Origin of the sequence: Pseudonocardia adelaidensis (genome assembly GCF_039543345.1) — a bacterium.
Lineage (GTDB): Bacteria > Actinomycetota > Actinomycetes > Mycobacteriales > Pseudonocardiaceae > Pseudonocardia > Pseudonocardia adelaidensis.
On the sequence record NZ_BAABJO010000011.1, the window covers coordinates 1 to 54,295 of the forward strand.

At 73.7% G+C, this 54,295-nt stretch carries 58 protein-coding genes (1 of these 58 cut by a window edge); 25 read left to right on the forward strand and 33 right to left on the reverse strand.

Annotation, left to right across the window (positions count from 1 at the left end; all coding sequences use genetic code 11):
• The 12 genes from ABEA81_RS16300 to ABEA81_RS16355 form a co-directional block, all read right to left on the reverse strand.
• Window positions 1–325 (reverse strand): NADH-quinone oxidoreductase subunit H (locus tag ABEA81_RS16300; RefSeq protein WP_345606145.1); only part of this gene is annotated, 325 nt, incomplete at its 3' end.
• 23 nt (window positions 326–348) lie between these two features.
• Window positions 349–2,802, reverse strand: a complete 2,454-nt coding sequence (locus ABEA81_RS16305) for an NADH-quinone oxidoreductase subunit G (protein ID WP_345605945.1) — start codon at window positions 2,800–2,802, stop codon at window positions 349–351.
• On the reverse strand, window positions 2,799–4,115 hold the full coding sequence (gene nuoF / locus ABEA81_RS16310; protein ID WP_345605946.1) for an NADH-quinone oxidoreductase subunit NuoF: 1,317 nt from the start codon (window positions 4,113–4,115) through the stop codon (window positions 2,799–2,801). The genes ABEA81_RS16305 and nuoF overlap by 4 nt, the downstream gene beginning before the upstream one ends.
• Window positions 4,115–4,918: an NADH-quinone oxidoreductase subunit NuoE gene (nuoE, locus tag ABEA81_RS16315; RefSeq protein WP_345605947.1), complete on the reverse strand. Its 804-nt coding sequence runs from the start codon at window positions 4,916–4,918 to the stop codon at window positions 4,115–4,117. The genes nuoF and nuoE overlap by 1 nt, the downstream gene beginning before the upstream one ends.
• A 101-nt stretch (window positions 4,919–5,019) precedes the next feature.
• Window positions 5,020–6,339 carry an NADH-quinone oxidoreductase subunit D gene (locus ABEA81_RS16320; RefSeq protein WP_345605948.1) on the reverse strand — a complete coding sequence of 440 codons (1,320 nt, stop codon included), beginning with the start codon at window positions 6,337–6,339 and terminating at the stop codon, window positions 5,020–5,022.
• Complete coding sequence (locus ABEA81_RS16325; protein WP_345605950.1) at window positions 6,336–7,178, reverse strand: NADH-quinone oxidoreductase subunit C; 843 nt, start codon at window positions 7,176–7,178, stop codon at window positions 6,336–6,338. The genes ABEA81_RS16320 and ABEA81_RS16325 overlap by 4 nt, the downstream gene beginning before the upstream one ends.
• Window positions 7,179–7,184: 6 nt before the next feature.
• Entirely contained in the window at window positions 7,185–7,736 is a 552-nt protein-coding gene (locus tag ABEA81_RS16330; RefSeq protein ID WP_345605951.1) for a NuoB/complex I 20 kDa subunit family protein, read from the reverse strand.
• A gap of 1 nt (window position 7,737) precedes the next feature.
• Window positions 7,738–8,103, reverse strand: a complete 366-nt coding sequence (locus ABEA81_RS16335; RefSeq protein WP_345605953.1) for an NADH-quinone oxidoreductase subunit A — start codon at window positions 8,101–8,103, stop codon at window positions 7,738–7,740.
• A 101-nt stretch (window positions 8,104–8,204) separates the two neighbouring features.
• Window positions 8,205–9,500, reverse strand: coding sequence for a geranylgeranyl reductase family protein (locus ABEA81_RS16340; RefSeq protein ID WP_345605954.1), 1,296 nt, complete (start codon window positions 9,498–9,500; stop codon window positions 8,205–8,207).
• Between the two features lie 93 nt (window positions 9,501–9,593).
• Entirely contained in the window at window positions 9,594–10,280 is a 687-nt protein-coding gene (locus tag ABEA81_RS16345) for a demethylmenaquinone methyltransferase (protein WP_345605955.1), read from the reverse strand.
• A gap of 78 nt (window positions 10,281–10,358) precedes the next feature.
• Window positions 10,359–11,246 carry an SDR family oxidoreductase gene (locus ABEA81_RS16350; protein ID WP_345605956.1) on the reverse strand — a complete coding sequence of 296 codons (888 nt, stop codon included), beginning with the start codon at window positions 11,244–11,246 and terminating at the stop codon, window positions 10,359–10,361.
• A 14-nt stretch (window positions 11,247–11,260) separates the two neighbouring features.
• Window positions 11,261–11,998, reverse strand: coding sequence for an SDR family oxidoreductase (locus ABEA81_RS16355; RefSeq protein WP_345605957.1), 738 nt, complete (start codon window positions 11,996–11,998; stop codon window positions 11,261–11,263).
• Between the two features lie 146 nt (window positions 11,999–12,144).
• On the opposite strand from ABEA81_RS16355, the gene ABEA81_RS16360 reads away from it, so the two are divergent.
• Window positions 12,145–12,882 (forward strand): TetR/AcrR family transcriptional regulator, encoded by a 738-nt coding sequence (locus ABEA81_RS16360; RefSeq protein ID WP_345605958.1) that lies wholly within the window; start codon window positions 12,145–12,147, stop codon window positions 12,880–12,882.
• A gap of 25 nt (window positions 12,883–12,907) precedes the next feature.
• On the opposite strand, the gene ABEA81_RS16365 is transcribed toward ABEA81_RS16360, so the two are convergent.
• Together ABEA81_RS16365 and ABEA81_RS16370 are read right to left on the reverse strand one after the other, a co-directional pair.
• Complete coding sequence (locus ABEA81_RS16365) at window positions 12,908–14,011, reverse strand: glycosyltransferase (RefSeq protein ID WP_345605959.1); 1,104 nt, start codon at window positions 14,009–14,011, stop codon at window positions 12,908–12,910.
• Window positions 14,008–15,159 (reverse strand): glycosyltransferase family 4 protein, encoded by a 1,152-nt coding sequence (locus ABEA81_RS16370; protein WP_345605960.1) that lies wholly within the window; start codon window positions 15,157–15,159, stop codon window positions 14,008–14,010. The genes ABEA81_RS16365 and ABEA81_RS16370 overlap by 4 nt, the downstream gene beginning before the upstream one ends.
• Before the next feature lie 154 nt (window positions 15,160–15,313).
• Here ABEA81_RS16370 and ABEA81_RS16375 point away from each other — a divergent pair, with 154 nt between their 5' ends.
• The gene (locus ABEA81_RS16375; protein ID WP_345605961.1) at window positions 15,314–16,141 is read left to right on the forward strand and encodes an inositol monophosphatase family protein; all 828 of its coding nucleotides are present in this window, start codon (window positions 15,314–15,316) and stop codon (window positions 16,139–16,141) included.
• A 52-nt stretch (window positions 16,142–16,193) separates the two neighbouring features.
• Window positions 16,194–16,595, forward strand: a complete 402-nt coding sequence (locus tag ABEA81_RS16380; RefSeq protein WP_345605962.1) for an MmcQ/YjbR family DNA-binding protein — start codon at window positions 16,194–16,196, stop codon at window positions 16,593–16,595.
• 28 nt (window positions 16,596–16,623) lie between these two features.
• Here ABEA81_RS16380 and ABEA81_RS16385 read toward each other — a convergent pair whose 3' ends face one another.
• A complete protein-coding gene (locus tag ABEA81_RS16385; protein WP_345605963.1) occupies window positions 16,624–17,142 on the reverse strand; it encodes a DUF3592 domain-containing protein in 519 nt (172 codons plus the stop codon).
• A gap of 98 nt (window positions 17,143–17,240) precedes the next feature.
• On the opposite strand from ABEA81_RS16385, the gene ABEA81_RS16390 reads away from it, so the two are divergent.
• The 5 genes from ABEA81_RS16390 to ABEA81_RS16410 are packed head-to-tail and all read left to right on the forward strand — an operon-like array spanning window position 17,241 to window position 22,565.
• The gene (locus ABEA81_RS16390; protein ID WP_345605964.1) at window positions 17,241–18,479 is read left to right on the forward strand and encodes an isochorismate synthase; all 1,239 of its coding nucleotides are present in this window, start codon (window positions 17,241–17,243) and stop codon (window positions 18,477–18,479) included.
• A gap of 36 nt (window positions 18,480–18,515) precedes the next feature.
• Window positions 18,516–19,223: a GntR family transcriptional regulator gene (locus ABEA81_RS16395; protein ID WP_345605965.1), complete on the forward strand. Its 708-nt coding sequence runs from the start codon at window positions 18,516–18,518 to the stop codon at window positions 19,221–19,223.
• Entirely contained in the window at window positions 19,220–20,224 is a 1,005-nt protein-coding gene (locus tag ABEA81_RS16400; RefSeq protein ID WP_345605967.1) for an ADP-ribosylglycohydrolase family protein, read from the forward strand. The genes ABEA81_RS16395 and ABEA81_RS16400 overlap by 4 nt, the downstream gene beginning before the upstream one ends.
• A complete protein-coding gene (locus ABEA81_RS16405; protein WP_345605969.1) occupies window positions 20,221–21,648 on the forward strand; it encodes a purine-cytosine permease family protein in 1,428 nt (475 codons plus the stop codon). Before ABEA81_RS16400 ends, ABEA81_RS16405 begins: the two co-directional genes overlap by 4 nt.
• On the forward strand, window positions 21,645–22,565 hold the full coding sequence (locus tag ABEA81_RS16410; protein ID WP_345605970.1) for a PfkB family carbohydrate kinase: 921 nt from the start codon (window positions 21,645–21,647) through the stop codon (window positions 22,563–22,565). Before ABEA81_RS16405 ends, ABEA81_RS16410 begins: the two co-directional genes overlap by 4 nt.
• A gap of 26 nt (window positions 22,566–22,591) precedes the next feature.
• On the opposite strand, the gene ABEA81_RS16415 is transcribed toward ABEA81_RS16410, so the two are convergent.
• Both ABEA81_RS16415 and ABEA81_RS16420 read right to left on the reverse strand, forming a co-directional pair.
• A complete protein-coding gene (locus ABEA81_RS16415; protein ID WP_345605971.1) occupies window positions 22,592–23,251 on the reverse strand; it encodes a VC0807 family protein in 660 nt (219 codons plus the stop codon).
• Window positions 23,248–24,615: a carotenoid oxygenase family protein gene (locus ABEA81_RS16420; RefSeq protein ID WP_345605972.1), complete on the reverse strand. Its 1,368-nt coding sequence runs from the start codon at window positions 24,613–24,615 to the stop codon at window positions 23,248–23,250. The genes ABEA81_RS16415 and ABEA81_RS16420 overlap by 4 nt, the downstream gene beginning before the upstream one ends.
• 73 nt (window positions 24,616–24,688) lie before the next feature.
• Between ABEA81_RS16420 and ABEA81_RS16425 the strand changes: the two genes are divergently transcribed.
• Window positions 24,689–25,219: a PadR family transcriptional regulator gene (locus ABEA81_RS16425; RefSeq protein ID WP_345605973.1), complete on the forward strand. Its 531-nt coding sequence runs from the start codon at window positions 24,689–24,691 to the stop codon at window positions 25,217–25,219.
• Between the two features lie 7 nt (window positions 25,220–25,226).
• On the opposite strand, the gene menD is transcribed toward ABEA81_RS16425, so the two are convergent.
• Complete coding sequence (gene menD / locus ABEA81_RS16430) at window positions 25,227–26,855, reverse strand: 2-succinyl-5-enolpyruvyl-6-hydroxy-3-cyclohexene-1-carboxylic-acid synthase (RefSeq protein ID WP_345605974.1); 1,629 nt, start codon at window positions 26,853–26,855, stop codon at window positions 25,227–25,229.
• Between the two features lie 11 nt (window positions 26,856–26,866).
• Window positions 26,867–27,583 (reverse strand): PIG-L deacetylase family protein, encoded by a 717-nt coding sequence (locus tag ABEA81_RS16435; protein WP_345605975.1) that lies wholly within the window; start codon window positions 27,581–27,583, stop codon window positions 26,867–26,869.
• Between the two features lie 101 nt (window positions 27,584–27,684).
• Here ABEA81_RS16435 and ABEA81_RS16440 point away from each other — a divergent pair, with 101 nt between their 5' ends.
• Both ABEA81_RS16440 and ABEA81_RS16445 read left to right on the forward strand, forming a co-directional pair.
• Complete coding sequence (locus ABEA81_RS16440) at window positions 27,685–29,628, forward strand: glycogen debranching N-terminal domain-containing protein (RefSeq protein ID WP_345605976.1); 1,944 nt, start codon at window positions 27,685–27,687, stop codon at window positions 29,626–29,628.
• Window positions 29,621–30,928 (forward strand): MGH1-like glycoside hydrolase domain-containing protein, encoded by a 1,308-nt coding sequence (locus ABEA81_RS16445; RefSeq protein WP_345605977.1) that lies wholly within the window; start codon window positions 29,621–29,623, stop codon window positions 30,926–30,928. The genes ABEA81_RS16440 and ABEA81_RS16445 overlap by 8 nt, the downstream gene beginning before the upstream one ends.
• A gap of 39 nt (window positions 30,929–30,967) precedes the next feature.
• Here the strand turns inward: ABEA81_RS16445 and ABEA81_RS16450 are convergent, their stop codons facing one another.
• Together ABEA81_RS16450 and ABEA81_RS16455 are read right to left on the reverse strand one after the other, a co-directional pair.
• A complete protein-coding gene (locus tag ABEA81_RS16450) occupies window positions 30,968–31,789 on the reverse strand; it encodes an alpha/beta fold hydrolase (protein ID WP_345605978.1) in 822 nt (273 codons plus the stop codon).
• A gap of 60 nt (window positions 31,790–31,849) precedes the next feature.
• Window positions 31,850–32,395 (reverse strand): alpha/beta hydrolase family protein, encoded by a 546-nt coding sequence (locus tag ABEA81_RS16455; protein ID WP_345605979.1) that lies wholly within the window; start codon window positions 32,393–32,395, stop codon window positions 31,850–31,852.
• A gap of 126 nt (window positions 32,396–32,521) precedes the next feature.
• On the opposite strand from ABEA81_RS16455, the gene ABEA81_RS16460 reads away from it, so the two are divergent.
• The 3 genes from ABEA81_RS16460 to ABEA81_RS16470 are packed head-to-tail and all read left to right on the forward strand — an operon-like array spanning window position 32,522 to window position 35,943.
• The gene (locus ABEA81_RS16460; protein ID WP_345605980.1) at window positions 32,522–33,739 is read left to right on the forward strand and encodes an SLC13 family permease; all 1,218 of its coding nucleotides are present in this window, start codon (window positions 32,522–32,524) and stop codon (window positions 33,737–33,739) included.
• A 4-nt stretch (window positions 33,740–33,743) separates the two neighbouring features.
• The gene (locus ABEA81_RS16465; protein ID WP_345605981.1) at window positions 33,744–34,250 is read left to right on the forward strand and encodes a universal stress protein; all 507 of its coding nucleotides are present in this window, start codon (window positions 33,744–33,746) and stop codon (window positions 34,248–34,250) included.
• A 13-nt stretch (window positions 34,251–34,263) separates the two neighbouring features.
• Complete coding sequence (locus tag ABEA81_RS16470) at window positions 34,264–35,943, forward strand: ABC-F family ATP-binding cassette domain-containing protein (RefSeq protein ID WP_345605982.1); 1,680 nt, start codon at window positions 34,264–34,266, stop codon at window positions 35,941–35,943.
• An 82-nt stretch (window positions 35,944–36,025) separates the two neighbouring features.
• Here ABEA81_RS16470 and ABEA81_RS16475 read toward each other — a convergent pair whose 3' ends face one another.
• A complete protein-coding gene (locus ABEA81_RS16475; protein WP_345605983.1) occupies window positions 36,026–37,030 on the reverse strand; it encodes an aldo/keto reductase family protein in 1,005 nt (334 codons plus the stop codon).
• Window positions 37,031–37,146: 116 nt separating this feature from the next.
• Window positions 37,147–37,452: an adhesin gene (locus tag ABEA81_RS16480; RefSeq protein WP_345605984.1), complete on the reverse strand. Its 306-nt coding sequence runs from the start codon at window positions 37,450–37,452 to the stop codon at window positions 37,147–37,149.
• A 210-nt stretch (window positions 37,453–37,662) separates the two neighbouring features.
• Between ABEA81_RS16480 and ABEA81_RS16485 the strand changes: the two genes are divergently transcribed.
• The gene (locus ABEA81_RS16485; protein WP_345605985.1) at window positions 37,663–38,613 is read left to right on the forward strand and encodes an NAD-dependent epimerase/dehydratase family protein; all 951 of its coding nucleotides are present in this window, start codon (window positions 37,663–37,665) and stop codon (window positions 38,611–38,613) included.
• Here ABEA81_RS16485 and ABEA81_RS16490 read toward each other — a convergent pair.
• A complete protein-coding gene (locus ABEA81_RS16490; RefSeq protein WP_345605986.1) occupies window positions 38,610–39,437 on the reverse strand; it encodes an aldo/keto reductase in 828 nt (275 codons plus the stop codon). The genes ABEA81_RS16485 and ABEA81_RS16490 overlap by 4 nt on opposite strands.
• A 31-nt stretch (window positions 39,438–39,468) precedes the next feature.
• The gene (locus ABEA81_RS16495; protein WP_345605987.1) at window positions 39,469–40,329 is read right to left on the reverse strand and encodes a patatin-like phospholipase family protein; all 861 of its coding nucleotides are present in this window, start codon (window positions 40,327–40,329) and stop codon (window positions 39,469–39,471) included.
• A gap of 58 nt (window positions 40,330–40,387) precedes the next feature.
• On the opposite strand from ABEA81_RS16495, the gene ABEA81_RS16500 reads away from it, so the two are divergent.
• The 3 genes from ABEA81_RS16500 to ABEA81_RS16510 are packed head-to-tail and all read left to right on the forward strand — an operon-like array spanning window position 40,388 to window position 41,832.
• Complete coding sequence (locus tag ABEA81_RS16500; protein ID WP_345605988.1) at window positions 40,388–40,942, forward strand: TetR/AcrR family transcriptional regulator; 555 nt, start codon at window positions 40,388–40,390, stop codon at window positions 40,940–40,942.
• Window positions 40,943–40,951: 9 nt separating this feature from the next.
• A complete protein-coding gene (locus ABEA81_RS16505; RefSeq protein WP_345605989.1) occupies window positions 40,952–41,341 on the forward strand; it encodes a tautomerase family protein in 390 nt (129 codons plus the stop codon).
• Window positions 41,338–41,832, forward strand: a complete 495-nt coding sequence (locus tag ABEA81_RS16510; protein ID WP_345605991.1) for a YybH family protein — start codon at window positions 41,338–41,340, stop codon at window positions 41,830–41,832. Before ABEA81_RS16505 ends, ABEA81_RS16510 begins: the two co-directional genes overlap by 4 nt.
• A 39-nt stretch (window positions 41,833–41,871) precedes the next feature.
• On the opposite strand, the gene ABEA81_RS16515 is transcribed toward ABEA81_RS16510, so the two are convergent.
• From ABEA81_RS16515 to ABEA81_RS16530, 4 genes are all read right to left on the reverse strand, one after another.
• A complete protein-coding gene (locus tag ABEA81_RS16515; protein WP_345605992.1) occupies window positions 41,872–42,318 on the reverse strand; it encodes an FmdB family zinc ribbon protein in 447 nt (148 codons plus the stop codon).
• A 2-nt stretch (window positions 42,319–42,320) separates the two neighbouring features.
• Entirely contained in the window at window positions 42,321–43,610 is a 1,290-nt protein-coding gene (locus ABEA81_RS16520) for a hydroxyacid-oxoacid transhydrogenase (protein WP_345605993.1), read from the reverse strand.
• Complete coding sequence (locus ABEA81_RS16525) at window positions 43,607–44,377, reverse strand: N-acyl homoserine lactonase family protein (RefSeq protein WP_345605994.1); 771 nt, start codon at window positions 44,375–44,377, stop codon at window positions 43,607–43,609. The genes ABEA81_RS16520 and ABEA81_RS16525 overlap by 4 nt, the downstream gene beginning before the upstream one ends.
• Before the next feature lie 102 nt (window positions 44,378–44,479).
• On the reverse strand, window positions 44,480–45,064 hold the full coding sequence (locus tag ABEA81_RS16530) for a hypothetical protein (RefSeq protein ID WP_345605995.1): 585 nt from the start codon (window positions 45,062–45,064) through the stop codon (window positions 44,480–44,482).
• A 26-nt stretch (window positions 45,065–45,090) separates the two neighbouring features.
• On the opposite strand from ABEA81_RS16530, the gene ABEA81_RS16535 reads away from it, so the two are divergent.
• The 5 genes from ABEA81_RS16535 (at window position 45,091) to ABEA81_RS16555 (ending at window position 49,782) form a co-directional block, all read left to right on the forward strand.
• Complete coding sequence (locus ABEA81_RS16535; protein ID WP_345605996.1) at window positions 45,091–45,297, forward strand: DUF4177 domain-containing protein; 207 nt, start codon at window positions 45,091–45,093, stop codon at window positions 45,295–45,297.
• 39 nt (window positions 45,298–45,336) lie between these two features.
• Window positions 45,337–46,242, forward strand: coding sequence for a 1,4-dihydroxy-2-naphthoyl-CoA synthase (locus tag ABEA81_RS16540; RefSeq protein ID WP_345605998.1), 906 nt, complete (start codon window positions 45,337–45,339; stop codon window positions 46,240–46,242).
• A 97-nt stretch (window positions 46,243–46,339) separates the two neighbouring features.
• Entirely contained in the window at window positions 46,340–47,533 is a 1,194-nt protein-coding gene (gene menE / locus ABEA81_RS16545) for an o-succinylbenzoate--CoA ligase (protein ID WP_345605999.1), read from the forward strand.
• Between the two features lie 116 nt (window positions 47,534–47,649).
• On the forward strand, window positions 47,650–48,849 hold the full coding sequence (locus tag ABEA81_RS16550) for a hypothetical protein (RefSeq protein WP_345606000.1): 1,200 nt from the start codon (window positions 47,650–47,652) through the stop codon (window positions 48,847–48,849).
• 51 nt (window positions 48,850–48,900) lie between these two features.
• The gene (locus ABEA81_RS16555) at window positions 48,901–49,782 is read left to right on the forward strand and encodes a 1,4-dihydroxy-2-naphthoate polyprenyltransferase (protein WP_345606001.1); all 882 of its coding nucleotides are present in this window, start codon (window positions 48,901–48,903) and stop codon (window positions 49,780–49,782) included.
• Here ABEA81_RS16555 and ABEA81_RS16560 read toward each other — a convergent pair.
• A complete protein-coding gene (locus ABEA81_RS16560) occupies window positions 49,738–50,091 on the reverse strand; it encodes a DUF4229 domain-containing protein (protein WP_345606002.1) in 354 nt (117 codons plus the stop codon). The two genes, ABEA81_RS16555 and ABEA81_RS16560, sit on opposite strands and share 45 nt — an antisense overlap.
• Before the next feature lie 159 nt (window positions 50,092–50,250).
• Here ABEA81_RS16560 and ABEA81_RS16565 point away from each other — a divergent pair, with 159 nt between their 5' ends.
• Together ABEA81_RS16565 and ABEA81_RS16570 are read left to right on the forward strand one after the other, a co-directional pair.
• On the forward strand, window positions 50,251–50,472 hold the full coding sequence (locus tag ABEA81_RS16565) for a BldC family transcriptional regulator (RefSeq protein ID WP_345606004.1): 222 nt from the start codon (window positions 50,251–50,253) through the stop codon (window positions 50,470–50,472).
• A gap of 75 nt (window positions 50,473–50,547) precedes the next feature.
• Window positions 50,548–50,766: a hypothetical protein gene (locus ABEA81_RS16570; RefSeq protein ID WP_345606005.1), complete on the forward strand. Its 219-nt coding sequence runs from the start codon at window positions 50,548–50,550 to the stop codon at window positions 50,764–50,766.
• A gap of 65 nt (window positions 50,767–50,831) precedes the next feature.
• Here ABEA81_RS16570 and ABEA81_RS16575 read toward each other — a convergent pair whose 3' ends face one another.
• The 3 genes from ABEA81_RS16575 to resB form a co-directional block, all read right to left on the reverse strand.
• Window positions 50,832–51,911, reverse strand: a complete 1,080-nt coding sequence (locus ABEA81_RS16575; RefSeq protein ID WP_425570577.1) for a MinD/ParA family ATP-binding protein — start codon at window positions 51,909–51,911, stop codon at window positions 50,832–50,834.
• A gap of 296 nt (window positions 51,912–52,207) precedes the next feature.
• On the reverse strand, window positions 52,208–53,128 hold the full coding sequence (gene ccsB, locus ABEA81_RS16580) for a c-type cytochrome biogenesis protein CcsB (RefSeq protein ID WP_345606007.1): 921 nt from the start codon (window positions 53,126–53,128) through the stop codon (window positions 52,208–52,210).
• On the reverse strand, window positions 53,128–54,295 hold the 3' portion of the coding sequence (resB, locus tag ABEA81_RS16585; protein WP_425570578.1) for a cytochrome c biogenesis protein ResB. The gene runs 461 nt beyond the window's last position; 1,168 of the gene's 1,629 nt are visible here — the last part of the coding sequence; the start codon falls outside the window, past its right edge; the stop codon is at window positions 53,128–53,130. Before resB ends, ccsB begins: the two co-directional genes overlap by 1 nt.

The window sequence follows — 54,295 nt, forward strand, 5'->3', positions numbered from 1 at the left end:
CCTCGCCGCCGAACGGGATCACCGAGAACGCCACGAACGCCGGGATCGTCGAGATGACCGGGGCGATGAAGTACACCCGCTTGTCGGCCATCACCGGCATGATGTCTTCCTTGAACGCCAGCTTGAGCCCGTCCGCAAGCGACTGCAGCCAGCCGCCAGGGCCCACCCGGTTCGGGCCGGGACGCTGCTGCATCCGGCCCACCACCTTGCGCTCCCAGTTGATCATGAAGAGCGTCAGCACGACGCCGATCGCGAACAGGGCCACGACCTTCAGCAGGATCAGCCACAGCGGGTCGTCCGCCAGCAGCTGCTGCGTGCGGGTCAAGCCCTGGGCCAGCACGTCGGCACTCACGCCGTCACCCCCACCAGGTCGCCGTGCCCGACACCGAGGACGGTGCGGACGCGGGAGTCGCCCGAGTTGCCCGGCAGCCAGACGACGCCGTCGGGCAGGTCGGCCAGCGCCACCGGAAGCGTGATCTCGCCGCGGTCGGTGCGCACCGTGGCCGGGTTGCCCTCCGTCACCCCGAGCCGCTCGGCCGTGGCGGCGTTGAGCCGCACGTAGGCCGGGCGGGCGGTGCCGGCCAGTGCCGGCTCGTCGATCGTGAGGGTCGAGCCGTCGAGCAGGTGACGCCAGCTGGCGAGCACGGCCTGGCCGTACGCCGGGCGCAGCGGCTCACCGGCCGCGACCTTCGGTGCGGCCGGGGCGGGGCCGGACCAGCGGCCGAGCCGCGAGAGCTCGCCGGCGGCGGCCGCGGGCGTCTGGGTGAACAGGTCGGCGTCCATCTCGACGGCGAGGGTGTCGAGCACCCGGCAGTCCGGGAGCACGCCGCTCGCGTCGAGAGCCGGGCCGAACTCGCGGCGCCGCCCCTCCCAGTTGAGGTAGCTGCCGGCGCGCTGGGCGTCCGGGGCCACCGGCAGCACCACGTCGGCCAGCTCGGTGACGGCCGAGGAGTGCAGCTCGAGGCTCACGAGGAACCCGACGTCGCGCAGCGCGGCCAGCGCGGCCTCCGGGTCGGCGAGGTCGTACGGGTCGACGCCGCCGACGACCAGCGCCGCGATCTCGCCGGACCCGGCCGCGGCGAGGATCTCGTCCGTGTCGCGGCCCGGGGCGGACGGCAGCGTGCCGGCCTCCAGGCCCCACGCCTGCTCGACCTCGGCCCGCGCCGCGGCGTCGGCCCCCGGGCGGCCGCCGGGCAGCAGCGAGGGCACCGCCCCCGCGTCGAGGGCGCCGCGGTCGCCCGCGCGGCGCGGCACCCAGCCGATCGCCGCGCCCGTCCGCTCACCGAGCGCCGCGACCGCCGAGTACAGCCCGGGCACCTCGGCCGCGCGCTCGCCGACGAGGATCACGCCCCCGCCGGTGAGGGCCTCGACCACGTGCTGCGGGAGGTCGGCCAGCACCGCGGCCTCGGCGCCCGGCACGGCCGGGATCAGGTTGTCCTTCGCGGCCGGGGAGGCGGCGCCGGTCTCGAGCGAGGTGCGCTCGACCGCGGGCGTCGTCCACTGACCGAGGTGGAACACCCGCTGGCCGTGCTTGCGGGCCGCCTTGCGCAGCCGCAGGTAGACGACCGGCGCCTCCTCCTCGGGCTCCAGCGCGACGCACAGCACGGCGGGCGCGGCCTCGAGACGGGTGTAGCTGAGGGTCTCGGGGCCCTTGCCGACCACCTGCGAGGCGAGGAACTCCAGCTCCTCGGCCGAGTTCGTCCTGGCCCGGAAGTCGATGTCGTTGGTGCCGGCGGCCACGCGCGCGAACTTCGCGTACGCATAGGCGTCCTCGACGGTGAGCCGGCCGCCCGCCAGCACGCCGATCCCGCCGTCGCGGGCCGCGAGCAGCCCCTGCGCCGCGGCGTCGAGCGCCTCGGTCCACGACGCCTCGGCCAGCTGCCCGTCGGCGCCGCGGACCAGCGGACGGGTGATGCGGCCCTTCGACTTCAGGTACCGGAACCCGAACCGGGTCTTGTCGTCGATCCACTCCTCGTTGACCTCGGGGTCGTTGCCCGACAGGCGACGCAGGACGGTGCCGCGGCGGGTGTCGATGCGGAGGGCCGCGCCACTCGAGGTGTGCTCGTCGACGCCCGGGGTGGACACGAGGTCGAACGGCCGGGAGCGGAACCGGTACGCGGCGCTGGTGAGCGCCCCGACCGGGCAGATCTGGATCGTGTTGCCGGAGAAGTAGCTCTGGAACGGCTTGTCCTGCGCCACGCCGATCTGCTGCTCGGCCCCGCGTTCGAGGAGGTCGATGAACGGGTCGCCCGCGATCTCCTCGGAGAAGCGGGTGCAGCGCTGGCACAGCACGCAGCGCTCCCGGTCCAGCAGCACCTGGGTGGAGATCGGGAGCGGCTTCGGGAACGTGCGCTTCTCGTCGACGAACCGGGAGTCGGTGCGCCCGGTGCTCATGGCCTGGTTCTGCAGCGGGCACTCGCCGCCCTTGTCGCAGATCGGGCAGTCGAGCGGGTGGTTGATGAGCAGCAGCTCCATCACCCCCTCCTGGGCCTTCTTGGCCACCGGGGAGGAGTGCTGGGTCTTGACGACCATGCCGTCGGCCACCGTCATGGTGCAGCTGGCCTGCGGCTTCGGCATCGGCCGGCCGCCCATCTCCACCTCGACCAGGCACTGGCGGCACGCGCCCGCCGGGTCGAGCAGCGGGTGGTCGCAGAACCGCGGCACGATGATCCCGAGCCGCTCGCAGGTGCGGATCAGGATCTCGCCCTTGGGGGCATCGACCTCGATCCCGTCGATCGTGAGGCGGACGTGGCCCTCGGGGACGGGCCGCGCCTCCTTCTTCTCCTCGGGGGCGATCGTCATGCCTGGGCTCCAACCAGATCGTCCAGCTGCTCCGGACGCTGCACCGCGGGCTGCTCCGCGATGAGGTCCAGGAACTCCTGGCGGAAGTACTTGATGGCGCTCGTGATCGGGCTGGTGGCGCCGTCACCGAGGGCGCAGAACGAGCGGCCGAGGATGTTGTCGCAGATGTCGAGCATCGTCTCGACGTCGGCCTCGGTGCCCTCGCCGTGCACCATCCGCTCGAGGATCTGCACCAGCCAGAAGGTGCCCTCGCGGCACGGGGTGCACTTCCCGCACGACTCGTGCTTGTAGAACTCGGTCCACTTCATCACGGCCCACGGCACCGAGACGGTCTCGTTGAAGACCTGCACGGCCGTGGTGCCGAGCATCGAGCCCGCAGCGGCGGCGCCCTCGAAGTCGAGCGGGACGTCGAGGTGCTCGGCCGTGAAGATCGGGGTGGACGAGCCGCCCGGCGTCCAGAACTTGAGCGGGATGCCGTCCTTCATGCCACCCGCCAGCTCGAGGAGCTCGCGCAGCGTGATGCCCAGCGGCGCCTCGTACTGGCCGGGGCGCTCGACGTGACCGGACACCGAGTAGATCTTCGGCCCGGGGCTCTTCTCCGTGCCCATCGTGCGGAACCAGTCGCTGCCGCCCATCACGATCGCGGGAACCGATGCGATGGTCTCGACGTTGTTCACCACGGTCGGGGAGGCGTAGAGCCCCGACGTGGCCGGGAAGGGAGGCTTGAGGCGAGGTTGGCCGCGACGACCCTCCAGCGAGTCGAGCAGCGCCGTCTCCTCGCCGCAGATGTAGGCGCCCGCGCCGGCGTGCACCACGATCTCGAGGTCGAACCCGGAACCGAGGATGTCGGTGCCGAGGTAGCCCGCGGCACGGGCCTCGTCCACCGCCCGGCGCACCCGGCGGATGCAGTGCAGCGCCTCGCCCCGCACGTAGATCGCGCAGAAGTTCGCGCGGATCGCGAAGCACGTGATGATGCACCCCTCGATGAGCGAGTGCGGGTCGGCCATCATCGTCGGGATGTCCTTGCAGGTTCCCGGCTCGCCCTCGTCGGCGTTCACCACGAGGTACTTGGGCTTGGCACCCGGGCCGGTCGGGCCCTGCGGGATGAAGCCCCACTTCATGCCGGTCGGGAAGCCCGCGCCGCCGCGGCCCCGCAGCCCGGAGTCCTTCACCAGCTGGATGATCTGGTCGGGCTGGGCGGTGAGCGCGTGGCGCAGGGCCTGGTAGCCCTCCAGCTGCTCGTACGTGTCGATCGACCACGAGCGCGGCGACTGCCAGCGCCGGGTGAGCACCGGCGTGAGTTGGTCCACCATCAGTTCTTCTTCTCCGGCAGAGCAGGGAACGCGGGCGGGTTGTCGGGCATCGCGGGGGCCACCCAGCCGCGCTCGGAGGCGAGCTGCGCGCCGCGCACCGACTCCGGCGCGACCGACGGCCCCTCAACGCTCGAGGCGAGGTCTGGGAAGACCCCGGCGAGCTCCAGCTCCACGGTGCGGAAGTCGGTGAGCGGCGCACCCCGGGTGGGGTGGGGCTTCTCGCCCTTCTGCAGCGCCTCCACGAGAGCTTCCGCCGACTCCGGCGTCTGGTTGTCGTAGTACTCGTAGTTGACCTGCAGCACCGGGGCGAGGTCGCAGGCCGCGAGGCACTCGGCGTGTTCGAGGGTGATCGAGCCCGTGGTGCCGGGTTCGCCCGCGGTCTCCTCGTGGCCGACCCCGAGCTTCTCCTCGAGCCGCTTGTAGATGTCGTCGCCGCCCAGGGCCGCGCACAGGGTGTTGGTGCAGACGCTCACGAGGTGCTCACCGCACGGCGTGCGCTTGTACATCGTGTAGAAGGTGGCGACCGCCGACACCTCGGCGGTGGTCAGCTCCAGCGCGTCGGCGCAGTAGCGGATGCCGTCCTGGCTGACGTGGCCCTCCACGGACTGCACCAGGTGCAGCAGCGGCAGCAGCGCCGACCGCGACTGCGGGTACCGCGCGATGATCTCCTTGGTGCGCTGCCGGGTGAGCTCGTCGAACTTCTCGACGACCGGCCCGGCGTCCTCGACGACGGACTCGAACACCACTTCCTCCGGCCCGGTGATCGGGCCGTAGGACTCCGGCGTTCCCTCAGGCAGTGTCATCGGGCGACCTCGCTCCGCTCGGTTCGACGTGTCATCGGGCGACCTCGCTCCGCTCGGTTCGACGTGTCATCGGGCGACCTCGCTCCGCTCGGTTCGACGTGTCACCGGTCGACACCTCCCATGACGGGGTCGATCGAGGCGACGGCCGCGATGACGTCCGCGACCATGCCGCCCTCGCTCATCGCCGGCATCGTCTGCAGGTTCACGAAGCTTGGGTCCCGCACGTGGACCCGCACCGGCCTCGTGCCGCCGTCGGACACCAGGTGGAATCCCATCTCGCCGCGCGGCGACTCGACCGCCGTGTACACCTGGCCCGCCGGCACCGAGAAGCCCTCCGTGACCAGCTTGAAGTGGTGGATCAGCGACTCCATTGACTGGCCCATGATCTTGCGGACGTGCTCGAGGCTGTTGCCCATGCCGTCGGCGGCGATCGACAGCTGCGCCGGCCAGGCGATCTTGCGATCCTCGACCATCACCGGGCCCGGCTCCATCTTCGCCGCCGCCTGCTCGATGATCCGCAGCGACTGGCGGATCTCCTCGACGCGCAGCCGGTAGCGCGCGTAGCAGTCGGCCTCCGTGGCCACCGGGACGTCGAAGTCGTACTCCTCGTAACCGCAGTACGGCTCGACCTTGCGCAGGTCCCACGGCAGGCCGGCCGCGCGCAGGATCGGACCGGTGGCCCCGAGCGCGAGGCAGCCGTCCACCGGCAGGTAGCCGACGTTCTCCAGGCGCTGGCGCCAGATCGGCTGGCCGGTGAGGAGGTTGTCGTAGTCGGGCAGCCGCTTGCGCATGATCGCGACGAAGTCGGCGACCCGCTCCTCCCAGCCGTCCGGGAGGTCCTGGGCGAGCCCACCGGGGCGGACGAACGCGTGGTTCATGCGCAGGCCGGTGAGGAACTCCAGCAGGTGGAGCACCTCCTCGCGCTCGCGGAACCCGGCCGTCATGCCGGTGAGCGCGCCGAGCTCCATGCCGCCGGTCGCGAGCGCGACCAGGTGTGAACCGATGCGGTTGATCTCCATCAGCAGCACGCGGGCCACCTGGGCCCGCCGCGGGGCCTCGACGCCGAGCAGCTTCTCCACCGCGAGGCAGTAGCCGACCTCGCTGAAGATCGGCGACAGGTAGTCGGCGCGCGTCACGAACGTCACACCCTGGGTCCAGGTGCGGTACTCGCAGTTCTTCTCGATGCCGGTGTGCAGGTAGCCGATCACCGACCGGGCCTGCTGCACCGTCTCGCCCTCGAGCTCCAGCACCAGCCGCAGCACGCCGTGCGTGGACGGGTGCTGCGGACCCATGTTGATGACGATCCGGTCGTCGTGCTCCTCGTCGAGGAGCGTGTCCCAGTCGCCACCGGTGACCGTGTAGACGGTGCCCTCGGTGGTCTCCCGCGCCGGGGCGTAGGCGTCGAACGTGTCGTTGCTCATGTGTAGGCCCTCCGCTGGTCGGGCGGTGGGATCTCCGCGCCCTTGTACTCCACCGGGATCCCGCCGAGCGGGTAGTCCTTGCGCTGCGGGTGGCCCTCCCAGTCGTCCGGCATGAGGATCCGCGTGAGGGCCGGGTGACCGTCGAAGACGACGCCGAACATGTCCCAGGTCTCGCGCTCGTGCCAGTCGGCCGTGGGGTAGACCTCGACGACGCTCGGCACGTGCGCGTCGTCGACGTCGACCGACACCTCGAGGCGGATGCGGCGCCGGTAGGTCATCGACGTCAGGTGGTAGACGACGTGCAGCCGCTGCGGCACGTCCTCGCCGTAGTCGACGCCGGAGACCGAGGAGCACAGCTCGAAGCGCAGGGAGTCCTCGTCGCGCAGCGTGCGGCAGATCTCGAGGATCGACTCCCGCCGCACGTAGAAGGTGATCTCGCCGCGATCGATGGTGATCTGCTGCACTGCGGTCTGCGGGATGCCGCGTTCGGCCAGCGCCTCGGCGAACTCGTCGGCGAAGTCGTCGAACCAGCCGCCGAAGGGCCGCTCGGCCGGGGCGGGCACGTGCGCGGGCAGCCGGAGGCCTCCGAAGCCGGACGTGTCGCCCGAGTCGGAGACGCCGAACATGCCGCGCCGCTCGCGGGTGGGCCCGATCCGGGTGCCGCCCTCCGGCGTGGTCTGCTCGGATCCGACGGCCGTCGACGCGTCGGCCGGGGCGGAGGTCTGCTCGACCTCACCGCCCTTCGCGTCCTGCGCCCCGCCCGCCTCGAGCTCGGCCTCGTCGGCGCCCTTCCGCTCCGCGGAGGAGCCGGGCGTGCCGGTGTTGTTCTCGTCAGCCATGACGCGTCACTTCTTCTTCGCGAACTTGATCGAGGACGGCACCAGCTCCGTCTTGTGGCCGCTCGCGGCCAGCTCCGCGGCCCGCCGGTGGCCCAGCGGCTCGTCCATGATCTTGGCGTGGATCTTGAGGATCGCGTCCATCAGCATCTCCGGCCGCGGCGGGCAGCCGGGCAGGTACATGTCGACGGGGACGACGTGGTCGACGCCCTGCACGATCGCGTAGTTGTTGAACATCCCGCCGGACGACGCGCAGACGCCCATCGCGAGCACCCAGCGGGGCTCGGGCATCTGGTCGTAGATCTGGCGCAGGACCGGCGCCATCTTGTTGCTCACCCGGCCCGCGACGATCATCAGGTCGGCCTGGCGCGGCGAGGCCCGGAAGACCTCCATGCCGAAGCGCGCGAGGTCGTAGCGGGGGGCGCCGGTGGTCATCATCTCGATCGCGCAGCACGCCAGCCCGAAGGTGGCGGGCCACAGCGACGACTTGCGCGTCCAGTTGACCAGCTTCTCGACGCTGGTCAGCAGCACGCCGCTGGGCAGGTGCTCTTCGAGACCCATCTCAGTTCCAATCCAGCCCGCCACGCCGCCACACGTAGACGTAGGCGAAGCCGACCGTGACGATGAACAGCACGATCTCCACCAGCCCGAACAGGCCGAGCGCGTCGGCGCTCACGGCGAACGGGTAGAGGAAGACCATCTCGATGTCGAACAGGATGAACAGCATCGCCGTGATGTAGTAGGCGACCGGCATCCGGCCGCCGCCCACCACGGGCTGGGGCGACGGCTCGATGCCGCACTCGTAGGCGTCGAGCTTCGCGCGGTTGTAGCGGCGTGGGCCGACGTAGGGCGCCGCCGTCACCGAGAACAGGGCGAACGCACCTGCCAGGGCGAACAGCAGCACCAGCGGGAGGTAGGGATCGAGCATCCGTTCACCCTCGTCGTTCTCGTCGTCTCGTCGAATCGCTTTTATTGATTCCGTCCGGGACCCTAGGTCGGGCGTGACGCCCGACGGGACCCAGGCGAGCCTTACTCCAAGCTCGGTGTGAGCCTGGTCATTGCCGTGATCACGCGGTCGCCGACCGCGCCGTCCCTCGGGTCGTACAGGTTGGCGAGCAGCTTCAGGATGAAGCGCATGAGCGTGGCGCGCGGGAGGCCGTACTTCGTGGCCATCCCCATGATCGTCGGGTTGCCGATGAGCTTCGAGAACATGTTGCCGATGCGGTAGTAGCTGCCGAGCGCCTGGCCCATCGCCACCGGGTAGCCGGCGAGCGCCGCCTCCGCGGACGCACCGGAGCGCGCGTGGGCCTGCACCGCGCAGCGGGCCGCGATGGCCGCCGACTCCATCGCGTACGCGATGCCCTCCCCGTTGAACGGGTTGACCATGCCGCCCGCATCGCCGACCAGCAGCAGGCCGGGCCGGTAGTGCGGGGTGCGGTTGAACCCCATCGGCAGCGCTGCGCCGCCGACGCTGCCGACCGCGTTCTCGTCGCGGTAGCCCCACTCCTCCGGCGTGCCGTCCAGCCACGACTTGAGCAGGGCGCGGTAGTCGGTGTTGCCGTAGGCCTTGGAGGTGGACAGGATCCCCAGCCCGACGTTCGACGTGCCGTCACCCATGCCGAAGATCCAGCCGTAGCCGGGCAGCAGTTTCGGGTTCGCCGGGTCGGAGCGGTCCCACAGCTCGAGGTGGCTCTCGAGGTGGTCGTCGTGCGTGCGGGGGGAGTTGTAGTAGCGGCGCACGGCCACACCCATCGGGCGGTCCTCGCGCTTGGCCATGCCCAGCGAGAGCGCCAGCCGGGCGCTCACGCCGTCGCAGGCGAGGGTGAGTGGCGCGCGGAACGAGACCGGCCGCCTGTCCTTGCCCTTGCCGACGGTGCCGGTGACGCCGACGACCCGCCCCGAGCGCTCGTCGGTGATCGCCTCGGTGACCGTGGTGTCCTCGTGCAGCCGGGCGCCGAGCTTCTCGGCATGGCGCACGAGCAGCTCGTCGAAGTCCTGGCGGGGTCGCACGGCGCCGAAGTCGGGGAAGTTCGCCAGCGTGGGCCATGCCAGCTCCAACGTGACCCCGCCGCCCACCACCCGCAGGCCCTTGTTGTGCAGCCAGCCGTTCGCCTCGGAGCAGTCGATGCCGAGGTCGATGATCTGCTTCATGCCGCGGGGCGTGAAGCCGTCGCCGCACACCTTCGCTCGCGGGAACGTCGACTTCTCGAGCAACAGGACGTCCAGCCCGGCCCTGGCGAGGTACGCCGCGGCCGTGGATCCGGCGGGACCCGCGCCGACGACGATGACGTCGGCGTCCGTTGTGGTGGGTTCGGGCGCGGCCATGCGGCTCCTTGTGAACGGATTCACGAAGTCGTCCCCGAGTCTAAGCACCCTGGTCCAGGGCCGCGTCCTCAGGTCGGTCCGGAATGCCGGTTGTCATGGGCGGGTGGCGCGGTGGAGGGCCACGGCGCCGAGGGCGAGGTCCCGCCACGCGACGCCGCTCCAGCCCGCCGCGGCGATGCGGCGGGCCAGCTCCGGCTGGGCGGACCAGTCCCGGATCGACTCACCCAGGTACGCGTAGGCCTCCGGGTTGCTCGACACCCTGCGGGCGATCGCGGGCAGCACGTGCTCGAGGCCCACGTAGTAGGCGGCGCGGAACGGCGCGACCCTCGGCCTGCCGAACTCGCACACCACGAGCCGCCCGCCCGGGCGCGTGACGCGGGCGAGCTCGGCGAGGGCGGCGTCGGGGTCGGCGACGTTGCGCAGCCCGAAGGAGATCGTGACCGCGTCGAAGGCGCCGTCGCGGAACGGCAGGTGCAGGGCGTCGGCGGCCACCTTGGGCACGGGGCGGTGGGCGCCCGCCCGGAGCATGCCGAGCGAGAAGTCGGCGGCCACGCACCAGGCCCCCGACAGCCGCAGCTCCACCGTCGAGACGCAGGTGCCCGCGGCGAGGTCCAGCACGCGCTCCCCCGGGCGCAGCCCGAGCGCGTCCCGCGTGAGCCGCCGCCACCGCCGGTCCTGACCCGCGGTGAGCACGGTGTTGGTCAGGTCGTAGCGGCGCGCGACGCCGTCGAACATCGCGGCGACGTCGTGCGGGTCCTTGTCGAGGTCTGCCCTGCTCACGCCCGGGAACGCTACGCGCCGGGCACGCGGGTGCCCGCGTCCGGGAGGTGTCGGACGCGGGCGGGTTCGCACCGCGGCTCACGCGGGGCGCAGCAGGTCCTCCAGGCCGATCCGCCGGTAGAAGTCGGCCCGGATGCGGTCACCGTGGTCGAAGACCTCCTCGGCGCCGTCGTGCGCGGGGTCGACGTGCACCCGGAACGGGCGCTCTCCCTTGGGGAGGTCCACCACCCGCGCGATCCGGCGGGCCACCTCGGCCGGGTCCGCGTCGGCGGGCACGAGCCGCGCCAGCCGCTCGGCCACCTGGTCGGTCAGGCCGGCGTAGCGCTCGTCGTAGGCGGCCACGATGTCGGCGCTGCCCGCGCGCCCGGCGTGGGCGAAGTGGTTCGTGCCCCTCGTGAAGGCGCCGGGCACGACGATCGTCGTGTCGATCCCGAAGCGCGCGAGCTCGGCGGCGTAGCTCACGGCCAGCGCGTCCTCCGCGGCCTTGGCGGCGAAGTACGGGCCGAGGTAGGGCGGGGTGCCGCCCCGGCTGCTGCTGGACCCGACCCACACCACGAGCCCGTCCCCCTGGGCGCGCAGGTGCGGCAGGACGGCGCGGTTGACGCGCTGGGTGGACAGCACGTTGGCGTCGTAGACGGCCGCGAGCTGCTCGGGGGTGAACGCCTCGGCCGGCCCGAGCACCATGTGTCCCGCGTTGTGCACGACCACGTCGAGCCGGCCCACCTCGGCGACGATGTGCCCGATCGCGGCGTCCACCGAGGCCTGGTCGGCGACGTCCATCTCGACGGCGCGCAGGTCGACGCCGTGCTCCCGCGCGTACTCGCGCAGCGCGGTGACCGCGGGGGCGTTGCGGCCCGTGGTCTCCCGCATACCGGCGTGGACGGTGTGCCCCGCGTCGGCGAGGGCCCGGACGGTGAGCGCCCCGAACCCGCTGGACGCCCCGGTGACGACGATGTTCTTCGCCATGATCCTGCTCCTTCTCAGATGACTCCGCCGTTGGCGTAGAGGACCTGTCCGTTCACCCAGCGGGCAGGCCCTGCGAGGAACGCGACCGCCTCGGCGATGTCGGCGGGGACTCCGAGCCGCTCCAGCGGCGACATCGACGCCAAGTGGTCGACCACCGACTGCTCCTTGCCGTCCAGGAACAGCGGCGTGGCGGTCGGGCCGGGCGCGACGGCGTTGACGGTGATGTCGCGGCCCCGCAGCTCCCTGGCCAAGATCAAGGTCATCGCGTCCACGGCGCCCTTGCTCGCGGCGTAGGCGGTGTAGGTCGGCAGCGCGATCTTCGTCACGGAGGTGGAGAAGTTGATGATCGCGCCGCCGCTGCGCACCCGGCGGGCGGCCTGCTGGTCCACCACGAACGTCCCGCGGATGTTGGTGCGGTGCATCCGGTCGAGGTCGTCGAGGTCGAGCTCGGCGAGCGGGGAGAGCAGCATGATCCCCGCCGTGTGCACGACCACGTCGACGCCGCCGTAGCGCCGTTCCGCCTCGTCGAAGAGGGCGGCCACCTCGTTCTCGTCCCCGACGTCGGCCTGCGCCGCGCTCGCCGTGCCCCCGGCGGCGAGGATCGCGTCCACGGCCTCCTGCGCTCGCCCGGGGTTGCCGGCGTAGTGCACCAGCACACTCATCCCGTCCGCGGCGAGGCGCTCGGCGACCGCCCGCCCGATACCGCCGGAACCGCCGGTGACGATCGCGACGCGCGGAGTGCTCTCCGTCATGATCCCGCTCCTTCGTAGCGCTGTTCCGCTTGGTCGAGATCGACGCTAACACTGCCGTCGTATCGGCGCTACGGCTTTGCGGAATCCGCGTTATGACCTGCGTAACATGCGTACGCCTCATTCGTTAGTGACGCTACGATCGACTGGTGGACCTGCGCACGCGGATGCTCGACGCCGCCGAGGAGCTGCTGAACGCCTCACCGGACCGCGACATCGCCACGCGGGCGGTGTGCGAGGCGGTGGGCGTCGGCGCGCCCGTGCTCTACCGGCTCTTCGGGGACAAGAACGGCCTGCTCAGTGCGCTGGTGGACTACGGGTTCGACCGCTACCTGGCCACGAAGCGGGCCGCCGCGCCGTCGGAGGACCCGGTCGAGGACCTGCGCAACGGGTGGGACACCCACGTCGAGTTCGCGAGGTCCCACCCGGCCGTCTACCGGCTGATGTTCTCGCCGAGCTTCGCCACCGTGCCCTCCGCCGCCGAGGAGGCGATGCGCCTGCTGCGCCGGGTCCTGGATCGGTGCGCGGCCGCGGGCAGGCTGCGCGTCGAGCCCGGGCTGGCCGCCCAGATGATCATGTCCGCGAACATCGGCCTGGCGCTGAACCTCGTCACGCAGCCCGAGAACTACCCCGACCCGGAGCTCTCCCGGCGGGTGCGCGACGCCGTCCACGCCGCCGTGCTCGGGCCCGGCCGCCCGGCAGGCGAAGACGGCCAGGACTCGCTGGTGGTCGCCGCCCTGCAGCTGGCCGCCGTCCTGCGGAACCGCCCCACCGAGCTCGGCGAACCCGAGACCGCACTGCTGCGGCACTGGCTGGACACGCTGGCCGGCACCCCGTCCACGCCCGCACGCACCGCATCCCGCCCCACGCACACCGTCGGCGGGTAGCGCCGGCCGGAACGGGGCGCGCGGATCAGGCCGACAGCATGCCCAGCATCCCGGCCACCGAGGCAGGCCAGCCGAACTGCTCCGCCCGCGCCCGCGCCGCGGCGCGCCGGCCCGCCTCGTCGGCCGCCAGCAGCGTCGTGACGCCCGTTGCGAAGGCCTCGGGACGGTCCAGCGCGGCGGCCCCGGACGGGCCGACGATCTCCGGCAGCGCGGAGGACGCCGACACCACCACGGGCGTACCGCTCGCCAGTGCCTCCAGCGCGGACAGCCCGAACGTCTCGTGCGGGCCGGGGGCGAGCGAGACGTCCGCGGAGGCGAGCAGCCGGGCGAGCTGCCCGCGGTCGGGGACGAACCCGATGAACGTCACCGGCAGCCCGGCGGCCCGCCGCTCCAGTGCGGGCCGCCGCGGCCCGTCCCCCGCGACGACCAGCCGCACCCGGTGCCCCGCCGCGCGCAACGCGGCCACGGTGTCGATGCTGCGCTCCGGGTGCTTCTCCGGCGAGAGCCGCCCGCAGTGCACGAGGAGGGTGTCCGCGCCCGCGACGAGCCCGGAGCGCAGGCCGGGGTCGTGGTGGCGGGGCGAGAACGCCGTGAGGTCGACGCCCAGCGGCACCTGCGCCACGTTCCGCGCGCCGATGCGGTCGAACTCCGCCCGCGCGAACGACGTCGTGCAGACGACGGTGTCGTAGGCCGCCGCCATCCGGGCGTTCGCCGCGTCGGCGACGCGCCGGGCCGCGGCAGCCGGCAGCAGGAACTGCGCGAGGAGCCGGTCGAGCCGCTCGTGGGAGATCACCACGCTCGGCACGCCGTGCCGCGTCGCCCACGCCCCCAGCCCGCGCAGCGTCAGCCGGTCCGACACCTCGATCGCGTCCGGGCGCAGCCGCTCCAGCAGCCGCTGTACCCGCCACGGGTCGACCGCCCGGTAGCCGCCGGTGCCGGGCAGCCCGGGTGCGGCGATCGTGATCCGCCGGATGCCGGTGGGCAGGAGCTCGTCCGCCGACCGCGGGCCCGGCACCACGAGCACGACCTCGTGGCCCCGCGCGCCGTAGCCCGCGCCCAGGTGGTGCAGGGCGGTGCGCAGGCCGCCGGAACGCGGGCCGTAGAAGTTCGCGAGCTGGACGATCCTCACGCTGCGGCCGCCGTCCGACCGATCACCTCGGCGTAGTGGGCCACCAGCTCGTCGCACACCGCCGACCAGGTGCGGCGCAGCACCGACCGCCGGGCGGCGGCGCCGAACCGGCGACGCAGCTCCGGGTCGGCGAGGGCTGCGACGGCCGCGCGCAGCTCGACGTCGGCCGCCCGGGACACACCGTCGTCCGGGGTGGCGCCGTCGGGGTGCGGCGGCACCAGGAAACCCGTGCGGCCCGGCAGCACGAGGTCCCGCGGGCCGCCCGCGTCCGGGGCCACCACGGGCAGCCCGGACGCGAGTGCCTCCTGCACCGCCTGGCAGAACGTCTCGGACGGCCCGGTGTGCACGAACACGTCGAGCGATGCGTAGATCCGGGCGAGCTCGTCGCCCTCCCGGAAGCCGAGGAACGCCGCGGCCGGCAGGACCGCGCGCAGGCGGTCCTCGCTGGGCCCGCCGCCCACGACGACGAGCCGGGTACCCGGCAGCCCGTGCAGCGCCCCGAGCCGCTCCACCTGCTTCTCCGGCGCCAACCGCCCGACGTACCCGACGAGCAGCTCACCCCCGGGGGCCAGCTCGGCGCGCAGCCCGGCGTCGCGCTTGGACGGGGTGAACCGCCGCGTGTCGACGCCGCGGGCCCACTGGTGCACCCGCGGCACCCCGCGCTCCCGCAGCGCCGCGGTGGCCCAGCTCGACGGCGCGAGCGTGCGGTCGGCCTGCCCGTGCAGCCGGCACGTCCAGCGCCAGGCCGCACGGGCGGTGAGGCCGAGGCCGTAGGAGGAGGCGAAACCGGCCACGTCGGTCTGGTAGACCGCGACCGTCGGGATGCCCAGCCTGCGCGCCGCCGCGAGCCCCCGGTACCCCACGACGAACGGCGCCGCGAGGTGCACGACGTCCGGCCCGAACTCGCGCAGGGCCGTCAGCACCCGCCTGCTCGGCACGCCCACCGGCATCGACGACACCACCGGCAGGTTCAGCTCCCTGATCCGCACGACCGGGGCGCCCGCGTACTCCGTCGGCCCGTCCATCCCCGGCGCCACGACGAGCACGTCGTGCCCGGCGGCGGTGAGGTGCTCGACCACGCGGAGCACCGAGTTGGTGACGCCGTTGACCACGGGGAGGAAGCATTCGGAGACGATCGCGACGCGCACGGTGGCACGGTCTCCCGGCGGGGGATCGCGCTGGTGGCGCGCCACCCAACGGGGAACCAACACCCCGTGTCGGTCGCACAGTTGGCCGGGTGATCGTCGGCAGGTCACCTGCGGGACGCACCCGGGACACCGGAGGCCGTGACGCTCGGGCCACATGACCGTCCAGCACGATCCGAGCGCACCCCCGGCCCCGGTGGAGGCCGGACTGATGTCCCGTGCCCTCGAGGTGGCCGGGCGGCTCGCCAACGACGCGGCCGAGGTGATCACGGCGACCGCAGGCCGGGAGCACCACAGCGGCGCAGCGCACAAGGCCAACCCGTTCGACTGGGTCACCGACACCGACCGGACCCTCGAACGCCACACCCGCCGGGTCCTCGCCGCGGAGTTCCCCGGCGTTCCGGTGGTCGGTGAGGAGTACGGCGCCGACCCGGACGCCCACCACGCGCCGTACCGGTGGGTCGTCGACCCCGTGGACGGCACTGCAAACTACGTCGCGGGATTCCCGTGGTGCGCCTACAGTCTCGCGCTGGTGGACGCCTCCGGCCCCGTGGTGGGGGTGATCGCCGACCCGAGCCGGGCCCAGATCTACGCCGCCGCCCGCGGACGAGGGGTGCGGGCGAACGGCGTCCCGGTCCGGGTCGTACCCCGTGCGCTGGCGGGCGGGCTGATCTGCGCGGAGCTCGGTCCCGGCCGCACGGCCGGCTTCACGCGGTGCGCCGCCGCGGGCCACACCGCGATCCGCTCACTCGGCTCGTCGGCGCTCGCCATCACGCAGGTGGCCCTCGGTCACGCCGTCGCGGCGGTGCTCGAGGGCCACCGCGAATGGGACGTCGCGGGCGCCGCCTGCCTCGCCACCGAGGCCGGCGCGGTGATCGTCGACGGGAGCGGGCGGCCCGACCCGCTGCCCGGCGCGGCGATGATCGTCGCACTGCCCGGCGCGCTGGACGCCGTGCTGGCCTGGTGGCGCGCGTCCGGGGAATGACGCACGGCCACGACCCACGCGCACTCCCGGCGCGCGGGGTAGCGTCCGCGCGATGGTGAGCCTCGACGACGTGGCCGGCATCGCCACGCAGCTACCCGAGGTCGTCGAGATCGACCGGCGCGGCAACCGCGCGTGGGCCGTATCCGCGACCAAGCGCGGCGGGCCCACGGTCTTCGCCTGGGAACGGCAGTTCAGCAAGGCGGACATCCGGCGCTACGGCGCCGAGACCCCACCGACCGGCCCGATACTCGCGATCCGCGTCGCCGACCTCCACGAGAAGGAGGCCGTGCTCGCCGCCAACCCGGACGCCTTCTTCACGATCCCGCACTTCGACGGGTACGCAGCGGTGCTCGTCCAGCTCGACGAGGTCACCGGGCCGGCGCTGCGGGACGCGATCCTCGACGGCTGGCTGGCCTGCGCCCCACCGGAGCTCGCGGAGCGCTACCGCGCCTAGGAGTGTGCGCGGGGCGGAGCGGCCCGTCTCAGCGCACCGAAGTGCCGTTCGCTCCACCGGCGTGGCGGCGGCGGCGCAGCCACAGCGCCAGCGGGCCCAGCACCGCCCACACGGCCGCGAGGGCGAGCGCGAGCGGGCCCGCCTCGCCGAACGCGCTGCTCCCGGCCACCCGGACGAGCTCGGGGTTGCCGAGGTCGTACTCGACGGCCACCGACTGGCCCACCTGCAGCCCGGACGGGTAGAAGACGCCGTGCTCCGGCACCACGGTCTCCCCGCTCGCCACCGTGAAGCGGACGACCGTGCGGGCGAACGTGGACCCGTCGAGCACATCGGCCTGCGCGTAGCCCGGGTTCGCCGAGATGGCGCGGTCGTCGACGGCGGCGCCGGCCAGTGCGAGCAGCCCGAGCACCGTGGCGAGCACGGCGATCCCGACGACGATCTCGGCGGACCGGTTGACCGCGAACCGGCGGATCGGGCGCACCAGCGATGCCAGCTCGTCGATCGCGCGGGTGCGCTCGGCGTCTGTCGTCCGGGTGCCACTCGTCACGCCCCCCATCGTATGAGGCCTGGTCGGAACGCCGGTGTGGCCGGTACCTCCCGGGGTCGGGCGCACACGAACCGGCACCGCCTCTTACTCTCGGAAACGTGACGATCGCCCCGCTACCGACCGGGTTGGGCGTGCGAACCAGGCGCGTCGACCCCGGCGGCCTGCTCGAGCTCCTCCCGGACGACCGCAACCCGCTGGCGTGGGTCCGCGGAGCCGACGGGCTCGTCGGCTGGGGCGAGGTCGCCCGCCTCACGGTGTCGGGCGAGAACCGGTTCGCCGAGGCCGACGCGTGGTGGCGCTCCTTCCGGGACCGACTGCGGGTCAGCGACGAGGTCGGCGTGCCGGGCACCGGCCCGGTGGCGTTCGTGAGCTTCACCTTCAGCGACACCTCGCCGGGCTCGGTGCTGGTGGTCCCGCGGGTCCTCGTCGGGCGCCGCGACGGGGTCGCGTGGATCACCGAGTTCTCGCCGGGCGACGGCCCCTCGGTGCGGGCCGTCACGCCCGTCCGGCCGAGCGGGGCCCTCCGGTTCGCCGACGGGCTGCTGCCGGTGGCCGGTTACCGGAAGGCCGTGGCGGAGGCCGTGCGCCGGATGCGCGCGGGCGAGCTGGACAAGGCCGCGATCGCCCACGACCTGCTCGCCGTCGGCGACGCCCCGCTCGACCCGCGGTTCCTCCTCGCCGGCCTGGCCCGGCGCTACCCCACCTGCTGGTCGTACTCGGTCGACGGTCTCGTCGGCGCCACCCCCGAGCTGCTGGTGCGCCGCGAGGAGGGCACCGTCTCGTCGCGGGTGCTCGCGGGCACGATCTGGCCCGGCGAGTGCGACGACCTGCCCGGACAGCTGCTCGGCTCGGCCAAGGACCGCCACGAGCACGCCCTCGCCGTCGACTCGCTCGCCGACGCGCTGCGACCGATGTGCAGCGCGCTCCACGTGCCGGACACCCCGTCGGTGATCGCGTTGCGCAACGTCTCGCACCTGTCCAGCGACGTGCACGGGACGCTCGACCCGCAGTCGCCCGCGTCGCTGCTGCAGCTCGCCGCCGCCGTGCACCCGACGGCCGCTGTCGGCGGCACCCCGCGCGAGGCCGCGCTCGCACTCATCGCGGAGCTGGAGGGCATGGACCGCGGCCGCTACGCGGGCCCCGTCGGCTGGATGGACGGCGACGGCGACGGCGAGCTCGGGATCGCGCTGCGGTGCGCCCAGCTGGACGGGCCCACCGCGCGCCTGTTCGCGGGCTGCGGCATCGTGGCCGACTCCGATCCGGACACCGAGGTGCGGGAGGCGGCGGCGAAGATGCTCGCCGTCCGCGACGCGCTCGAGGACGCCGGGCTGGACTGAGCCGCTCGACAACCGTCCACGTCATGGCGTACATGTATGTACATGACTGGACAGGTCGGGTTCAGCAAACGGTCCAGGCTGGTCGAGGACCTGACCGAACGGATCCGGTCCGGCCGGCTCGCCCGCGGTGAACGGCTGCCCGGCGAGAACCAGCTGGCGGCGACCTACCAGGTGAGCCGCGGCACCGTCCGCAGCGCCCTCTCGGAGCTGCAACGCCGGAACCTGATCGCCACCGAGACCGGCGTCGGCTCCTTCGTCACGTTCGACGGGGTGGCGCTCGACCAGAGCGTCGGCTGGGCCCGTGCGCTCGCCGACGCCGGGTCGGACGCCACCGTGGAGCTGCTCGGCATCGAGTACGGCGGGGCGGCGGAGCTGGTCGAGCGGCACGGCCCGCTCGTCACCGTCCGCAGGCTGCGCCGCACGGCCGCCGGCCCGGTCTCCCTGGAGACGTCCGCCCTCCCCGCCACCGGTGCCATCGCCGACCTCCCCGAACGCGGACTCGTCGACGGCTCGATCACGGCGACGCTGCGCGCGGCGGGGCTCGTCGGGGCCCGCGGCGAGCAGTGGATCTCCGCTGTCCCGCTCGACGACCCCGCCGCCCGGCTGCTGGCGCGCTCGCCCGGCGAGCTCTTCCTGCAGTCCACCCGCACCACGCTGACCGCGGACGGCGCGCTCGTCGAGCACGTCGAGAGCCTGCTGGACCCGGCCCGGTTCCGGTTCCACCTCACGTTCGGCGAGCGATGACCGAGCGGGAGCGGGCGATCGGGGCGCTGGCCGGGCTCGCACTCGGCGACGCGCTCGGCATGCCCACGCAGTCGATGTCGCGGGACCGGATCGCCGCCCGGTACGGGCCCATCACCACCTTGCTCGACGCGGCCGCCGACCAGCCCATCGCCCCGGGCATGCCGGCCGGCTCGGTCACCGACGACACGGAGCAGGCGCTGCTGCTCGCCCGCCTGCTGATCGACGGGGCCGGTGACGTCGACGCCACCGCGTTCGCCGATGCGCTGGAGCGGTGGGAGGCGGAGATGGTCCGCCGGGGCTCCGCCGACCTGCTCGGCCCGTCCACCAAGCGCGCGATCCGGCGGCTGCGGGCGGGCGAGCCGCCGGACGAGGCCGGTCGGGACGGCACCACCAACGGCGCCGCGATGCGGGTGACGCCGGTCGGGATCGCCGTCCCCCACACCGACCAGGAGGCGCTGCTCGACGCCGTCGTGCAGGCCAGCCGCGTGACGCACAACTCGTCCATCGGGATCGCGGCGGCGGCCGCCGTGGCCGCGGCGGTCTCCGCAGGCGTCGCGGGCACCGACCTCGGCACCGCGCTCGACGCGGCCGAGAGCGCGGCGGCGGCCGGTGCGCGGCGGGGGCACTGGGCCGCCGGTGGCGACGTCGCGGCGCGGATCCGGTGGGCCCGCGGCTTCGCCCGGGGCCGGGGGCGCGCCGACCTCGCCGACGCCGTCGCCGGCGTCATCGGCACCTCGGTCGCGGCCCAGGAGTCGGTGGTCGCGGCGTTGGCGCTCGCCGAGGCGCTCGGCGACGAGCCCCTGGACGCGCTCACCCTCGCCGCGGAGATCGGCGGCGACACCGACACCGTCGCCGCGATCTGCGGGGCCGTGCTCGGCGCGCACCACGGCGTCGGCGGGCTGCCCACCGACCTGCTCGACACGGTCCGCCGCGTCAACCACTTCGATCCGGCGCCCGTCGCCGACGGGTTGCTCGAACTCCGGCACGGGAGCACGGCATGACCACCACCAGCGAGGAGCCCACCACCGGCCCGCTCGAGACGCGGGGCATCGAGCCGGTACCGGCCGACGAGCGCCACGGCCGCCCGGCCCAGCTCTTCTGGGTGTGGTTCGCCGCCAACATCTCGATCCTCGGGCTCCCGCTCGGCGCCACCCTCGTGGCGCAGGGGCTCACGGTGTGGCAGGCCGTGGTCGTCGCGGCGGTGGGCTCCGTGGGGTCGTTCGCGATCGTCGGGGCGGTGTCGATCGCGGGGCGCCGGGGCGGCGCGCCCGGCCTCACGCTGTCCCGCGCCGTCTTCGGGGTGCGGGGCAACATCGGCCCCACCGCCGTCTCGCTGATATCGCGGCTGGGCTGGGAGACCGTCAACACGACGACGGCGGCGTTCGCGCTGCTCTCGCTGTGCACGATCCTCGTCGGCTCCGGCCCGGCGGCCACCGGCCACCCGCTGCTGACGGTGGCGTGCATCGCGGTGTTCGTGCTGCTCACGGTGGTCGTCTCCGGGCTGGGGCACGCCGTGCTGGTGTCCGTGCAGCGCTGGGCGACGTGGGTCTTCGGCGCGCTCAACGTCGTGGTGGGCGCGTTCCTCATCGCGACCGTCGACTGGACCGCGGTCGGCGCCGCCACCCCGGCGCCCGTGGGCGCGATGATCGCGGGCGTCGGCGTCATCGCCGCCGGAACCGGAATCGGATGGGCCAACGCCTCGGCCGACATCTCGCGCTACCAGGCACCCGGCGTCCGGGCCGGATCGCTCGTGCTCTCGGCGGCCGCGGGCGCGGGCATCCCGCTGGTGCTGCTGATCTCGCTGGGCAGCACGCTCGCCGCGGGCGACCCGTCGCTCGCGGACGCGGGCGACCCGGTGGCCGCGATCCGCGCACTGCTGCCCAGCTGGATGGCGGTGCCCTACCTGGTCGCCGCGTTCGGCGGGCTGCTGCTGTCCAACCACCTGTCCGTCTACTCCGCGGGCCTCACCACGCTGACGCTGGGCCTGCGGATGCCGCGGGTGTACGCCGTGGTCGTCGACGTGGTCGTGACGTTCGCGGGCGCGATCTACTTCATCCTCGTCGCCGACGACTTCTACGGCCCGTTCATCGCGTTCATCAGCCTCCTGGCCGTGCCGATCACGGCATGGGTCGGCGTGTTCGCCACCGACATGCTCCGGCGCAGCCACTACGACCCGGTCGCCCTCATGGACGTGCGCCGGACCAGCGCCTACTGGTACCGGGGCGGCGTCGAGTGGCGGGCCGTCACGGCATGGGGTGCCGCGATCGTCGCGGGCTACCTCTTCGTCACCGCGGGCCCGTCGGACGCGCCGTGGTTCAGCGGGCCGCTGGCCGGAAGCTGGTTCGGGGAGAACGGCCTCGGCTGGGTGGTCACGTTCGTCGTGGCCGCCGGGATCTACGGTGCGCTCGGCGGGGCACGTCGATGACCGCGCGGCTCGTCCACACCGGGCAGGTCATCCTCGACCTGGTGATGCGGGTGCCGGGCCTGCCGCCGGTCGGCGGCGACGTGTTCGCCTCGCACACCGACCTGCTTCCCGGCGGCGGGTTCAACGTCATGGCCGCGGCCGCGCGGGCCGGGGCCGACGTCGTCTACGCGGGGGGCCACGGCGACGGCCGGTTCGGCGAGCTCGCGCGCGACGCGCTGGCGGCCGAGGGGATCACCACGGCGCTCCCGCCCACCACCGGCGCGGACACCGGGATCTGCGTCGTGCTCGTGGACCGCACCGGCGAGCGCACGTTCGTCACGGGGAGCGGGGCCGAGTCGGCCGTCGACCCCGCCGCGCTCGCCGCGGTGCCGGTCGCGGCCGCCGACGTGGTGTACGTGAGCGGCTACAGCATGCTCGTGCCGGACAAGGCGGCCGTGCTGCTCGACCGGCTCGCCGCGCTGGACGGGCCCACGGTGCTCGTCGACCCGGGCCCGCTGGTCGGGGAGATCGAGCCCGCGACGTGGTGCCGGTTGCTCGCCCGCACCTCGATCCTGTCCACCAACGCCCGCGAGGCGCGCATCCTCACCGGTGAGGCGGACCGCTGGGAGGCGGCGGCGGCGCTCGCCCGGCGGCTCACCCCGTCGGCGGCCGTGGTGGTGCGCGACGGGGCGGCGGGCTGCCTCGTCACCCGCGACGGCGCCACGACCCACGTTCCGGGCATCCCGGTCGAGGCGGTCGACACCACGGGCGCCGGTGACGCGCACTGCGGCGTGCTCGCCGCCGAGCTGCTGCGCGGGGCCGACCTCGCAACCGCCGCGGCGCGCGCGAACGCCGCGGCCGCCATCGCCGTGACCCGCCCGGGGCCCGCCACCGCACCCACCCGGGCCGAGGTGGACGCCCTCCTCGCCCATGGCTGATCGAGAAGTTGCGGCAGGCGGGCCCGTCACCCCCCGCGACGGGCCCGCCCGCCGTACCAGACGTTCCAGCCGATCAGGGCGGCGAACGTCACGACGGTGAGCACGGTGCTCAGGCCGACCATCACCGAGACCGGCAGCAGGTAGATCAGCGGCACGCGCAGCAGCGCCAGCGCGAGCAGCCCCGCGCCCCAGACCGCCGAGCTGAGCCGCACCCCGTGGCGCACCTCGGGGTGCGTGTGGAAGGCCTCGGTGAGCGCCTCCGCCTTGCGCGGGCTGAAGCTCTGCATCGCCGCGAGCGTCAGCGGTGTGCCCCACCTGCTGGTGACCAGGAACACGAGCGCCACCGCGCTGAGGGTGATCGAGTCCTGGACCAGCAGGAACCGCTCGTCCCCACTCACCAGGGTGAGCGCCAGCCCCACGCCGAACACCACGAGCATGACGGTGGCGAACAGGTTGAGCCTGCGGCGCCGCGCGACGTCCCAGCCGATCCGCAGCGCGGCCACACCCGTGGCGGCCAGCAACGCGGGCCAGTCGGCCACGCCGGCGATGTGCAGCGCGTAGTACGCGACGAGCGGCAGCCCGACGTCCAGCGCGAGCCCGCGGATCATCGCCGCCGGCCGGAACTCGACGTCGGGCGGCACGGCCGGGATCCGCTCGGTGGGCGCGTCCCCGATGGGCGTGTTCATCGCGGTTCCAGGTCGGCGTCGTCGATCCACGACCCGTGGAACCCGGACGGGACGCCGCGCGGCAGCTGCACGGCGGCGACCGGCGGGCCGGCCACGTCGGTGGCGTCGAGCACGAGCAGCCGCGAGGCGCTGCCGTCGCGGCGGGTGGTGATGGACAGCAGCCAGCCGTCGTCCTCGGCCCGCCCCGGGGCACCGGAGGGGACGAACACGGCCTCGCCCGCCACCGTGTCGGTCCCCAGGTCGTGCTCCGCGCGCGTGCCGCGCTCGGCGTCGAACTTGACGATCCCGGCCCGGCCATGCGAGTCGGCCACCGCGTAGCGGTAGCGGGCCTCGCGGCCCACGCGCTCGTCGTCGACGGTGGGGAACTCGACGGCCCGGTCGTCGAGCGCGGTCTCGGTGACGCCGCCGGTGGACGGGTCGAGCACCCACCGGTGCAGCCGGGCCGACCCCGTGGCCGCGGCGCCGGAGGCGAGCCCGGCCGGATCGGTGCCGAGCCCGTCCCACATGGCGACGGCGTCGGCGGCGCCGTACCGGACGGCGTCGAGGACCACCCGGCCGGCCGCGTCGGTGTGGGCGTTGCCGACGTGGAAGACGTAGCTGGGCTCCACCTCGAACCACCTGACCGTGCCCGGGTCGTCCAGCGGCATCACGCCGATCCGGGCGCCGTAGCCGTCGTCCCACCCGAACGGCATGCCCGTGGCGAGCCTCCCGAGCTGGAACGTCATCGGCAGGTCGAGGAACAGCGCGTGCCGGTCGGTGATGGCGAAGTCGTGCATCATCGTGGCGCCGGGCACCTCGATCTCGCTGCTCCGCACGAGCTCGCCCTCCGCCGACAGCCGGTGGTAGGTGAGGAACGGCGGGCGCATCCCGTAGCCGAACAAGTGCAGCTCCCCGGTCACGGGGTCGGTCTTCGGGTGGGCCGTCATGGCCGTGGTGAGCCTGCCGCCGAAGTCGCAGGGGCCGACGGTGTCGAGCTCGGGCGTGAGCACGTGCGGGAAGCTGCTCTCCACGAGCGCCATGATCCGGCCGGCGTGCTCGATGACGTGCGTGTTCGCGTGCCCGACGGCGCGGTCGACGGTGCCGTCGGCCTGCAGCATCGACTCCCCCGCCAGCGCCCGCGTACGCACCCAGCGGTTGCGGTACCACTCCGCGCGCCCCTCCCGCAGCCGCACGCCGTGCACCATGCCGTGGCCGGTGAACCAGTGCGAGGACGGCTCGCCGGGCAGCGGGTTCGGGCCGTTGCGCAGGTAGCGCCCGACGAGGCCGGGCGGGAGCGCACCCTCGACCGGGAGGTCGACCGCGTCGATCTCGTCGGCGACGGGCGCGAGATGGCCTGCGACGTGCAGGGGCGGGGTGCTGGTCATGGGGAGGAGGATGCACCGGCCGAACGCGACATGTCAAGACTGTCATGTCAGATTCGACATGTACGATCTCGGCATGTCACTGCCGCACGCGCTTCTCGGGCTGCTCGCCGTCGAACCCCGCAGCGGGTACGAGCTCACGAAGGCGTTCGCCACCGACCTCGGGCGCTACGCGTGGCAGGCCGGGCACACGAGCATCTACCCGGAGCTGAACCGGCTCGCCGAGCGCGGGCTCGTCACCGTCACCGAGGAGGGCGCCCGGGGCAGCCGCACCTACTCGGTCACCCGCGAGGGCTATGCCGAGCTGCGGTCCTGGCTGCTCACGTGGCGGCGGCAGGGGAAGGTGCGCAACGAGGACGTGCTGCGCATGTTCCTGCTCTCCGCGCTCGAACCGGCCGATGCGCTGGTCGTGCTGCGGAGGATCGTCGAGCACACGGCCGAGGAGGGCAGCAGGCTGCGCAAGATCATGGACGACGCCCCGGCCGTGATCCCCCCGGGCTCCGACGGGTTCGGCTACCTCGCCGCCGAGTTCGGGGCCCGCCAGTTCGAGGCGGTGCACGGTTGGGCGTTGTGGGCGATCGAGAAGCTGGAGTCCGCACCCGCCTGACGGCCGATCAGAGGGCCTCGGCCACCGCGGCGCCGACGGTGGCGCGCAGCCGCGCGTGTCCCTGCCGCAGCTCGCCGCGCCCGGCGCGCACCTCGACCACCCGCAGCCCGGGAGCCGGGGCGAGCGCGGCCGCGACGTCGGGGACGTCCACGAGAACGTGGCCGGTGCCGGTCGCGGCGCAGAGGGCGGCGAGGTCGACGCCGTGCGGGGTGCCGAAGACCCGCTCGAACGCGCCGGCGTGCTCCGGTGCTCCCTGCTCGAGCAGCCCGAAGATGCCACCGCCGTCGTCGTTGAGCACCACGAACGTGAGGTCGGGGCGCGGCTCGTCGGGCCCGATGACGAGGCCGGTGGAGTCGTGCAGCAGGGTGAGGTCGCCGAGCAGCGCGTACGCGGGCCCGTCGTGCACCAGCGCGGCGCCCACGGCCGTCGAGACCGTGCCGTCGATGCCGGCGACCCCGCGGTTCGCGAGCAGGGTGAGGTCCCGGCGGGGCACGGCGGCCAGCGCGACGTCGCGCACCGGGTTGGACGAACCGAGCAGCAGCTGTGCGCCCGGCGGCAGCGCGGCCACCAGCTCACGGGCGATGCGCAGGCCACCGGGGGCGGCCGGGTCGTCGAGGGCCTTGTCGAGGGCGTCCGCCGCGGCGGCGTCGGCGGCGCGCCAGCGGTCCGTCCAGGACCGGCCGGGGCGCAGCGGCGGGAGGCTCCCGATCGCGCGGACGCTCCCCGCGACGTCCGCCCACGGCATGCCTCGGGGGTCGGCGAGCACGTGGACGGCGACGTCCGGATCGGCGAGCAGCCGCTGCACGGGGCGGTGCAACGTCGGCCGGCCCGCCACCACCACCTGGGCCGGGCGCAACGCGGGCGACGCCCCGAGCAGCCACGGCCCGGTGCGCACCGCGGCGGGCCATGCGGCCGCCGCCGGCTCGGCGACCACCGGGACCGGCAGGTCGAGCAGGTCGTCCGGAGCACCGGAACCGGCGATCACGAGCGTCGGGGCCGCCGGGTCCAGCGGCAGCGGCTCCGACTGCCGGACGACCGGCGCCACGCGCGTCCTCGGCTCCCCGCCCGGGCGGCCCGCGGGCGCCTCACCGGGACCGTCGGGCACCAGCGGTTCGGCGAAGGGCAGGTTCAGGTGCACGGGGCCGGGCGGCCCGCCGGAGGCACCCGTCGCGGCCGCGACGAGCCGGTCGACCGCCGCGCGGCCGCGGGCCGGGTCGCCGTCGACACCGGCGTTCACGGCCAGCCGCACCGCGCCGCCGAACAGCCCGGCCTGCTCGATCGTCTGGCTCGCGCCGGTGCCGATCACGTCCGGCGGCCGGTCGGCGGAGAGCACCAGCAGGGGAACGCCCGCGTACGACGCCTCCAGCACCGCGGGGTGCAGGTTCGCCACGGCCGTGCCCGACGTCGTGCAGACCGGCACCGGGCGCCGCGATCGCAGTGCGATCCCGAGCGCGAGGAAGCCCGCCGAGCGCTCGTCGATCCGGACGTGCAGTCGCAGCCTGCCGGCGGCATCGGCCGCGTGCAGCGCGAACGACAGCGGGGCATTGCGCGAACCGGGGCAGAGCACCGCGTCGGTGACGCCGCAGCGGACCAGCTCGTCGACGACCAGGCGGGCACGGGTCGTCGACGGGTTCACGGGACGAGAGCCTATGTCTCGATGACCTGGAAGGCCGTGGCGAGGCGGGCACCGGGGAGCCGGGCGCCCGCCTCCTCCGCGGCGGTGCGCAGGAACCGCTCCGGATCGCTCATCGGCCCGCCGAGCGCCTCGAGGTAGGCCTTGTGCGCCCGCAGCGACGCCACCCCGCGGTCGAACGACCCCTCGACGTCGACGGCGTGCCGGCTCTCGGGGGAGGCGAGCACGAGCACCTGCTTCACGCCGCTCCACGGCTCCCCGACCTCCGGGAACAACCAGCGGTTCGCCGCGTCCCGGACGGCGTCGATGGCCGCCTGGCCGACCACCCGGTGATCGGCCATGTTGAGGTGGCCGCCCGGGAACGTGTCGTGGTGGTTGCTCGTGATCACCACCTCCGGGCGGTGCCGGCGGATCGCGGCCGCGATGTCCCGCCGCAGCGGGATCCCGTAGCTGATCAGCCCGTCCGGGTGGTCGAGGAACTCCACGACGTCGACGCCGACCTCGGCCGCCGCGGCTCGTTGCTCGGCCTCCCGCAGCGGGCCGCACTCTTCAGGGGGGAGGGTGTCGATCCCGGCCTCCCCGCGGGTCGCCAGCAGGTACGCGATGGCGCGGCCCTGCGCTGTCCAGCGCGCGATGGCGGCGGCCCCGCCGTACTCGAGATCGTCGGGATGGGCGACAACGGCCAACCCGCGCGCGAAGTCCTCCGGGAACAGCTCGTAGTCCTCGGCCATGCCGTGATCCTCCCCTCCCGGCGGCCCCGGACGCACGAGGCGTACCGTCGACGCGATCTCGGTGGGCACGAGCGGTGCCCGGACCAGGAGCTCCCCACCCCATGTCCACTGCACGCCCCGCCACGGACCGGCCCGGCGAAACCACCCTCGACCACCTGCTCACGGTGCTCGCCGCGCCCGCCGAACTGCTCTCCGATCCCGACGGCCAGGTCCGCGCGGACGGCGCGCAGGGGCTCTACGTCGGCGACACCCGCTACCTCAGCCGGCTCGAGCTCCGCGTCGACGGCGTCGAGCCGCACCCCGCAGCGGCGAGCCTCGACGGGGCGGGCCGCGCCCGGTTCGAGGGCGAGCTGCCCGGCGTCCGGGTGCGCCGCGACCGGCGGGTGGCCGACCGGAGGGCGGTCGAGGAGATCACGCTCCACAACGTGGAGGACGGCCCCTCCCGCATGCGGGTCACCGTGCACGCGCGCAGCGACCTGGCCGCCACCCCCGTCGTCAAGTCCGGCGCGCCGCTCACGGACGTGCCGCCCGCCGTGCACGGGAACGAGGTGCACTGGGCCCGCGACGAGGCGGCCGCGGTGCTCACCACCGCCCCGACCGCCGTCGAGATCGGGACGGCCGGCGCTGACGCCGTGCTGAGCTGGCCGGTGCGGCTCGCACCGGGGGAGCGCTGGACCGTGCGCATCGTCCTCACGCCGTCCGCCGCCGGGCCCGAGGACCTCCGGCCCGCCGCGGCGCTGCCGTGGCAGCGGGACGAGCGCGTGTTCGCCGGCCCGAACGCCGAACTGGTGCGACGCAGCCTCGCCGACCTCGACGGCCTCCTGCTCGCCGATCCCCACGAGCCCGCCGACCGCTTCGCCGCGGCCGGGAGCCCCTGGTTCTGCACGTTGTTCGGGCGCGACTCGCTGTGGACGGCACGGATGCTGCTGCCGCTGTCCACCGAGCTCGCCGGCGGCACGCTGCGCGTGCTGGCGCGCCGGCAGGGGCAGCTGAGCGACCCGCGTGGCGAGGAGGAACGCGGGAAGATCATCCACGAGTTCCGGCCCGGCGGGCTGCGGGCCGGTGGGCTGGACCTGCCACCGCGCTACTACGGCACCGTCGACGCCACGCCGCTGTGGTGCTGCCTGCTGCACGACTCGTGGCGCGCGGGCCTGCCGGACGACGAGGTGGTCGCGTTGCTGCCGAACCTGGAGGCGGCGCTCGGGTGGGTCCGGCGCACCGCGGGCGACGACGGGTTCCTCGGCTACCGCGGCTCGCCCGGAGGGGGCCTGGCCAACCAGGGCTGGAAGGACTCCCGGGGCGCGGTCCGCTGGACCGACGGGGCGATCGCCGACCGGCCGCTCGCCCTGTGCGAGGTGCAGGGCTACGCGTACGCGGCCGCCCGCGGCGGCGCCGAGCTGCTGGCGGCGTTCGACCGCCCCGGCTCCGGCGAGTGGCGGGGCTGGGCCGAGCGGCTGGCCACCCGCTTCCGCGCGAGCTACTGGATCGACGACCCGGACGGCGCCTACCCCGCCATCGCCCTCGACGGGCACGGCCGCGCCGTCACCGGCCCGGCGTCGAACATGGCGCACCTGCTCACCACGGGGATCCTCACGCCGGACGAGACCGATCTCGTCGCCGACCGGCTCGCCCGGCCCGACCTCGACGGCGGCCGCGGCCTGCGCACGCTGTCCAGCACGAGCGGCGGCTACGACCCCCTGAGCTACCACCGCGGATCGGTGTGGCCGCACGACACGGCGATCGCCGTGCTCGGCCTCGCCTGCGCAGGCCGGCACGACGTCGCCCGCTCGCTGGGCGAGGGCCTGGTCGCCGCGGCCCGGGACTTCGCCGACCGGCTGCCCGAGCTCTACGCCGAGATCGACGGCGAGGCATTCAGCTACCCCACGGCCTGCCGCCCCCAGGCCTGGGCCGCCGCCGGTGCGATCGCGGTGGTGTCCTACCTCGACGCGGGTCTCCTCCCGGCATGGGCGAGCCCCGACACGGCCGAGCAGGTGCCGCCGCAGGCCGCCACCGCGCTGCGCTCCGCGGGAGCCGGCGTTGCGTGATCTCGAACTGCGGCGGAGGGCCGTCGCCGTCCTCGACGGCAACTGGGAGCGCGGGCACACCGTGCCGTCGCGCCGCCTCTACCCGCACCAGTGGAGCTGGGACTCCGCGTTCATCGCGATCGGCTGGGCGCACGCCTCGCCCGGCCGCGGCCGCCGGGAGCTGGAGTCCCTGCTGGCCGCGCAGTGGGCGGACGGCCGCGTGCCCCAGATCGTGTTCAACCCCGCGGTCGCGCGCGATGCGTACTTCCCCGGCCCCGACTTCTGGCGCTCGCGCGACGTCCCGGGCACCCCGGGGCGGGAGACGTCCGGGATCGTCCAGCCCCCGGTGCACGCGGTGGCCGCGCTCGAGGTCCACCGGGCCGCGCCCACCCTCGGGCGCCGCTTCCTGCGGCGGGCGTACCCGCACCTCGCGGCCCAGCACGACTACCTGCTGCGCGAGCGCTCCGGGCCGCACGGCCTCGTGGCGATCGTGCACCCGTGGGAGTCCGGGCAGGACAACTCCCCGGCATGGGACGCCGAGCTGGCCCGGGTGCCCGCCGACGTCGCGGTGCTGGCCGCGCACCGGCGCCGCGACCTCGACCACGTCGACGCCACCGAGCGCCCCACGGCCGCCGACTACGCCCGGTACGTCGAGATCGCGTCGACCTACCGCGACCACGACTACCGCGACGAACCCGCCGCACACCTCTTCGTCGCGGTCGACCCCCTGTTCAACGCGCTGCTGGCGTGGTCGGAGGAGGCCCTCGCCGAGATCGCCGAGATCCTGGGCGAGCCGTCCGAACCGCACCGCGAGCGCGCGTCCGCACTCCGCGACGCCCTGCTCGCCCGGTGCTACGACCCGGCGGCCGGGCACTTCTTCGCGCTCGACCACGACGGCACGCACGTCGCGGAGCACTGCATCGGCGGCCTGGCCCCGCTGGTGCTCGACCTGCCGACCGACGTCGTCGACGCGCTGGTGGCCGGCATCACGGGCCCGCGCTTCGCGCTGAACGACCGCGTTCCGCTGCCCAGCTACGACCTGACCGGCGCCGCCTTCGACGCCACCCGCTACTGGCGCGGACCGGCGTGGATCAACACGAGCTGGCTCGTGCTGCGCGGGCTGGAACGCCACGGCCGGCACGCGGAGGCGGCCACCTTGCGGGCGGCGATGCTGAACGCGGTGCGCCAGGAGGGCTTCCGGGAGTACTTCGACCCGCGCACGGGGGCCGGGCGCGGTGTCTCGGACTTCAGCTGGTCGGCGGCGCTGACCCTGGACCTGCTGGCAACGGCCCCTGGCCGGCGCTCATCGCCCGGCCGCTGACGGAGGCCTCGAGCCGAGGGACTCTCACCCGTGGCAGCGCTACGCGCCCTGAGCGGTCAGCCAGGAGCGCAGCGCGGTCGCGAGCGCGACGGGAGCGTCGAGCTGGATCAGGTGCCCGGCCCCGTCCACGCGGGTGAAGGTGGAGCCGCGGATCCCCGCGGCCAGCCGTTCCCCGGTCGCCACCGGGATCCAGCCGTCCTCGGCGCCCCACACGACGCTCACCGGGATGTCGATCCGGTCGAGCAGTGCCTCGTTCTCGGCGAGGTAGCGCTCGTCGTACGCGGCGATCTGCCGGTAGAACGCGGGCTGCCCCGACTCGCCGAGCCACGGAGCCACTAGCGCGGCGAGGTCGTCCTCGCGCAGCCCGCGGTGGCTCGCGTTCTCGATGTACGCCCTGACCAAGGCCTCGTGGATGTACGGCGGCACCTGGGCGAGCACGTCCGGGTGCTGCTTCACGAGCCGGAAGAACGGGGAGCCCGACGGCGGGATCGCCACGACGTCCGCCACCAGCAGCGACGCGTACGGCACGTCGTGCACCAGGTGGGCGCGCAGCGAGACGGCGCCGCCGAAGTCGTGCGCGACGACGTGCGGCCGGTCGAGGCCCCAGTGCGCGACGAGCGCCGCGAACGCGTCGGCCTGCGCCCCGAAGTCGACCGGGTGGCCCGGGTCCTTCGAGGAGCGGCCGTAGCCGGGCATGTCCCAGAGGTACACGGTGAAATCGGTGCGGAGCGCCTCGGCGAACGGCCGCCACAACCAGGACGACCACGGCGTCCCGTGGCAGAACACGACGGCGGGCCCGGCCCCGGCCCGGCCCCAGGCGATCCGCCGCCCCTCCCACGAGAACGTCTCATCGAGGTTCATGCCCAGGCACCGTAGGGGATCACGGCTCGCCGATGCGCAGCTCCACACCGGCGTCCGAGTTCAGGCGGGGCGGTCGGGCCAGCCGATGGCGTCGAGGAACTCCTCCATCTCCCCGACCACCCGGCCCAGCACGGCGATCGCGTCGCGCACCGGACCCGGCACCTCCATGCCGTGGCCGGCGCCCTCGACCTCCAGCACGTGCGGCGAGAGCCGGCGGGCCAGCCCACCGTCCCACAGCGCGTCGGCCGTGCCGCCGACCAGCAGGAACGGCGCCGTGGCGCGGCCCATCGCGGCGGCGATCCACGGCACGGTCAGGACCGGGGTGAGCCACACCGCCGGGAGTCCGCGCTCGGCCGCGAGCGCGGCGGCGTTCGTGCCGAGGGACTTCGCGATCACCAGCGGGTGGCCGCCGACCCCGTCGAGCAGGCCGGCGACCTCGGCCCGCACCCAGCTCTCGATCCCGGGCTCGAACGGATCCGGCGGCTCCCGGGACCACCAGTGCCGGTGGACGGTGGCCCCGCGCGTCTCGGCAACGGACCCGGCGTACAGCAGCATCCCGGCCGCCGGTCCGAACTTCCCGCCGGGCACCACGACTGCGTCGGCCACCCGGCGACCTTATCGACGCCGCACGTCTGCCGGACTGCGCAACGGTGAACCACCGAACACCCGCGCGGGGAGGGAGGCCGTCTGAACCCGCTGCTCGCCGAAGCGCTCTCCGCAGCGGCGCTGGTCGTGGTGCTGGCCTGCGCCGTGGTGCGCCCGTGGGGCTGGTCGGAAGCGGTGTTCGCGGTCCCGGCCGCGCTCGTGCTGGTGGTGAGCGGGGCGATCTCGCTCCCGGCCGTGGCCGCCGAGGCCGGGCTGCTCGGCCCGGTGATCGGGTTCCTGGCCGCGGTGCTGGTCCTGGCCCAGCTGTGCGCCCACGAGGGCCTGTTCCGAACCTGCGGGGCGTGGATGGCCCGGGTGGCGGCACGGCGCCCGCGCCGGCTGCTGGTGCAGGTCTTCGCGGCCGCATCGGTGATCACGGCCGTGTTGAGCCTGGACGCCACGGTGGTGCTCCTCACCCCGGTCGTGTTCGCGACGGCCGCCCGGCTCGGCGTCCGCCCGAAGCCGCACGTGTACGCCTGCACGCACCTGTCCAACACCGCGTCGCTGCTGTTCCCGGTGTCGAACCTGACCAACCTGCTCGCGTTCGCGGCGAGCGGGCTGAGCTTCGCGCGGTTCGCCGGGCTGATGACGCTGCCGTGGATCGCGGCCGTTGCGGTCGAGTACGCGGCGTTCCGCTGGTTCTTCGCCGCCGACCTCGACGTGGGGGCCGACGTCGGCGCCGAGGCGGAGCGGCCCGAATGGCCGGTGTTCGCCGTGGCCGTCGTCGCGGTGACGCTGGCCGGGTTCCTGCTGACGTCCGCGGTGGGGGTGAACCCGGCATGGGCCGCAGCCGCCGGCGCGGCCCTGCTGGGCGCGCGTGCGCTGGCCCGGCGGCGCACGACGCCGGCGGCGATCGGGCGAGCGGCCTCGGTCGGGTTCCTCGCGTTCGTGCTCGCGTTGGGGATCGTGGTGCGCGCGGTGCTCGACAACGGCCTCGCCGCCGGGCTGGGCCGGTTCGTGGTCGACGACACCGGGCTGCCCGGTCTGCTGGGCGTCGCGGCGGTGGCCGCCGTGCTGGCGAACCTGGTCAACAACCTGCCTGCGGTGCTCGTACTGCTGCCACTCACCGCCCCGGCCGGGCCCGCCGCGGTGCTGGCGGTGCTCCTCGGGGTGAACATCGGCCCGAACCTGACCTACGCCGGCTCCTTGGCCACACTGCTGTGGCGGCGCATCGTGCGTGCCCACGACACCGACGTCGACCTCGGCGAGTTCACCCGGCTCGGGTTGCTCACCGTGCCGGCCGGGCTCGTCCTGTCCGTGGCGGCGCTGTGGGCGTCGCTGCACCTGATCGGAACCGGAGGCTGAGCGGATGCGCGTGGTGGTCTGGATCGCCGAGGGGACCTGGCCCGCCTGTGTCGACGCCGTGCGCGACCTGGCCCCGGGCCCGGCCGATGTCGTGTTGCTGCACGTCACCGGCGACGCCCCGGGCGCAGCGCACGGGGCGTTCGCCGGCCTGCTCGGGCGTGGCCGTCCGGACCGTGACCCGGGCACCGACGTGGAGCACCTCGCCGCCGCGTCCGCCGAGCGGCTGCTCGACGCCGCCGCCCGCCGGTTGGGCAGGCCGTGCACCCGATCGACCCGCGTGGGCCGGGTGGAGCGGGAGATCGTCGCTGCCGCGGAGGACGCCGACCTCCTCGTGCTCGCCCGCGACGGCGACCGCAGCCACCTGGGGCCACGCAGCCTCGGCCACGCCACCCGGTTCGTGGTGGATCACGCCCCGTGCCCGGTGCTGCTGGTCTGGCCGGAGCGGCCGCCCGACGTCACGTCGCTCCCGCCACCGCCGGGACCGCGGAAAGGCGGTCGCGCCGGGCACTAGTGTCGGCCGCGACATGAGCGCAACGATCCAGGCCACCGGGCTCGCCGCCGGGCACGGCACCCGAGTCCTGTTCTCCGGTCTCGACCTGATCGTCGCCCCCGGGGACGTCGTCGGGCTCGTCGGCGCCAACGGCGCGGGCAAGTCCACGCTCCTGCGGCTCCTCGCGGGCGAGCAGGAGCCCGAGGACGGGAAGGTCGTCGTCAGCCCGCCGGACGCGACGATCGGGCACCTGCCGCAGGAGCCGGACCGGCGCCCCGGCGAGACGGTGGCGGCGTTCCTCGCGCGGCGCACCGGCGTCGCCGCGGCGCAGGCGGCGATGGACGCCGCGGCGGAGGCGCTCGGCAGCGGCGCCCCCGGCGCGGACGACACCTACGCCGCCGCGCTGGACCGCTGGCTCTCCCTCGGCGGCGCCGACCTCGAGGAGCGCGCAGGCGAGATCGCGGCCGACGTCGGGCTCGGTGTGGATCTCGGCGCGGAGATGACCGCGCTGTCGGGCGGGCAGGCCGCCCGGGCCGGGCTCGCCGCGCTGCTGCTCTCGCGCCACGACGTGCTGCTGCTCGACGAGCCCACCAACGACCTGGACCTCGACGGCCTGGAGCGCCTGGAGCGCTTCGTCACGGGCCTGCGCAGCCCGGCCGTGATCGTGAGCCACGACCGCGAATTCCTCGCCCGCACCGTCAACCTGGTCGTCGAGCTGGACATCGCGCAGCAGCGGGTCGGCGTGTACGACGGCGGTTACGACAGCTACCTCGTCGAGCGCGACGTCGCCCGTCGGCACGCGCGCGAGGCGTACGAGGAGTACGACGACAAGCTCAGCGGGCTGAAGGACCGCGCGCAGATGCAGCGCAACTGGATGGCCCAGGGTGTCCGCAACGCCCGTCGCAAATCCACGGACAACGACAAGATCGGCCGCAAGATGCGCGCCGAGGCCAGCGAGAAGCAGGCCGCGAAGGCCCGCCAGACACAGCGGATGATCGAGCGCCTCGACGTGGTCGAGGAGCCGCGCAAGGAGTGGGAGCTGCGGATGACGATCGCAGCAGCACCCCGCTCCGGCACGGTGGTCGCATCGATGACCGGCGCGCTCGTCCGCCGCGGGTCGTTCGTGCTCGGTCCGGTGGACGCACAGGTCGACTGGGCCGACCGCATCGTGATCACGGGGGCCAACGGCTCCGGCAAGTCCACCCTGCTCGGGGCCCTGCTCGGGCGCATCCCCGTTGACGAAGGCAGCGCCGGTCTCGGCTCGGGGGTGCGGGTCGGTGAGATCGACCAGGCCCGCGGCCTGTTCCTCGGTCCGGAACCGCTGGTCCGCGCGTTCGGCAACGCTCTGCTCACCCACCCCGCCGGCTCCGCCGGCTTCCATCCCCCACGGCCCGACTGGGCCGAGTCGGACGTCCGCACGTTGCTCGCCAAGTTCGGCCTGACGGCCGAGCACGTGCCGCGCCCGGCCGCGTCGCTCTCACCGGGCGAGCGCACCCGCGCCGCCCTCGCCCTGCTCCAGGCCCGCGAGGTGAACCTGCTCGTCCTCGACGAGCCGACGAACCACCTCGACCTGCCCGCGATCGAGCAGCTCGAGCAGGCCCTCGACTCCTTTCCCGGCACCGTCCTGCTGGTGACGCACGACCGCCGGATGCTGGAGTCGGTGCGCAGCACCCGGCGCTGGACGGTCGCGGACGGCAAGCTGACGGAGGCCTGAGGCCCCTGCCGAAACCACAGCGAGGTGGCTGTGCTCCGGTTGAACCGGAGCACAGCCACCTCGCTGCAGTTCGGGTGGAGCCTCAGCTGGGGCGGGTGGGCGGAGACTGCGTCTTCGCCGGGTCGCGCTCCACGATGTCGCCCAGGGCCCCGTCGATGCGTTTCAGGACGTCGGGCTCCAGGCGCACCCCGCTCGCGCGGACGTTGTCGGTCACCTGCTCCGGGCGGCTGGCGCCGATGATCGCCGCGGCGACGTTGCCGTTCTGCAGCACCCACGCCACGGCGAGCTGGGCCATCGTGAGCCCCAGGTCGGACGCGACCGGCTCGAGCTCCTGGATGCGGGTGAGCGTCTCGTCGCCCATCCAGCGCTGGATGAAGTTCGCCCCGCCCTTCTCGTCGGTGGCCCGGGACCCGGCCGGGGGCGCGGCACCCGGCTTGTACTTGCCGGTGAGCGCACCTTGCGCGATCGGCGAGAAGACGACCTGGCTGATGCCGAGCTCCTCCGACGCCGGTACGACCTCGGCCTCGATCACGCGCCACAGCATCGAGTACTGCGGCTGGTTGGACACGAGCGAGAACCCGAGCTGCGTGGCCAGCGCCTGGCCGTCGCGCAGCTGCTGCGCCGTCCACTCGCTCACGCCGATGTAGAGCGCCTTGCCGGAGCGGACGACGTCGGCGAACGCCTGCATAGTCTCCTCGAGCGGCGTCTCGACGTCGAACCGGTGGGCCTGGTAGACGTCGACGTAGTCGGTCTGCAGCCGGCGCAGGCTCCCGTCGATCGACTCCAGGATGTGCTTGCGCGACAGACCGGAGTCGTTGTGGCCCTTCGGACCGGTGGGCCAGTAGACCTTGGTCATGATCTCCAGCGAGGCCCGCCGCTCGCCCTTGAGCGCCTCGCCGAGCACGGTCTCCGCCGCGCCGTTCGCATACCCGTCGGCGGTGTCGAACGTCGTGATCCCGGCGTCGAGGGCGGCGCGCACGGACGCGATGGCGGCGTCGTTCTCGACCTGGGAGCCGTGGGTGATCCAGTTGCCGTACGTGATTTCTGAGACCTTCAGGCCGGACCGGCCGAGGTAGCGGTGTTCCACGAGGAAACAGTAGACCTACTTGTCAGATGAGCGGACGGGTCGGTCGGCCGCGCGTCCCGGAACGACGGCGGGCGGCCCCCGTTCTCGAGGGGCCGCCCGCGGTGGGTCGGTGTCGGTCAGGCCTCGGGTCGTTCCTGCACGCCGATCGCGAAGCGCAGCTCCTGCCCACCATCGGGGCCGGCAACCGGCTGCACGTCCAGCACCTTGTCGTCGAGCACTTGGGCGACCACCGGCTCGAGGAACACGCTCACGCCATCCCCCGCCAGCACGACGTCGTCGGTGTTCGGCTGCCCGGCCAGGGAGAGCTCCAGGCCCTGCTCGGGGTCGGGGGCCGAGATGCGCAGCCCACCCCCGTCCGGCAGCTCGGCGTCGGTGGTCAGGGTCTTGATGGCTTCTGCCGCCGTATCGGTGATTGCCAACATGCCGCGCCAGGGTAGGCGCGATCGCACCGCCGTGCAGACCGGGGACCGGCGGGTGGCCGTTCCGTTCAAGAACAACACGGCGAACCGGGGCACCCTGGCACGCCGAACCGAGGAGGTGTTGTTCATGGCTCTGCCACCCGTCGCCGACGAGGCGAGCTGCCGCTGGGGGCCGGACGCGCCCGATGTCGCCCGGCTCCAGGAGGCACGCCGATGATCCTCATCACCGGAGGTCTGGGTTCCATCGGGTCGCACACGGCACGGGCCCTGCTCGACCTGGGAGAATCGGTCGTGCTCACCGCGCACCGCTCCACGCGGTTGCCCGAGCACCTCGCCGACGAGCCCGCAGGCCGGGTCGTTGTCGAGCCGCTCGACACCACCGACGCGGCCGCCTTCCGCGACATCGGCAAGCGGCACGAGATCACCGGCATCGTGCACCTCGCGGCGGCCCGCTACGACCTGCCCGATCCGGTCGAGTACCTCCGCGCCGACACCCTCGGCCTGCTCAACGCGCTCGAGGCGGCGACGACGTGGGGCGTGCGGCGGTTCTCCGTCGCCAGCAGCATCGCCGTGTACCTGGGAGTGGACGAGGCGCCGCTGCGCGAGGACGCCCCGCTGCCGGTGGTGGCGGCACACCAGATCCCGGTGTTCAAGAAGACCGCGGAGCTGTTCGCCGCGCTGGCGGGCGACAGCGGCGGGTTCGAGACCGTGAGCCTGCGGATCGGCACCGTCTGGGGCCCCCTCGGCGTGCCCGACAACCCGTTCACCCCGCTTCCCCGCCTGATCAGCGCGGCGGTCCGCGGCGAGGATCCCGACCTCACCCCGCCCCGCCCGCCCGCCTACGCCGAGGACGGCACGGACCTCTGCTACGTGAAGGACTGCGGCCGGGCCATCGCGCTGCTCATGCTCGCCGAGCGGCTGAACCACCGCATCTACAACGTCTCCAGCGGGCGGCTGGTGCGGTACGGCGAGGTCGTCGACGCGATCAACGCCGCCGTCCCGGGGGCGAACACCACGCTCCCGGCGGGGCGCAATCCCGACCGTCCCCCGGACAACCACCTCGACACCACGCGGCTGCGGGACGACACCGGCTTCCGGCCGGAGTACGACGTCGCCCGCGCGGTACCGGACTACGTCGAGTGGCTGCGACGGCACGACGCCTAACCGAACGTGTCGGGATCCGGCCCGAGCCGCGTGCCGGAGTCGAGCTCGTCGATCGTGGCGATGTCGTCGGCGCTGAGCTCGAAGTCGAACACGTCGATGTTCTCCCGGATCCGCGACGGCGTGACCGACTTGGGGAACACGATGTTGTCCTGCTGGATCTGCCAGCGCAGCACCACCTGGGCGGGGCTCTTGCCGTACTTCTCCCCGAGCGCGCCGATCCGCTCGTCCCGCAGCAGGTCACCGCCCTTGCCGATGGGGCTCCACGCCTCCGTGGCGATGCCGTGCTCGCGGTGGTAGTCCTTGAGCTCGCGCTGCGCGAGCCACGGGTGCAGTTCGATCTGGTTCACGGCGGGCACGGTGCCGGTCTCCGCGGCCAGCCGCTCCAGGTGCGGCACCTGGAAGTTGGACACGCCGATCGCGCGGGCCTTGCCGTCGGAGAGGATCTTCTCGAAGGCGCGCCACGTCTCGACGTAGCGGTCGGCGTGGGGCCGCGGCCAGTGGATCAGGTAGAGGTCGACGTGGTCGAGGCCCAGCTTCTGCAGGCTCTCGTCGAGCGCCGCGACGGCCTCGTCGTAACCGTGCCGGTCGTTGATGAGCTTGGTGGTGACGAAGAGCTCGTCGCGCGGGAGCCCGGACTCGCGGACCGCCTGCCCGACCCCCTCCTCGTTGCCGTACCCCTGGGCCGTGTCGATGTGCCGGTATCCGGCGTCGAGGGCCGTGCGCACGACCTCCGCCGTCCTGGCCGGCTCGATCTGGAAGACGCCGAACCCGAACTGCGGGATCTGCACGCCGTTGTTGAGGCGGATGTTCGGTACCTGCGACATGATCCTCGTTCTACCCGGTCAGGGGCTCCTTCTACCGGCGACCCTCGTCACCCACCCGTTCCCAGACGTCCGCGATCCCGGCCACCGCGGCGGCGGCCTGGGCACGCCCGGCCCGGGCCGCGGCGGGCCGTTGGGCGGGGTCCAGCACGTTGCGCCCGATCGCCGCGAGCGCCTCGGCGTCCGGGCTCACGAACGCCACCCGCGCGCCCTGCGCCCTGAGCGCGGCGACCTGCGGGCCGGCCCCGATCATCGGGCCGATCCCCCGCACGATCGGCGCCAGCACCACCACCTGCTCGTACCCGGCGGCGAGGTCGGCGTTGGCGGGTGAGCACAGCCCGCCGTCGACGAGGCTGCGCCCTCCGGTGCTCACCGGCGCCCAGACACCGGGCACCGCGCAGCTCGCCGCGACGGCCTCCACGAGGGGCACCCCCGAGTTCCGGTCGAGCACGACGCGCTCGCCGGAGTGGGCGTCGACCGCGGTGACCCGCAGGTCGCGCTGCGGCCACTCGTGCACCGGCAGCCTCCGCGCGAAGACGGCGACCCGCTCCGCCGCCGGGCCGGTCCTGGCCCGCCGGGCGAACCGGCCGATCCGCGCCCGCATCCGCTGCGGGTCCCGCCCGCCCGCCACGGCGGCGAGGACGAGCTGCACGAGCGCGCCCCTCCCGAGCGCGGCCGCGGCCTCCCCGTCCGGTGGCGCGAGCTGGGCGGCGTAGCGCTGCTCCGGGTCGACGCCGGTGGCGACCTGCGCCCCGACCAGCGCCCCCGCGGACGTCCCCACGATCAGCTCGGCGTCGGTGAGGTCGACGCCGAGCTCGCGCAGGCCGCACAGCATCCCGATCTCCCACGCGACCCCGGTGATCCCACCGCCGCCCAGCACGAGCGCCCTACCCATGCCCCGAACTCTAGGACACGCTTGACGACCGTCCATACCTACTAGTAGGTATGGGGTCGTGGACTCACGGACGAAGCTGCTCGACGCCGCCAAACGGCTCGTGTGGGAGCGCGGCGTCGAGGCCACCAGCCCGAACATGCTGCTGGCCTGCAGCGGTGTGGGGCAGGGCAGCCTCTACCACCACTTCGGGTCCAAGGCCGCCTGGGCCGAGGCGGCGATCACCTCGCTCGCAGCGGACCTCACGGTGGAGACGGACGAGCTGTTCTCCGCCCACGCCCCGGGCGCCGAGCAGCTGCGGGCCTACCTGTCCAAGCCCAGGGCCGCGCTCGACGGCTGCCGGCTGGGCCGGCTCGCGTTCGACCCGGAGATCAGGGCGAACGACGCGCTGCGCGCACCCATCAGCACCTACTTCGAACACCTGCGCGCGCTGCTCCGGCCCGCGGTGCGCGCCACCGGAGCCGTCGAGGACGGCGAACTCGATGTCGACGACGTCGTCGAGGCGATCTGCGCTGTCGTACAGGGCGGCTACGTCACGTCCCGGCTGAGCGACGACGCCGGCGCGCTCGACCGGGCGTGCCGCGGGCTGCTCGCCCTGCTCGGGATCGATCACTAGGAGAACCAGATGCCCCTCGTCCGAATCGACGCCGTCGCGGCCGATCCGCAGCGGCTGACCGCCATCGGCGACGCCGTGCACGCGGCGCTCGTCGACGCGTTCGGCATCCCGGCCGACGACCGCTTCCAGGTCCTGCGCGGCACAGGAGGCGACCGCGTCGGGTACGACCCCGGCTACCTCGGCGTGCAACGCGACGACGGAGTGGTGTTCGTGCAGGTCTTCCTGCGCCGCGGGCGCACCGACGAGCAGAAGCGGGCGTTCTACGGCGCGCTCGCGAAGCACGCGGCGGCCGCGGGCGTCGAGCCGCGCAACCTGCTCGTCAGCCTCGTCGAGAACGGGCTCGCCGACTGGTCGTTCGGCAACGGCGAGGCCCAGTACCTCGACAACCCACCGTCATGATCACCCTCGTCGACCACGGCTTCGGCCCCGACGCCCGCAACCGGCTCGACGCGGCCCGCGACCCCGGCCCCGACGGCGCCGTCGCCGCGCTGGAGACCTTCTACTTCGCGCTCAACAACGCCCGCCTCGACGTGCTGCGCGCCGTCTGGTCGCCCGACCCGCTCGCGCAGCTGAACAACCCCGTCGGCGGCATCCTCCGCTCCGGCGACGCGATCGCAGGCCTGTACGGGCGGATCTTCGCGGGCGGGCTGGACGTCCAGGTCACGTTCACCGACGCCGCCACCTACCTCGGTGCCGACACCGCCGTGTTCGCCGGACGTGAGCTGGGCAGCTACCTCGGCCCCGACGGCGGACGCGTGCCGCTGCAGATCCGCACGAGCAGGGTCTTCACGTGGCACCCCGACCAGGGCAGCTGGCTGCAGACCCACCACCACGGCAGCATCGACGACCCGGAGGCGCTGGCCGCGTACCAGGCAGCGGCCAGGCGCTGAGCCACCGGTTCTACAAAGCCACGTTCCGGTGCTGGAGGTTCAGGAACGGGGCTTCCCCGAACCTCCGTCGGACGGTTTCTCCGGCACGTGGCCGTGACCGTGCCCATGGCCGTGCCCGTGCCCATGACCGGCCCCGGGCACCGGGTCGCCCGCCCGCAGCGGCGCCCCGTGGAACCGGCCCTCGTGCGCGATGATCGGCCGCTGGTCGCCCGCCAGCTCCGGGTGCTTCGCCTCCAGCCGCTGCCGCTCGTCCCACTGCCGGCGCAGGCCCGTGACGTACTCGCGGTCGCCGTTGTACGTGCCGCGCCACGTCTGGGGCATCTGCTCCTTCGCCAGGCCGGTGCCGGCCTGGCCGAGCAGGCTCGGCCCGGCCGGGATCTTCTGCGGGGTACCGCCGCAGGCCGGGCAGCCCGGAGCCGGCGCGCCGATCCCGACGAGCCGTTCGAAGCGCTCGCCGCAGTCGCACCGGTAGACGTATATCGGCATCGCTACCAGTTCTCGACGGACTTGGTGAGGATGTCGGCGATGTCGTCCTCGGTGGGCGTCTTCGGGCAGGTGGCGAGCAGGCGCTGTTGCTTCATCGTGCCGGGCACGAGGTCGGGCACGTCCGCCTCCGTGTAGCCGACGCCGCCGATGCCGTTCGGGATGCCGATGTCGCGCATCAGGTTGATCAGCACGGACGGGAGCTGCTCGCGCGGGTCGTTCACCTTGTCCGCCCGCGGGTCGAGCATCTCGGCGGCCCGCAGGTGCCGATCCGGGGCGCTCTCGAACGAGAACCGGAACGCCTCGGGCGCCGTGAGCGACACGGACTGGCCGTGCGGCACCATCGGCTCCTCCTGCGGGTAGCCGGCGGGCCGGTAGTCCTTCACCATGCCGGCGATCGGGTAGGCGTTGGCGTGCGGGATGTGCACGCCCGAGTTGCCGAAGCCCATGCCGGCGAACGTCGCCGCCATCATCATGTTCGATCGCGCCTCGACGTCGTCGGCGCCCCGGTGCACGGCGGTGCGGAACGACTGCGCGAGCAACCCCATCGCCTTCTCGCACCACAGGTCGGACACCGGGTTCGAGCCGCAGTACGTCACCCGTTCCTCGGGCTTCTTGCGGTCGAAGGTGGTGTACCAGCGCGCGGTGTACGACTCGAGCGCGTGGCAGACGATGTCCATCCCCGACGACGCGGTGACCTCGGGCGGCAGGCTCATCGTCAGCAGCGGGTCGATCACGGCGAGGGTGGGGCGCAACCGCCAGTGGCTGATCCCGGTCTTGACCTTCATCGACAGGATGTCCAGCACGCACATGGCCGTGGACTCCGAGCCGGTGCCCGCCGTGGTCGGGATCGCGACGAGCGGCTTGAGCTGGCCCGGCGGCGTCTTCGCGGCACCGATCGGCTTGTTGATGTAGTCCATCAGCTCGCCGGGGTAGCTGGTGAGCAGGTTGATCGCCTTGGCGGTGTCGATCGCGGACCCACCGCCGACGGCGACGAACCCGTCCCACGGCCCCTGCGCGCGGGCGTACTCGGTGGCCTTGTTCATCGAGTCGTCGGTGGGCTCGACGTGCACCGCGTCGAAGATCTCCGACTCGATGTCGTAGCGGCGCAGGTTGTCGGCGATCCGTTCGGGCACACCGAGCGCGTGGATCCCGTGGTCGGTGACGATCAGGACCCGGCGGACCCCGTACCCGGACATCTCGAAGCCGACCTCGTCGGACGCGCCCGCACCGAACTTCAGCGGCGGCGCGCCCCACGTGAAGATCGTTTCCTCGGAGAGGTCGACGGCGGTCATGTGTACGAACCCTTCGGCGCCGTGCGCAGCTGGTGGATCTGGTCGGCGTCGTGCCCGAACACCATCTGCGCGCCGGTCCGCTCCTGGATGCCGCGCAGCTTCTCCACCGAGGAGTAGAAGTCCTCGAGGTTGTTGACGATCGCGGCCGGGGTGGCGGGCGGCCCGTAGCTCTCCCCCATGTACACCGCGTCCGACGTGAAGATCATCGTGCCGGTATCGGGGAGGTCGACCTGCATCGACATGCACCCGACCGTGTGACCCGGGGTCTCGATCAGCGTGACGCCCGGGAGGAACTCGGTGTCACCGGAGACGGTCTGGAACTCCAGCCCCTCGTAGTCGGTCTTGAGGTGCGCGCCGGTGAAGAGCCCGTCGAAGCCGAACGCGAAGTCCTTCTCCCGCTGGTGGCACACGAGCTTGGCGGGGGTGTTCTTGAACATCTGGGCGTTGCCGGCGTGGTCGAAGTGCAGGTGGGACAGCACGACGTAGTCGATCTCGTCGAGGCCGACGCCCAGCTGGTTCAGCCGCGAGTCGAGGTACTCCTCGTCGCTGACGTGGTCGTAGGGGAAGAACTCCTGCAGGCCGGTCGGCCCCCACCGCTCCTCCCAGTCGCGGGGGCAGCTGGTGTCCCACAGCAGCTTGCCCTCGTCGGTCTCCACGAGGACGCAGTGCGTGGGGACATCCACCCACGGCGCCGGCGCGTCCTTGTGGCTGCGGTCGGTGATCGACCGTCCCGGCTTCAGCAACAGCCAGGTCAGGTCGGCGGTCATCGCACCGCAGGGGATGACGGTTACCTTGTTCGCGGTCGCCATCATGATCCTCTCGACGGTGAGGGAATGGTGTCCCGACAGTTGCACCCGGGTGGCCACCCGTCAATCCGGGTGCACTGATCGATGGATCAGGTCGGCGGTGGCGGCGAGCAGCGCGCATCCGGCGGAGATCCCGACCATGGCGAGGCCGCCGACCGGCCAGTAGATGTGCCCGTGCAGGAACGGCACCGTCGCCACGACCAGCAGCACGGCCCCGGCCAGCGCGCGCCTCCCGTCGCGGCGCACGCGCACGACCGCCGTGAGCACGACGGCCACCGCGAAGGCGTAGACGCCCACCTCCGCCAGCTCGTTGCCGAGCGCCGACAGCGCGAGGGCGGCCTCGCCGCGCTCCCCCTCCACGTCCACCACCCGGCCCGCGGCGATGCCGGCCAGCGTGTCCAGCCCGGTGTAGTAGACGGCGAACACGTACGCGGCGACGCGCGCGATCCGGGCCAGCGGACCGGACTCGCCGCGCAGCAGCACCCACAGCGCCACGGCCAGCAGCGGGAAGATCGGCAGGAGCAGCACGTGGAGCTGCCACCACCGCGTGGCGGTGGACGCGTCGAGCTCGGCCGGGTGGAACAGGCCGATCAGGGCGAGCACCGCGCCGGGCAGGGCGACCGCCACGACGATGATCCAGCGAGGCATGGGCGGAGCCTGGCAGCCTGGGCGGCATGCAGCGATACGAGTACCGGGTCCTGGCGCTGCGCGAGAGCCTCATCGGCGGGAAGCTGTCCGCCGACAAGCTGGAGCGCCTGCTGAACGACGAGGCGGAGCAGGGCTGGCAGCTGAAGTCGATCACCTCGACCGAGGTGAAGGGCCGGATCGGGCCCGGCGGGGTGGAGGGGCTGCTCGTGACGCTGGAACGGCCGGTCGGCTGACCAGTGCTCCCGTCCCCGGTTCGCATAGGGTCGCTGACCGTGGACACCCCCTCCGAGCTGTTCGACCCGTCCGCGTGGCGCCCGGTCGAGGGCTTCGACTTCGCCGACATCACCTACCACCGGGCCGTGGACACCGGAGCGGTTCGGATCGCGTTCCACCGCCCCGAGGTCCGCAACGCGTTCCGGCCCGGCACGGTGGACGAGCTCTACCGCGCCCTCGACCACGCGCGGCAGACCCCCGACGTCGGCTGCGTGCTGCTCACCGGCAACGGACCGTCCCCGAAGGACGGCGGGTGGGCCTTCTGCTCCGGCGGCGACCAGCGGATCCGCGGTCGCACGGGCTACCAGTACGCCTCGGGCGAGACCGCCGACACCGTCGACCCCGCACGGGCGGGCCGGCTGCACATCCTCGAGTGCCAGCGGCTCATCCGGTTCATGCCGAAGGTCGTCATCGCGGTGGTGTCCGGCTGGGCGGCGGGCGGCGGCCACTCGCTGCACGTCACGTGCGACATGACGCTCGCCAGCGCCGAGCACGCCCGGTTCAAGCAGACCGACGCCGACGTCGGGTCGTTCGACGGCGGCTTCGGCTCGGCGTACCTGGCGCGGCAGGTGGGTCAGAAGTTCGCCCGCGAGATCTTCTTCCTCGGGCGCGAGTACACGGCGGAGGATGCCCACCGGATGGGCATGGTCAACGCCGTCGTGCCGCACGCCGACCTGGAGAAGGTGGCGCTGGAGTGGGCCCGGGAGGTCAACGGCAAGTCGCCCACGGCGCAGCGGATGCTCAAGTACGCGTTCAACCTGATCGACGACGGGCTGGTCGGGCAGCAGCTCTTCGCCGGCGAGGCCACGAGGCTCGCGTACATGACCGACGAGGCGGTGGAGGGCAGGGACGCGTTCCTCCAGAAGCGGGAGCCGAACTGGGCGGCGTACCCATGGCACTACTAGCGCCCGGGAGCGAGCGGCGGAGCCGTGTCGCGGAGCGAGCGGGCCGCTCGCTCAAAAGTTGCGAGCAGAAGTGCCGTTCACCGCACCCGCACATGCGATGAGCGAGCTCCGGGTCGTGACCGTGGACGGCTCCCCCGGCGCCGTCGACCACCTCGCCCGCGCGCTGCGCGCCGCCCTCGACGGGGGGCCCCCTGTGCTGCCCGTCGTCCCCGGGGAGGCCGTCGTCGCCGGCGAGCCGGGCGAAGGCGCCGCCGTCGCGATCGCCACCTCCGGCTCGACGGGCGCCGCGAAGCACGTGGTGCTCTCCGCGGCGGCGCTGCGGGCGTCCGCCCACGCCACGGCCGAACGGCTCGGCGGCACCGCACGGTGGCTGCTCGCGCTGCCCGCCCAGCACGTCGCGGGCGTGCAGGTGCTGGTCCGCGCCCTGCTCGCGGGGGCGCCGCCGGTGGTGCAGGACCTGCGAGCAGGCTTCCGCCCCGACGACTTCGCCGCCGCCACGCGCGAGCTCGGCGCCGAACGGCGCTGCACGAGCCTGGTGCCCACCCAGCTCGCCAGGCTCCTCGACGCCGGCGGCACCGCCCTCGACGCGCTGCGCGGCTACGCCGCGGTGCTCGTCGGCGGAGCGGCACTCGCGCCGCGGCTGCACGAGCGGGCGCTGGCCGAGGGCGTCGCGGTCGTCACGACCTACGGGATGAGCGAGACCGCGGGGGGCTGCGTCTACGACGGGGTCCCGCTCGACGGCGTGCGCGTCGAGCTGGAGGACGGCGGGCGGATCCGGCTCGGCGGCCCGACCCTCGCCGACGGCTACCTCGGCGACCCCGGCCTCACCGAGGCCGCGTTCGCCGGCGGCTGGTTCCGCACCAGCGATCTCGGCCGCTGGCGGGACGGGCGGCTCGAGGTGCTCGGGCGGGCGGACGACGTGATCGTCACCGGCGGCGAGAACGTCGCACCGGCCGCCGTGGAACGGGTGCTCGTCGCTCAGGACGGGGTGGCCGCCGCCTGCGTCGTCGGGGTGCCCGACGCCGAGTGGGGATCGGTGGTCGCCGCCGCGGTCGTGCTCGACGGCCGGCCCGACAACAGGGCGCTCGACGGCACGGCGCTCGCCGAGCGCCTGCGGGCCGCGGTGCGCGCGGAGCTCGGGCGGGCCGGGGTGCCCCGCATCCTGCGCGCCGTGCCCCGGATCCCGCTGCGCGGGATCGGCAAGCCCGATCGGATGGCGACGGCGGCGCTGATCACGGCCGAAGGGCCCGCTGCCCCGATCGCTCCCTCCTCACACCCCCGGAACGGATGATCTCGGCCTACATCCCTTCGTGCGTCTCACGCTGGGTTGATTGACCGTTACTGATCACGTTCTGTCTCCTGCCTCGTAGGACGCACGCGTCACACGAGCACCAAGGGGACGACCGGATGAAGTGGGCCACCGCGACCGCGCTGCTCGGCATCGCGAGCGGCCTCGCGCTCGGACCCGCCACGCCGGCGGCTGCCGACCCGCCCGCGAGCTCCTGGTCCGCCGACCTCCGCCAGGGGGAAGCAGCGGGGGTCGTCATCGACGACGGCGTGGCGCGCATCGACCCGCAGACGGCGTTCGTCGCCGCGGCGGAGGGCGCCCCGGCCGACGGCACCGCCCGGCCGACGGGCCTGCTGACCTTCCCCGCCCACCGGCTGGCGACGGCGACCGACCACGTGGCGGTCGCTGTGGACGGCGAGGTGCCCGCGGGTGCGACCGCCACCGTCGACGTCAGGGGCCGGCGCGCCACCGGCGGGTGGACGGAGTGGGTCCCGGCCGCGAGCGGGCCCGGCGGCCGGGCCGTCACGCTCCCGGCGGCCTCGGCGGAGGTGCAGGCCCGGCTGGTCCTCGCGGGCGATCCGGCGGCCGGGCCCGTGGTACGCGGCGTCTCCCTCACCGCCCGGCCGGCGCCGCCGGGCCGGACCGAGTCGGACGAACGGGCGCTCGCGCTCTCCTACCGCGTGTTCGCCACGCGCGAGGGGCTCGTCGGCGGCAAGACGGCGAACGGGCACGTGATCGGCGACCACGACCACTTCGTGGCGCTCCCGTCCCGCCGGGCGCTGTCGCCGCGCGGCAGCAGCGATTACTCCGTGAAGGTGTGCGCGTCCGGCCGCTGCGCGTTCGCCCCCGTCTGGGACGTCGGGCCGTGGAACACCCGCGACGACTACTGGAACCCCGGCTCGAAGCGGCAGGAGTGGCGCGACCTGCCGCAAGGGGTGCCGCAGGCGCAGGCAGCCCACGACGACGGCTACAACGGCGGGCGGGACCAGTACGACCGGGAGGTCTCCAACCCGGCCGGCATCGACCTCGGCGACGGCCTCTTCTGGGACGCGCTCGGCCTGGAGAACAACGCCTGGGTCGACGTCGAGTACCTGTGGACCGGCGCGGAGCGGCTCGCCCGGGTGGCGTCCGACACGGACGTCCGGGCAGCCCCCGACGGCGCGGCGGAGGTCGTCGGGGTCGCGGCGGGCCACGCGTCCGTGCCGGTGGAATGCGCCCACGGCGGGTGGCTGCGCGTCGGCCCGGACCAGTACGTCGAGGCCGGCGCGATCCCCGACGCGCCCCACATCGGCGCGTGCCCGCCGCCGGCCACCCCCTGAGCCGGGTGAGCAGCGCGCGAGCCGGGTCCGGCGGCGGGATAACGTGCGTGTGTGGCCACGATCGCGCAGTGGGTGGAGGGTGCTCGACCGCGCACCCTGCCGACCGCCCTCTCCCCCGTCATCGCCGGCACCGGAGCAGCGATCGGGCACGGCGTCGTCGCGCCCGGGCGGGCCCTGCTGGCACTGATCGTCGCGGTCTCGCTGATGATCGGCGTGAACTACGCCAACGACTACTCCGACGGCATCCGCGGCACCGACGACGAGCGCGTGGGGCCGCTGCGGCTCGTCGGGTCGCAGCTCGCCGCCCCGTCGACGGTCCGGACCGCGGCCTTCTTCGCGTTCGGGGTCGCGGGCCTCGCCGGGCTGACGCTGGTGTCGCTCAGCGGTCAGTGGTGGCTGATCGCCGTGGGCGCCCTCTGCATCGTGGCCGCGTGGTTCTACACCGGTGGGTCCCACCCCTATGGCTACCTGGGCTTCGGGGAGATCGCGGTCTTCGTCTTCTACGGCCTCGTCGGCGTGCTCGGCACCGTGCTCACGCAGAGCGGGCCGCCCGGGTCGCTCGCCGTCGTCACCGCGATCGGTGTCGGCATGCTCACGAGCGCCGTGCTGGTGGCCAACAACCTGCGCGACATCCCCACCGACGCCGCTGTGGGCAAGCACACTCTCGCCGTGCGCCTGGGCGACCGGGACACCCGCCGCCTCTACGCCGCGCTGACCCTGCTGCCGTTCCTGATCTCCGTGGGCGCCGGGCTGCGCAGCTGGCCGATGCTGCTGGCCCTGCTCGCGCTGCCCTTCGCGGTGCTCCCCATCCGGGACGTCCTCGGCGGCGCGGAGGGCGGCAAGCTCATCCGCGTGCTGGCGCAGACCGGCGTGCTGCTGCTGGCCTGGTCACTGCTGACCGCGATCGGCCTCGCGGTCGGACGGTTCGTCTGACGCGACGAGCGGCGCCTCGACGTCGGCGTCGTCGCCCCGCAGCCGCGCTCGCAGCGCCTCGCGTTCCCGGGACCGGCGCTCCCGGGCCGTGGCGAGCGCGCTGTCCAGGCGCGCCCGCAGCCCGCGGAAGAGCACCATGGAGAGCGGCAGCGCCACGATCAGGGCCACGAGCAGCGCGATGACGAACGGGACGCCTGCCACCATCAGCAGCGCCGTGATGAGCGCGACGAGTGCCACGCGGGCGGCCGTGTAGAGCGCCACGGTGGCGGCCAGCCCGGGCTGCCGCTCCGTGGGGGTCGGCGTCGTCATACGTCGAGCCTACGACCGGTCCAGAAGACTGCTCCGTGCAGGCGGGGTGACCTGTCCGGTTCGTCCTTTAAGAGCCCTTTACCTCCGGACAACCGTTCGAGTACCTGGGGTCCGTGGTGTCACGATGGCCCGGAAGCACCACGTTCTGGGAGGTCATGGATGTCGATCACGCACACCGGCAGCAACGAGCGGCTGCTCACCCCCGGTGAGGTGGCGGCGCTCTTCCGGGTCGACCCCAAGACGGTCACCCGTTGGGCCTCCGCAGGCCGGATCGGCTCGATCCGCACGCCGGGCGGCCACCGGCGGTTCCGCGAGTCCGAGGTGCGCAGCATGCTGGCCGACCTCACGAGCGAGGCCACGCTGCCGCCCGCCCGCCCCTGATCGAGCCCCACTCACAGCACTTCACGCCGCCCCCGCGCGTCCTCGGCTAACCTCGGCTGCGGAGGTGGTTCGACAATGCTGTTCCTCATCGCATTCGTCGGCGCCGCGATCATCGCTCTGGTGCTGTGGAAGGCGATGAACTCCGGCGCCGTCGACTTCCCGCAGCCCCAGCGGCGAGGTCCGGTGGCCGGTCCGAGCCGCACACCACGGGTGAGCGGTCCGGACGACGACCCCGACTTCCTACGTCAACTCGACGAGAAGGTCCGTCGGCGCGACGAGCCACCGGGGGCCTGACACGGGCGCCCGGCCAGTCGCCGTTTCGGCTGGTGAACCGCCGGGCCGCCCGAACCCCAGAACCCTCAGGCCGGAGGCCCCTCGAACGCGTCGGCCACCGCGGCCGCGAGCTCCAGCAACGCGAGCCGGGTGCCCGGCTCGAGCCGCTCGAGGTCCACCTCGGCGCCCTCCTCCAGGTGGGCGTCGAACGGGATGCGGGCCACCATCCGGCAACGCGCAGCGAAGTGCTCGCCCACCTTCGCGAGATCCACCCCACCCGACGAGCGGTGCACGCAGTTGATCACCGCGACCGAGTTCTTCACCAGGTCGCCGTGCCCGTGGGCGTCGAGCCAGTCCATGGTGGCCGACGCGCTGCGCGCCCCGTCGATCGAACCGGACGACACGATGATCAGCTGGTCGGCGAGGCCGAGCACGCCGTACATCGCCGAGTGCATGAGCCCGGTGCCGCAGTCGGTGAGCACGATGTTGTAGAAGTGCTCCAGCAGCGTGACGGTGCGGCGGTAGTCCTCCTCGCTGAACGCCTCCGACACCGCGGGGTCCTGCTCGCTCGCCAGCACCTCGAGGCGGGACGGCCCCTGCGAGGTGTACGCGCGCACGTCGCTGTAACGGCGCACGCGCTGGGCGTCGCGCAGCAGGTTGCGCACCGTGGCACTGGTCTCCAGCGGGATCTTCTGGCTGAGCGTGCCGCGGTCCGGGTTGGCGTCCACCGCCACCACCCGATCGCCGCGCAGGGAGGCGAACGTGGCGCCCAGCGTGGCGGTGACCGTGGTCTTGCCGACGCCGCCCTTCAGGCTCAGGATGGCGATCTTGTAGCAGCCGAGCAGCGGGCGGTTGACCCGCGCGGTGAGCTCCCGCCTGCGGATGTCGGCCGGGCTCTCACCCGGATTGATCAGCCGGCCCGACAGCAGGTAGACGAGCCTGCGCCAGCCGGACTGCGGAGGCCGCCGGGTGGGTGCGAGCACCCTCGCGGTGCTCAGGTCGGGCCGCTCGGCGCGGCCGCTGCGGGCTCGCTGCGCCTCCTGGGCCGCCACCGCCCCGGGGTCGGTCCACCGCGCGGTGCCGCGCGGCGGGGTGCGTGGGGCGGCGGGAGGCGCCTCCGCCGCCGGCTCCGCCGGGGGGCGCTCGACGCGCAGATGGTTCGGCATCGTGGCGTCGCCGGCGCCGGACCCGGCCGAGCGGGGCGCATCCGGTTCGGGGCGGCGAGCAGGCGGTTCCGGTGGCGCGACCGGCGCCGGGGCGGCCTGGGCTCCGGCGACGCCCCAGCGCTCACGGACATACCGGCCTACCGAGCCGTCCGGATAGTCACCGGATTGACGCTCTGTCATCAGCACATCCCGCCGGGCGCGTCCATTCGACCGTTGATCCCCCACACGAACGCCGACGGTAGTCGGCCGACTGCCCGGGGTCGAGGCGCGGTCGGGTGGCGGCGTGTCACTCGCCGTCAGCCCACCCCGGCGTACGAGTGCAGACCAGCGACGACCATGTTGATGAAGAAGAGGTTGAAGACAATCGTAGCGAAGCCGGCGACGTTCACCCAGGCCGCCCGGCCGGTGCGCCAGCCCGCGGTGGCCCGGGCGTGGAGGTACGCCGCGTAGATCACCCACGAGACGAACGCCACGGTCTCCTTCGGGTCCCACCCCCAGAACCGGCCCCACGCGGCCTCCGCCCAGATCGCCCCCGTGATGATCGCGAACGTGAAGAGCGGGAACGCCACGATCGTGATGCGGTAGGCGAGCCGGTCGAGCGCGTCGGCCTCCGGCAGCTTCTCGGCCAGCCCGTCGAGCCGTCCCGAACGGCGCAGCAGGAACAGCAGGCTCGCGACACCCGCGACGACCAGCAGGCCCGACGAGATGCAGATGGTGCTGACGTGGATGCTCATCCAGTACGAGCGCAGCGGCGGCACCACGGGCCCGGCCGGGACGTAGAGCACCGACCCGGCGAGCGCCATCAGGACGAGCACCGGGAACAGCACGAACGGGCCCGCGGACCGCGCGGCCGGCGAGCGGCGCAGCACGACGAGCCACGTGCCGACCGCGGCCACGGAGATCGCCGAGATGAACTCGTACATGTTGCCCAGCGGCCACCGCTCGGCCGCGATCCCGCGGGTGGCGATCGACGCGAGCTGCAGCGCGGCACCGAGCACGGTCACCGCGACGGCCATCCGGCCGAACCGCTCAGGCCGGCTGCGCACCGGCCCCTCCTCCGGCGCCCCGTCCGGGGCGCCCGCACCCACCAGCACGGGCACCTTCGCGCGCGCCGCCGAGAACTCGACGGCATGGAAGATCATCGCCAGCGCGTAGATCCCGGCGGCCGCCACGAACAGGCGATCGCTGAATGTGGCGAGTTCGGCGCTCACTGGCACTAGATCTCCTCCTGTGCTGCGTTCGGTGCATCGAGCAGGTCGGCCCGCAAGCGGTCGAACTCCTCGCCGTAGCCCGCGCGGTCGGTGCGGGCCAGGCCGCCGAGCTCGACGACGGTGCGCGCGCCGTCGTCGACGGGCGTGAGCCGGGCCCAGAACCGGCGCCTGCGGATGGTCAACGACAGGCCGAGCCCGCCCAGCAGCAGTACCGCGAACACGAGCACGGCCTCCTGGCCGGGGTCGTAGCTGACCTGCAGGTACGCCCAGTCCTGCACGCCGTCGAAGCGGACCACGGTGCCGTCGTCGAGGGTCAGCGACTGGCCCGGCACCAGGTTGGCCCGCGCCACCCGCGCCAGCGCCCCCGAATCGATCATGCCCTGGTCCACCTGGAAGATCGACTGCCCGCGGCCGTCGTCGAGCCCCAGGTCACCGCGCATCACGTCGACGGCGACCTCGGGCGCGAGCAGGGCCGGGAACACCGACGTGACGATGTCCCCGCCGGACGACGTCGGGGCGAACAGGCCGGTGATCGCGAGCTGGGAGGTGCGGCGCTTCTCCTCGTCGGTGACGCCGGGCGGCTCGAACTTCGTGGCGCCCTGCGACAGCATCGTGGCCTGGTCGACGGGCCGCCACTGGATCTCACCGGTGCGCTGCTGCCCGTCCGGCCACGTCACCGTGAAGCGCGGCGCGTACCCGTGACCGAGCAGGTAGACGCGGTTGCCGTCGACCCGCAGCGGGTGGTTGACCTCCAGCTGGTGCGTGCTCCACCGGTCGACGCCCGCCTCGACGTCCTCCGCGCTCTGGTAGGACAGCGTGCCGCGGAAGCTCTCGGCCTGCCCGTTCGGCTGGAAGTCCGCGTGGAAGTCGTCCAGGCGCACGCAGAACGGGCTCAGGTCGGTGCCGTCGACGCGCAGCCCCGCCCGGAACGTGTCGTAACCGAGGATGCCGGTGTTGCAGAACTGGCCGCCGCCGGACATGACGATGACCTGGCCCTCGTAGCCGAAGAGCTTGCCTGCGGCGAAGCCGAGGAGCAGGCCGATCAGGCTCAGGTGGAACAGCAGGTTGCCGGCCTCGCGCAGGTACCCCTTCTCCGCGGAGACGGTGCGTCCCGTACCGTCCGCCCGCTCCGCGCGCCGCCAGCCGCGCAGCCGCGAGCGGACGCGCTCCTCT

Excerpts from the sequence above, each read along its gene's own strand:
- ABEA81_RS16305 (WP_345605945.1), bottom strand. The coding sequence starts at position 2,802 with ATGACGATCGCCCCCGAGGAGAAGAAGGAGGCGCGGCCCGTCCCCGAG.
- nuoF (WP_345605946.1), bottom strand. The coding sequence starts at position 4,115 with ATGGTGGACCAACTCACGCCGGTGCTCACCCGGCGCTGGCAGTCGCCG.
- nuoE (WP_345605947.1), bottom strand. The coding sequence starts at position 4,918 with ATGACACTGCCTGAGGGAACGCCGGAGTCCTACGGCCCGATCACCGGG.
- ABEA81_RS16320 (WP_345605948.1), bottom strand. The coding sequence starts at position 6,339 with ATGAGCAACGACACGTTCGACGCCTACGCCCCGGCGCGGGAGACCACC.
- ABEA81_RS16325 (WP_345605950.1), bottom strand. The coding sequence starts at position 7,178 with ATGGCTGACGAGAACAACACCGGCACGCCCGGCTCCTCCGCGGAGCGG.
- ABEA81_RS16330 (WP_345605951.1), bottom strand. The coding sequence starts at position 7,736 with ATGGGTCTCGAAGAGCACCTGCCCAGCGGCGTGCTGCTGACCAGCGTC.
- ABEA81_RS16335 (WP_345605953.1), bottom strand. The coding sequence starts at position 8,103 with ATGCTCGATCCCTACCTCCCGCTGGTGCTGCTGTTCGCCCTGGCAGGT.
- ABEA81_RS16340 (WP_345605954.1), bottom strand. The coding sequence starts at position 9,500 with ATGGCCGCGCCCGAACCCACCACAACGGACGCCGACGTCATCGTCGTC.
- ABEA81_RS16350 (WP_345605956.1), bottom strand. The coding sequence starts at position 11,246 with ATGGCGAAGAACATCGTCGTCACCGGGGCGTCCAGCGGGTTCGGGGCG.
- ABEA81_RS16355 (WP_345605957.1), bottom strand. The coding sequence starts at position 11,998 with ATGACGGAGAGCACTCCGCGCGTCGCGATCGTCACCGGCGGTTCCGGC.
- ABEA81_RS16375 (WP_345605961.1), top strand. The coding sequence starts at position 15,314 with ATGACCGTCCAGCACGATCCGAGCGCACCCCCGGCCCCGGTGGAGGCC.
- ABEA81_RS16380 (WP_345605962.1), top strand. The coding sequence starts at position 16,194 with ATGGTGAGCCTCGACGACGTGGCCGGCATCGCCACGCAGCTACCCGAG.
- ABEA81_RS16395 (WP_345605965.1), top strand. The coding sequence starts at position 18,516 with ATGTACATGACTGGACAGGTCGGGTTCAGCAAACGGTCCAGGCTGGTC.
- ABEA81_RS16400 (WP_345605967.1), top strand. The coding sequence starts at position 19,220 with ATGACCGAGCGGGAGCGGGCGATCGGGGCGCTGGCCGGGCTCGCACTC.
- ABEA81_RS16405 (WP_345605969.1), top strand. The coding sequence starts at position 20,221 with ATGACCACCACCAGCGAGGAGCCCACCACCGGCCCGCTCGAGACGCGG.
- ABEA81_RS16410 (WP_345605970.1), top strand. The coding sequence starts at position 21,645 with ATGACCGCGCGGCTCGTCCACACCGGGCAGGTCATCCTCGACCTGGTG.
- ABEA81_RS16415 (WP_345605971.1), bottom strand. The coding sequence starts at position 23,251 with ATGAACACGCCCATCGGGGACGCGCCCACCGAGCGGATCCCGGCCGTG.
- ABEA81_RS16420 (WP_345605972.1), bottom strand. The coding sequence starts at position 24,615 with ATGACCAGCACCCCGCCCCTGCACGTCGCAGGCCATCTCGCGCCCGTC.
- ABEA81_RS16425 (WP_345605973.1), top strand. The coding sequence starts at position 24,689 with ATGTCACTGCCGCACGCGCTTCTCGGGCTGCTCGCCGTCGAACCCCGC.
- ABEA81_RS16435 (WP_345605975.1), bottom strand. The coding sequence starts at position 27,583 with ATGGCCGAGGACTACGAGCTGTTCCCGGAGGACTTCGCGCGCGGGTTG.
- ABEA81_RS16440 (WP_345605976.1), top strand. The coding sequence starts at position 27,685 with ATGTCCACTGCACGCCCCGCCACGGACCGGCCCGGCGAAACCACCCTC.
- ABEA81_RS16450 (WP_345605978.1), bottom strand. The coding sequence starts at position 31,789 with ATGAACCTCGATGAGACGTTCTCGTGGGAGGGGCGGCGGATCGCCTGG.
- ABEA81_RS16465 (WP_345605981.1), top strand. The coding sequence starts at position 33,744 with ATGCGCGTGGTGGTCTGGATCGCCGAGGGGACCTGGCCCGCCTGTGTC.
- ABEA81_RS16470 (WP_345605982.1), top strand. The coding sequence starts at position 34,264 with ATGAGCGCAACGATCCAGGCCACCGGGCTCGCCGCCGGGCACGGCACC.
- ABEA81_RS16480 (WP_345605984.1), bottom strand. The coding sequence starts at position 37,452 with ATGTTGGCAATCACCGATACGGCGGCAGAAGCCATCAAGACCCTGACC.
- ABEA81_RS16485 (WP_345605985.1), top strand. The coding sequence starts at position 37,663 with ATGATCCTCATCACCGGAGGTCTGGGTTCCATCGGGTCGCACACGGCA.
- ABEA81_RS16490 (WP_345605986.1), bottom strand. The coding sequence starts at position 39,437 with ATGTCGCAGGTACCGAACATCCGCCTCAACAACGGCGTGCAGATCCCG.
- ABEA81_RS16495 (WP_345605987.1), bottom strand. The coding sequence starts at position 40,329 with ATGGGTAGGGCGCTCGTGCTGGGCGGCGGTGGGATCACCGGGGTCGCG.
- ABEA81_RS16505 (WP_345605989.1), top strand. The coding sequence starts at position 40,952 with ATGCCCCTCGTCCGAATCGACGCCGTCGCGGCCGATCCGCAGCGGCTG.
- ABEA81_RS16510 (WP_345605991.1), top strand. The coding sequence starts at position 41,338 with ATGATCACCCTCGTCGACCACGGCTTCGGCCCCGACGCCCGCAACCGG.
- ABEA81_RS16515 (WP_345605992.1), bottom strand. The coding sequence starts at position 42,318 with ATGCCGATATACGTCTACCGGTGCGACTGCGGCGAGCGCTTCGAACGG.
- ABEA81_RS16520 (WP_345605993.1), bottom strand. The coding sequence starts at position 43,610 with ATGACCGCCGTCGACCTCTCCGAGGAAACGATCTTCACGTGGGGCGCG.
- ABEA81_RS16525 (WP_345605994.1), bottom strand. The coding sequence starts at position 44,377 with ATGACCGCCGACCTGACCTGGCTGTTGCTGAAGCCGGGACGGTCGATC.
- ABEA81_RS16530 (WP_345605995.1), bottom strand. The coding sequence starts at position 45,064 with ATGCCTCGCTGGATCATCGTCGTGGCGGTCGCCCTGCCCGGCGCGGTG.
- ABEA81_RS16535 (WP_345605996.1), top strand. The coding sequence starts at position 45,091 with ATGCAGCGATACGAGTACCGGGTCCTGGCGCTGCGCGAGAGCCTCATC.
- menE (WP_345605999.1), top strand. The coding sequence starts at position 46,340 with ATGAGCGAGCTCCGGGTCGTGACCGTGGACGGCTCCCCCGGCGCCGTC.
- ABEA81_RS16550 (WP_345606000.1), top strand. The coding sequence starts at position 47,650 with ATGAAGTGGGCCACCGCGACCGCGCTGCTCGGCATCGCGAGCGGCCTC.
- ABEA81_RS16560 (WP_345606002.1), bottom strand. The coding sequence starts at position 50,091 with ATGACGACGCCGACCCCCACGGAGCGGCAGCCCGGGCTGGCCGCCACC.
- ABEA81_RS16565 (WP_345606004.1), top strand. The coding sequence starts at position 50,251 with ATGTCGATCACGCACACCGGCAGCAACGAGCGGCTGCTCACCCCCGGT.
- ABEA81_RS16570 (WP_345606005.1), top strand. The coding sequence starts at position 50,548 with ATGCTGTTCCTCATCGCATTCGTCGGCGCCGCGATCATCGCTCTGGTG.
- ABEA81_RS16575 (WP_425570577.1), bottom strand. The coding sequence starts at position 51,911 with ATGCCGAACCATCTGCGCGTCGAGCGCCCCCCGGCGGAGCCGGCGGCG.